52 protein-coding genes (2 of these 52 cut by a window edge) are annotated in these 57,487 nt (G+C 62.1%); 31 read left to right on the top strand and 21 right to left on the bottom strand.

Translation table 11 applies throughout. The annotated features are described in order from the left end of the window. The 5 genes in view from M5B44_RS23590 to M5B44_RS23570 are tightly spaced (at most 2 nt apart) and all read left to right on the top strand, a layout consistent with a single transcriptional unit that may run on beyond the window. Positions 1-1,218, top strand: the 3' portion of a protein-coding gene (locus tag M5B44_RS23590) for an ABC transporter substrate-binding protein (protein WP_248740665.1). The gene continues 186 nt to the left of window position 1, outside the view; only the last 1,218 of its 1,404 coding nucleotides appear in the window; its start codon lies off the left edge, out of view; the stop codon is at positions 1,216-1,218. A gap of 2 nt (positions 1,219-1,220) precedes the next feature. Next, the gene (locus M5B44_RS23585; protein WP_248740664.1) at positions 1,221-2,003 is read left to right on the top strand and encodes an ABC transporter permease; all 783 of its coding nucleotides are present in this window, start codon (positions 1,221-1,223) and stop codon (positions 2,001-2,003) included. Beyond that, positions 2,003-2,851 (top strand): ABC transporter ATP-binding protein, encoded by an 849-nt coding sequence (locus M5B44_RS23580; protein WP_248740663.1) that lies wholly within the window; start codon positions 2,003-2,005, stop codon positions 2,849-2,851. Before M5B44_RS23585 ends, M5B44_RS23580 begins: the two co-directional genes overlap by 1 nt. Continuing rightward, entirely contained in the window at positions 2,848-3,810 is a 963-nt protein-coding gene (locus tag M5B44_RS23575; protein WP_248740662.1) for a HEAT repeat domain-containing protein, read from the top strand. Before M5B44_RS23580 ends, M5B44_RS23575 begins: the two co-directional genes overlap by 4 nt. Next, on the top strand, positions 3,807-4,085 hold the full coding sequence (locus M5B44_RS23570) for a DUF971 domain-containing protein (protein ID WP_248740661.1): 279 nt from the start codon (positions 3,807-3,809) through the stop codon (positions 4,083-4,085). Before M5B44_RS23575 ends, M5B44_RS23570 begins: the two co-directional genes overlap by 4 nt. Positions 4,086-4,102: 17 nt before the next feature. Here M5B44_RS23570 and M5B44_RS23565 read toward each other — a convergent pair whose 3' ends face one another. Then, positions 4,103-4,840: a TorF family putative porin gene (locus M5B44_RS23565; RefSeq protein WP_248740660.1), complete on the bottom strand. Its 738-nt coding sequence runs from the start codon at positions 4,838-4,840 to the stop codon at positions 4,103-4,105. Positions 4,841-4,942: 102 nt separating this feature from the next. Continuing rightward, on the bottom strand, positions 4,943-6,697 hold the full coding sequence (locus M5B44_RS23560; RefSeq protein WP_248740659.1) for an amidohydrolase: 1,755 nt from the start codon (positions 6,695-6,697) through the stop codon (positions 4,943-4,945). Between the two features lie 103 nt (positions 6,698-6,800). Between M5B44_RS23560 and M5B44_RS23555 the strand changes: the two genes are divergently transcribed. The 8 genes from M5B44_RS23555 to M5B44_RS23520 all read left to right on the top strand — a co-directional run bounded on the left by M5B44_RS23555 (position 6,801) and on the right by M5B44_RS23520 (position 15,375). Further along, entirely contained in the window at positions 6,801-7,718 is a 918-nt protein-coding gene (locus tag M5B44_RS23555; RefSeq protein WP_248740658.1) for a LysR family transcriptional regulator, read from the top strand. 38 nt (positions 7,719-7,756) lie between these two features. Continuing rightward, entirely contained in the window at positions 7,757-8,374 is a 618-nt protein-coding gene (gene lexA / locus M5B44_RS23550) for a transcriptional repressor LexA (protein ID WP_248740657.1), read from the top strand. Then, positions 8,374-8,991 carry a translesion DNA synthesis-associated protein ImuA gene (gene imuA / locus M5B44_RS23545; protein WP_248740656.1) on the top strand — a complete coding sequence of 206 codons (618 nt, stop codon included), beginning with the start codon at positions 8,374-8,376 and terminating at the stop codon, positions 8,989-8,991. Before lexA ends, imuA begins: the two co-directional genes overlap by 1 nt. A 7-nt stretch (positions 8,992-8,998) precedes the next feature. Further along, positions 8,999-10,414 carry a Y-family DNA polymerase gene (locus M5B44_RS23540; RefSeq protein ID WP_248740655.1) on the top strand — a complete coding sequence of 472 codons (1,416 nt, stop codon included), beginning with the start codon at positions 8,999-9,001 and terminating at the stop codon, positions 10,412-10,414. After that, positions 10,390-13,488 carry an error-prone DNA polymerase gene (locus tag M5B44_RS23535; protein ID WP_248740654.1) on the top strand — a complete coding sequence of 1,033 codons (3,099 nt, stop codon included), beginning with the start codon at positions 10,390-10,392 and terminating at the stop codon, positions 13,486-13,488. The genes M5B44_RS23540 and M5B44_RS23535 overlap by 25 nt, the downstream gene beginning before the upstream one ends. 152 nt (positions 13,489-13,640) lie before the next feature. Continuing rightward, entirely contained in the window at positions 13,641-14,327 is a 687-nt protein-coding gene (locus M5B44_RS23530) for a CsgG/HfaB family protein (RefSeq protein ID WP_167748751.1), read from the top strand. 29 nt (positions 14,328-14,356) lie between these two features. Further along, positions 14,357-14,719: a DUF4810 domain-containing protein gene (locus M5B44_RS23525; protein ID WP_085710128.1), complete on the top strand. Its 363-nt coding sequence runs from the start codon at positions 14,357-14,359 to the stop codon at positions 14,717-14,719. Then, positions 14,716-15,375, top strand: coding sequence for a DUF799 domain-containing protein (locus M5B44_RS23520; protein ID WP_248740653.1), 660 nt, complete (start codon positions 14,716-14,718; stop codon positions 15,373-15,375). Before M5B44_RS23525 ends, M5B44_RS23520 begins: the two co-directional genes overlap by 4 nt. Positions 15,376-15,413: 38 nt before the next feature. On the opposite strand, the gene M5B44_RS23515 is transcribed toward M5B44_RS23520, so the two are convergent. From M5B44_RS23515 to M5B44_RS23485, 7 genes are all read right to left on the bottom strand, one after another. Beyond that, complete coding sequence (locus tag M5B44_RS23515) at positions 15,414-16,073, bottom strand: flavin reductase family protein (protein ID WP_248740652.1); 660 nt, start codon at positions 16,071-16,073, stop codon at positions 15,414-15,416. Between the two features lie 11 nt (positions 16,074-16,084). Further along, positions 16,085-17,572: an amidohydrolase family protein gene (locus M5B44_RS23510; protein ID WP_248740651.1), complete on the bottom strand. Its 1,488-nt coding sequence runs from the start codon at positions 17,570-17,572 to the stop codon at positions 16,085-16,087. After that, on the bottom strand, positions 17,569-18,765 hold the full coding sequence (locus M5B44_RS23505; protein WP_248740650.1) for an amidohydrolase family protein: 1,197 nt from the start codon (positions 18,763-18,765) through the stop codon (positions 17,569-17,571). The genes M5B44_RS23510 and M5B44_RS23505 overlap by 4 nt, the downstream gene beginning before the upstream one ends. 85 nt (positions 18,766-18,850) lie before the next feature. After that, on the bottom strand, positions 18,851-19,903 hold the full coding sequence (locus M5B44_RS23500; RefSeq protein WP_119429319.1) for an extracellular solute-binding protein: 1,053 nt from the start codon (positions 19,901-19,903) through the stop codon (positions 18,851-18,853). Positions 19,904-19,918: 15 nt separating this feature from the next. Further along, positions 19,919-20,707, bottom strand: coding sequence for an ABC transporter permease (locus M5B44_RS23495; RefSeq protein ID WP_085695903.1), 789 nt, complete (start codon positions 20,705-20,707; stop codon positions 19,919-19,921). After that, positions 20,704-21,621, bottom strand: a complete 918-nt coding sequence (locus tag M5B44_RS23490) for an ABC transporter permease (protein ID WP_085710121.1) — start codon at positions 21,619-21,621, stop codon at positions 20,704-20,706. Before M5B44_RS23490 ends, M5B44_RS23495 begins: the two co-directional genes overlap by 4 nt. Position 21,622: 1 nt before the next feature. Continuing rightward, complete coding sequence (locus M5B44_RS23485) at positions 21,623-22,708, bottom strand: ABC transporter ATP-binding protein (RefSeq protein ID WP_248740649.1); 1,086 nt, start codon at positions 22,706-22,708, stop codon at positions 21,623-21,625. 139 nt (positions 22,709-22,847) lie between these two features. Between M5B44_RS23485 and M5B44_RS23480 the strand changes: the two genes are divergently transcribed. From M5B44_RS23480 to M5B44_RS23470, 3 genes are all read left to right on the top strand, one after another. Further along, positions 22,848-23,537: a GntR family transcriptional regulator gene (locus tag M5B44_RS23480; protein WP_085710119.1), complete on the top strand. Its 690-nt coding sequence runs from the start codon at positions 22,848-22,850 to the stop codon at positions 23,535-23,537. 132 nt (positions 23,538-23,669) lie between these two features. Continuing rightward, positions 23,670-25,781, top strand: a complete 2,112-nt coding sequence (locus M5B44_RS23475; RefSeq protein ID WP_248740648.1) for a PAS domain-containing hybrid sensor histidine kinase/response regulator — start codon at positions 23,670-23,672, stop codon at positions 25,779-25,781. A gap of 29 nt (positions 25,782-25,810) precedes the next feature. Then, positions 25,811-28,441, top strand: coding sequence for an excinuclease ABC subunit UvrA (locus M5B44_RS23470; RefSeq protein WP_248740647.1), 2,631 nt, complete (start codon positions 25,811-25,813; stop codon positions 28,439-28,441). A 95-nt stretch (positions 28,442-28,536) separates the two neighbouring features. On the opposite strand, the gene M5B44_RS23465 is transcribed toward M5B44_RS23470, so the two are convergent. The 7 genes from M5B44_RS23465 to M5B44_RS23435 all read right to left on the bottom strand — a co-directional run bounded on the left by M5B44_RS23465 (position 28,537) and on the right by M5B44_RS23435 (position 34,724). Beyond that, a complete protein-coding gene (locus tag M5B44_RS23465; protein WP_248740646.1) occupies positions 28,537-30,480 on the bottom strand; it encodes a response regulator in 1,944 nt (647 codons plus the stop codon). Further along, positions 30,470-31,345 (bottom strand): sensor histidine kinase, encoded by an 876-nt coding sequence (locus tag M5B44_RS23460; protein ID WP_248740645.1) that lies wholly within the window; start codon positions 31,343-31,345, stop codon positions 30,470-30,472. Before M5B44_RS23460 ends, M5B44_RS23465 begins: the two co-directional genes overlap by 11 nt. Then, positions 31,338-32,348 carry an ATP-binding protein gene (locus M5B44_RS23455; RefSeq protein WP_248740735.1) on the bottom strand — a complete coding sequence of 337 codons (1,011 nt, stop codon included), beginning with the start codon at positions 32,346-32,348 and terminating at the stop codon, positions 31,338-31,340. Before M5B44_RS23455 ends, M5B44_RS23460 begins: the two co-directional genes overlap by 8 nt. After that, positions 32,345-32,749: an anti-sigma regulatory factor gene (locus tag M5B44_RS23450; protein WP_085710114.1), complete on the bottom strand. Its 405-nt coding sequence runs from the start codon at positions 32,747-32,749 to the stop codon at positions 32,345-32,347. The genes M5B44_RS23455 and M5B44_RS23450 overlap by 4 nt, the downstream gene beginning before the upstream one ends. Further along, on the bottom strand, positions 32,746-33,108 hold the full coding sequence (locus M5B44_RS23445; protein ID WP_007959463.1) for an STAS domain-containing protein: 363 nt from the start codon (positions 33,106-33,108) through the stop codon (positions 32,746-32,748). Before M5B44_RS23445 ends, M5B44_RS23450 begins: the two co-directional genes overlap by 4 nt. 3 nt (positions 33,109-33,111) lie before the next feature. After that, positions 33,112-33,963 carry an STAS domain-containing protein gene (locus tag M5B44_RS23440; protein WP_248740644.1) on the bottom strand — a complete coding sequence of 284 codons (852 nt, stop codon included), beginning with the start codon at positions 33,961-33,963 and terminating at the stop codon, positions 33,112-33,114. 239 nt (positions 33,964-34,202) lie between these two features. Continuing rightward, positions 34,203-34,724: a DUF4142 domain-containing protein gene (locus M5B44_RS23435; RefSeq protein ID WP_248740643.1), complete on the bottom strand. Its 522-nt coding sequence runs from the start codon at positions 34,722-34,724 to the stop codon at positions 34,203-34,205. Positions 34,725-34,929: 205 nt separating this feature from the next. Between M5B44_RS23435 and M5B44_RS23430 the strand changes: the two genes are divergently transcribed. Both M5B44_RS23430 and M5B44_RS23425 read left to right on the top strand, forming a co-directional pair. Further along, positions 34,930-35,172 (top strand): YdcH family protein, encoded by a 243-nt coding sequence (locus M5B44_RS23430; RefSeq protein ID WP_085710111.1) that lies wholly within the window; start codon positions 34,930-34,932, stop codon positions 35,170-35,172. A 109-nt stretch (positions 35,173-35,281) separates the two neighbouring features. Then, positions 35,282-35,452, top strand: a complete 171-nt coding sequence (locus M5B44_RS23425; protein ID WP_167443776.1) for a hypothetical protein — start codon at positions 35,282-35,284, stop codon at positions 35,450-35,452. Positions 35,453-35,558: 106 nt separating this feature from the next. On the opposite strand, the gene M5B44_RS23420 is transcribed toward M5B44_RS23425, so the two are convergent. From M5B44_RS23420 to M5B44_RS23405, 4 genes are all read right to left on the bottom strand, one after another. Further along, on the bottom strand, positions 35,559-36,575 hold the full coding sequence (locus M5B44_RS23420) for an SMP-30/gluconolactonase/LRE family protein (RefSeq protein ID WP_263860277.1): 1,017 nt from the start codon (positions 36,573-36,575) through the stop codon (positions 35,559-35,561). A 56-nt stretch (positions 36,576-36,631) separates the two neighbouring features. Continuing rightward, positions 36,632-37,777 carry a sterol desaturase/SRPBCC family protein gene (locus tag M5B44_RS23415; RefSeq protein WP_248740641.1) on the bottom strand — a complete coding sequence of 382 codons (1,146 nt, stop codon included), beginning with the start codon at positions 37,775-37,777 and terminating at the stop codon, positions 36,632-36,634. A 109-nt stretch (positions 37,778-37,886) separates the two neighbouring features. Then, positions 37,887-38,750, bottom strand: a complete 864-nt coding sequence (locus M5B44_RS23410; protein WP_085710108.1) for a LysR family transcriptional regulator — start codon at positions 38,748-38,750, stop codon at positions 37,887-37,889. A gap of 84 nt (positions 38,751-38,834) precedes the next feature. Beyond that, on the bottom strand, positions 38,835-40,553 hold the full coding sequence (locus tag M5B44_RS23405; RefSeq protein ID WP_248740640.1) for a hydrogenase maturation protein: 1,719 nt from the start codon (positions 40,551-40,553) through the stop codon (positions 38,835-38,837). A gap of 297 nt (positions 40,554-40,850) precedes the next feature. Between M5B44_RS23405 and M5B44_RS23400 the strand changes: the two genes are divergently transcribed. From M5B44_RS23400 to M5B44_RS23340, 13 genes are all read left to right on the top strand, one after another. Next, positions 40,851-41,357, top strand: coding sequence for a sigma-70 family RNA polymerase sigma factor (locus M5B44_RS23400; protein ID WP_085710106.1), 507 nt, complete (start codon positions 40,851-40,853; stop codon positions 41,355-41,357). Continuing rightward, complete coding sequence (locus M5B44_RS23395; protein WP_248740639.1) at positions 41,354-42,304, top strand: FecR domain-containing protein; 951 nt, start codon at positions 41,354-41,356, stop codon at positions 42,302-42,304. Before M5B44_RS23400 ends, M5B44_RS23395 begins: the two co-directional genes overlap by 4 nt. A 91-nt stretch (positions 42,305-42,395) precedes the next feature. Continuing rightward, positions 42,396-45,317 (top strand): TonB-dependent receptor, encoded by a 2,922-nt coding sequence (locus M5B44_RS23390; RefSeq protein WP_248740638.1) that lies wholly within the window; start codon positions 42,396-42,398, stop codon positions 45,315-45,317. A gap of 368 nt (positions 45,318-45,685) precedes the next feature. Further along, a complete protein-coding gene (locus M5B44_RS23385) occupies positions 45,686-46,063 on the top strand; it encodes an antitoxin Xre/MbcA/ParS toxin-binding domain-containing protein (RefSeq protein ID WP_318653957.1) in 378 nt (125 codons plus the stop codon). Continuing rightward, positions 46,060-46,563, top strand: coding sequence for an RES family NAD+ phosphorylase (locus M5B44_RS23380; protein WP_248740636.1), 504 nt, complete (start codon positions 46,060-46,062; stop codon positions 46,561-46,563). Before M5B44_RS23385 ends, M5B44_RS23380 begins: the two co-directional genes overlap by 4 nt. A 119-nt stretch (positions 46,564-46,682) precedes the next feature. Beyond that, entirely contained in the window at positions 46,683-49,337 is a 2,655-nt protein-coding gene (locus tag M5B44_RS23375; RefSeq protein ID WP_248740635.1) for a TonB-dependent receptor, read from the top strand. Positions 49,338-49,451: 114 nt separating this feature from the next. Next, positions 49,452-51,302: an extracellular solute-binding protein gene (locus tag M5B44_RS23370; RefSeq protein ID WP_248740634.1), complete on the top strand. Its 1,851-nt coding sequence runs from the start codon at positions 49,452-49,454 to the stop codon at positions 51,300-51,302. Then, a complete protein-coding gene (locus M5B44_RS23365) occupies positions 51,289-52,353 on the top strand; it encodes a microcin C ABC transporter permease YejB (protein WP_248740633.1) in 1,065 nt (354 codons plus the stop codon). The genes M5B44_RS23370 and M5B44_RS23365 overlap by 14 nt, the downstream gene beginning before the upstream one ends. Next, positions 52,353-53,375: an ABC transporter permease gene (locus tag M5B44_RS23360; protein ID WP_248740632.1), complete on the top strand. Its 1,023-nt coding sequence runs from the start codon at positions 52,353-52,355 to the stop codon at positions 53,373-53,375. Before M5B44_RS23365 ends, M5B44_RS23360 begins: the two co-directional genes overlap by 1 nt. A gap of 1 nt (position 53,376) precedes the next feature. Beyond that, positions 53,377-55,011: an ABC transporter ATP-binding protein gene (locus M5B44_RS23355; RefSeq protein ID WP_248740631.1), complete on the top strand. Its 1,635-nt coding sequence runs from the start codon at positions 53,377-53,379 to the stop codon at positions 55,009-55,011. A 35-nt stretch (positions 55,012-55,046) separates the two neighbouring features. Beyond that, positions 55,047-55,574 (top strand): PAAR domain-containing protein, encoded by a 528-nt coding sequence (locus tag M5B44_RS23350; RefSeq protein WP_134826519.1) that lies wholly within the window; start codon positions 55,047-55,049, stop codon positions 55,572-55,574. A gap of 12 nt (positions 55,575-55,586) precedes the next feature. Then, positions 55,587-56,639 (top strand): hypothetical protein, encoded by a 1,053-nt coding sequence (locus M5B44_RS23345; RefSeq protein ID WP_248740630.1) that lies wholly within the window; start codon positions 55,587-55,589, stop codon positions 56,637-56,639. Beyond that, on the top strand, positions 56,636-57,226 hold the full coding sequence (locus tag M5B44_RS23340; RefSeq protein WP_248740629.1) for a hypothetical protein: 591 nt from the start codon (positions 56,636-56,638) through the stop codon (positions 57,224-57,226). The genes M5B44_RS23345 and M5B44_RS23340 overlap by 4 nt, the downstream gene beginning before the upstream one ends. Before the next feature lie 57 nt (positions 57,227-57,283). Here the strand turns inward: M5B44_RS23340 and M5B44_RS23335 are convergent, their stop codons facing one another. Beyond that, positions 57,284-57,487: the 3' portion of an SCP2 sterol-binding domain-containing protein gene (locus M5B44_RS23335; protein ID WP_114883460.1), read on the bottom strand. Its footprint extends 114 nt past the window's final position; 204 of the gene's 318 nt are visible here — the last part of the coding sequence; its start codon lies beyond the right edge, outside the window; it ends in the stop codon at positions 57,284-57,286.

Below are 57,487 nucleotides of genomic sequence, written 5' to 3'. Positions count from 1 at the left end.
AAATACGACGTGCAGTGGAAGAACTTCACCAGTGGCGCACCGCTGACCAACGAAATGGTCGCCGGCAAACTCGACTTCGGCGCCATGGCCGATTTCCCCGGTGCATTCAACGGCGTGGCGTTCGAAACTGCCGGCAAGCACAGCCTGTTCATCAGCGTGTTGTCGGGGAGTATCAAGGGCAGCGGCAACGGCATCGTGGTACCGAGTGCGTCCGGCGTGCAGTCGCTGAGCGAGCTCAAGGGCAAGACCATTTCCGTGCCGTTCGCCTCCACCGCCCACGGCATGTTGCTGCGCGCCGTGGCCGAGCAGGGCTGGGATCCGCTCAAGGATGTGAACATCATCGCTCAGCCGCCGGAGGTCGCAGGATCCGCGTTGCAGGCCGGAAAGATCGACGCCCATGCCGACTTCGTGCCTTTTGCCGAACTGTTCCCGAGCCGTGGCTTCGCCCGCAAGATCTACGACGGCGCCCAGGCCAATGCGCCGACCTTCCACGGTGCGCTGGTCGATCAGGCCTACGCGAAAAAGTACCCGGAAATCGTCGTCGCCTACCTGCGCGCAAGCATCGAGGCCAATCAACTGCTGGCCGCCGAACCGGAGAAATACAGCGAACTGATCGCCAAGGTCACCGGCGTCGATGCCGAGGTCAATTACCTGTTCCACGGCCCGCTGGGCGTGCAGACCCGCGACCTGAGCTGGAAACCGGAATATCGACAGGCTGTGGGCACCGCCATCGACACGCTGAAGCTGCTTAAGAAGGCCGATCGCGGGCTCGACCTGAATACCTTTATCGACGATCAGTACATCCGCGCAGCGTTCAAGGCCTCGAATCTGGATTACACCGCGCAACTGGCCAACTACGCGCAGACGCCGTTGAAGTCTGTTGATGCGGTGACTGGAAAAGCCATTTCTGATTTCAGCCATGTTGCGGAAATCTGGGTGCGAGGTGAGGACAAGGTTCGTCGCTATGCCTCGGCTGAAGAGGCGTTTACTGCATTGGCCGGCCTGAAGTCGGAAGGCAAGAGCATACGGGCGGTGTATGCCCAGGCGAGTGACAGCGGGATCAAGTTGCTGGCGGAGCAGGCCTGGTTTGCCAGTGATGGAAAGGGGCGCCTCAGTGCGTTTTTGCTCAAGGGGCAGGCGCAGCAGTTTGCTTCGGCGCAGGGTGGCAAGGTGTTTGATTTCACTGATGCCACCGCGCAGGCTGTGGTCAGTCGCTAATCATGAAAATCTCAAAAGGACGCTGGATATCAAGAGCAGCTTCACTGCTGCTCTGCCTGCTCTTCTGGCAACTCGCCGCCAGCCACCACTGGAACCTCGGCCTGGTCACCTTCGCCAACGTGCCAACCCCGCTGGCCGTGATCGAAGCCGCATTGGGCCTCGGCGACTCCGGCAAGCTCCTCCAGCACCTGAGCGCCAGCCTCGGCCGGGTCTTCGCCGGCTACCTCGCAGCGCTGGTGATCGGAATCGCCCTGGGCCTGGCCATCGGCCGTTCGAAATGGGCCGAAGACCTGCTGCTGCCGCCACTGGAAGTGCTGCGCCCGATCCCGGCCGTGGCGTGGATTCCACTGGCGATCCTGATGTTCCCATCCTCCGAACTGTCGATGGTCTTCATCACCTTCACCGGCGCGCTGTTCCCGATCCTGCTCAACACCGTGCATGGCGTCGAAGGTGTCGATCCACGGTTGATCGCCTCGGCCAAAAGCCTCGGGGCAGGGCGCCGGGCGATCCTGCTGGAGGTGATTCTGCCGGGCGCCGCGCCGAGCATCATCACCGGGCTCGCCATCGGCATGGGCACGTCATGGTTCTGTCTGGTGACCGCCGAAATGATCTCCGGCCAGTTCGGCATCGGTTATTACACCTGGGAGTCCTACACCATCCAGAACTACGCCGACATCGTGGTCGGCATGTTGCTGATCGGCGTGTTGGGCATGGGCAGCAGCCTGCTGATCAAACGCCTGGGCGGGCTGTTCACGCCCTGGCATCGACCACGAGGAAAAGCCTGATGAGCGTGATGCAAACTCCGGAAGGGCGGATCGATATCCGCCAGTTATCCATCGTCCTCGGCGAGGGCCGGCAAGCGTTCGAAGCGGTGCAGGGGCTGGATTGCCAGATCGAGCCGGGCCAGTTCGTGTGCATTCTCGGCCCGTCCGGTTGCGGCAAATCGACCTTGCTCGGCGCGCTGGCCGGTCACCTGCAACCCCATGGCGGGCAGTTGAAAGTCGATGGCGCCGAGGTGTCCGGCCCGTCACCGCAGCGCGGCATGGTGTTCCAGCATCACACGCTGTTCCCGTGGCGCACGGTGCGCGACAACGTCGCCTTCGGCCTGAAGATGCGCGGCATCGGCAAGGCCGAACGCCATCGCGCCGCTGATGAAATCCTCAAACTGGTCGGCCTCGAAGGCTTCGCCGAGCGCTGGCCGGATCAGCTCTCCGGCGGCATGCAGCAACGGGTGGAGATCGCCCGGGTGCTGGTCAACCGGCCACGGTTGTTGCTGATGGACGAACCCTTCGGCGCGCTGGATGCGCTGACCCGACTGAACATGCAGGAACTGCTGCTGGACATCTGGACGCGGATTCGCACCACCGTGGTGTTCGTCACCCATGACATCGATGAAGCGCTGTTCCTCGCCGACCGTTTGCTGGTGATGAGCGCACGGCCGGGGCGAATCATCGAAGACCTGCGTCTGGATTTCCCACGACCACGCACCACCGGACTGGTGACCAGCCACGAGTTCTCGCGCCTCAAGCGCCACTGCCTCGACCTGTTGCGCCACGACAACGAACGACCGCTGCCGCGCCTCAATCCGCTCGGTTTGCCTCCTGAAAACGCCTTGCCGAGATTTGCCCTGTGACCTCATTTTTTGCTGTGACCGAAAACGACGACATTCTTGCCTTGCAACCGCGCCTGACCGCTGATGACGCCGGGGTACGCCGGATTGCCCTGATCGATCTGGCGGACCTCGAAGAGCCGGACGGCTTGCTTTGGCTGGTCGAGCGTCTGGCCGAAGACCCGGCCGAAGAAGTGCGTGCCGAAGCGGCGCGTCTATTGGAAGCCTGGGAAGACGAGCCGGTGGTGGAAGCGCTGTGCCAGGCGCTGACGGATCCGTCCCCGGCAGTGCAAGCCGCTGCGGCGCAGAGCCTGAGCCTGCTCAAGACCGAAGCGGCGGGCAGGGTGATTCTGCCGTGGACTGCTCATGCCGAAACCAGCGTACGGATTGCCGCGTTCCGGGCCTTGCGCGAGTTGCGTTTCCCCGGCGCCGCACCCGCCGCGATTCAAGCGTTGAGCGATGCCGACGCCAGCGTGCGCCGCGAAGCCGTTGGCGTGCTCGGCTGGCTCAAACAGCTGGATGCCTTGCCGGCGCTGGCACGCTTGGCCAGCGATGACTCGGACACCGAAGTACGCCGCGCCGCCACCGGCGCCCTGGGACTGGCGAGTGGCGCAGATGTGCTGCCGGCCTTGCGTCAGGCCTTGCAGGACAACGCCTGGCAAGTACGCGAAGAAGCCGCGACCACGCTCGGTAAGGTCGGCCACACCGACGCGGGTCCGGCCCTGATCGAAGCCTTGAGCGACGATTACTGGCAAGTACGTCTGCGTGCGACTCGCAGTCTCGGGCGCCTCAAGTACGTCGCTGCACTCGACGCCTTGATCGACACCCTCGGCCATCGCATCAGCAACCTGCGCAAGGAAGCCGCGCTGGCCCTCGGCGAACTGAATGATCGCCGGGCGGTGGCGGCGTTGCAGGCCGCGCAGGATGACGGTGATCCGGAAGTGCGCAAGGCCGTGCGGATTGCCTTGAGTCAGCTGCAATGAATCCGCTGGCGATCGGCAATTCCCAAAGTGAACACCGCTTGCGGCTGAGCTGGCCGGATGGCCGCGAGCAATTGCTCGACCATGCCGAACTGCGCCGCCAGTGCCCGTGCTCGCAATGCCGGGCATTTCGCCTGCGGGGCTCGGCGCCGCTGGTGGATGATCGAGTGCGTGTGATCGAACTCAACCCCCAGGGCTACGGACTGCAATTGGTGTTCAGCGATGGTCATCAACGCGGGATCTATCCATGGCAGTACCTGGCGCAGCTCAAACCCTAGGCGCAATCAACCGGAGCTCAGAAGGTTTTGCTGACACTGGCCACAACCGTCGCCGTGCACACATCCTTGAAGCCCCAGTTGCTCAGGCATTGGCTCTGCGAGAGGTTGGTGTCGATGTAGCTCAGGCCCAGCACCACGCCGGCCAGGTTGTGGGTCAGTTTGACCTCCCACTCCCGGTAGGATTCTTCGCCATGCCCGGACGCCGAGTACAGATGCGGGTCCTTGAAGTCCATGTTGCCGTAGCGCAGCTTCAGCCCGGAATCGAACGGCAATTCGGTTTCATAGCCGATGTAGCTGTAGAGCGAGCTCTGTTTGCTGTCGATGCCCGGCGCGTCGCTGGAGTAATACGCCGCAAGCTTCACCCCGTAGACGCCGAGAATCCCGTAGACCTCAGTCTGATTGAACTGGCTTTCCTTGGGGTAGGCATATCGGATGGTACCCAGGTCCAGGCTCACATTTTCGGTCGCCTGCCACAGCCAGCCAGCGTAGTAATCGACTTCCTGACGGGTTTTCAGATCACCACCGAAATCGACATTCGAACTCCACGCGCCGAGGTACAGGCCGCTGCTGTGGGCCAGGGTCAAACCGGCCTGTAACGCCGGATCGTTCTGGGTCTGGGAGATACCGCGAGTGCGGTAGTCGCTGGCGAGGGTCAGGTCGACCAGCACGGCGAAATCATCGTTCAGGGGAATCGCGTGGCTACTCAAGGGCAGCAGGCTCAAGGAAGTGAGGACGAGCAGGGGCATGGCTTTCATGTGAAGTCCCGATGTTGTGATTGTTATGGGCAGGAAGCGGGCAAGGCTGCGCCGAACCCCGGCGGCTGGCGCGGGGTCGGGCAGAAAATATGGCGATTGTTTTTAGAGGGTAGGGGCGTAGACCTGACGACCACCGAACCAGGTCTGCAGCACCTTCGTGTCATGCAGGGCCTTGTCATCGACGCTGAACACGTCGCGATCGAGCACGATGAAATCGGCCTGTTTGCCGGGGCTCAGCGAGCCGATCTGCTGCTCCAGACCGATGGTCCGCGCGGCGTTGACGGTGTAGGCGTAAAACATGGTTTCGCGGTCCAGGCGTTCGTCGGCGTTGAGCACCCCCAGCGGGCCGGTGCGGGTGATGGCCTGGGCGATGGCGTTGAACGGGTTCGGCGAAGACACCGGCCAGTCGCTGGCGCCGGCAATCGTCGCGCCTTGCTTGAGCAGCGAGTGCGCCGGGTATTGATAGCGAAAGGCGAGGGCGCTGACGTACGGCTTGATCATGTCGGTGGTGTAGTCGTCGGCGCTGGCCCACAGCAGTTGCATCGAGGCAATCACGTTCAGCGGTTTGAACCGGGCGAATTCCTTCGGATTGACCATTTGCAGGTGGGTGATCGAGTGCGTCACGCCGCTCTGTCGGTCCTTGCGTGCCTGGGCAATGCCGTTCAGTGACTCGCGCACCGCGCGGTCGCCGATGGCGTGGATATGCACCAGCCAGCCGCGCTGGTCGATGGCGCTGACCAGTTCGCCGAAGTGCTGCGGATCGATCAGCAGTTCGCCCTGTTTGTGCGAGTTGCTGTAGGGATCGATCATCGCCGCGCTCTGGGCCGGGTATTCGATCACGCCGTCGGCGAAGATCTTGATTCCCGGCAAAGTCAGGTTGGGAATGCCCTGGAACTGCTGGCGTACCTTGTCGAGGGTGTCGAGATCGGCCGGGACGCTTTTCGGGTTGGCCACCAGCAGCGCGGCAACGTGGGCGGTCATGCCGCCGCTGTCCGACAGGGCCTTGTAGGCCGGCAGCACGCCTACGGTTTTCTCGGTGGGCTTGAGGGCGAACACCGGCTCGCCCGGCGCGGCGTTGGCGGCCGGGTCCATCCACGCGGTGATGCCGAGGCTGTTGTTGAAGCGCACCGCCGATTGCGCAGCCTTGAGCAGGTCGGCAGGGCTCGGCACCGGCATTTTCGAGGCGACCCGATCCCAACCGGCATCGACCACAAAGCCGTTCGGCTCACCGCTGGCCAGTTTGCCGATGGTGTCTTTTTCCGCATCCGGCAGGGTTTTCAGCAGCGCGGCGTCGATGCCTGCACGCTTGAGCATGACGTTGTTGGCCCACGCCGTGTGGTGATCGCTGCCGGTGAACACCACCGGCACGTCGGCCCATTCGCCATGGTTGAAGATCTTGCCCAGCGCTTCAGCCTTGGCCCAGTACGCCGAACTCATGCCGGCCACGCTCAGCACATCGCCATGCCGGGCTTTGCCGTCGTCACGCCAGCCGCGCAGGCGTTTTTCCAGTTCGTCGAGTTCGACCACCTCGTCTTCCATGTTCGCCGAGACCATTTCCAGTCCGCCGAAAATCGCGTGGGAATGGCTGTCGATCAGGCCGGGCATCAGCGCCTGGCCTTTAAGGTCGATGACTTGGGTGCCGGGCTCGATCAAGGCTTTGATCTGCGCATCCGTGCCGACTTTCAGCACTTTGCCGTTCTCCACGGCCAGCGCCTGAACCTTCGGCTGAGCACGGTCGGCGGTGAAAATCTTGCCGTTGAGCAGCACCAGATCGGTGGCGGCCATGGCTTCCATCGAGGCAAAACTCACAGCGGCGATCAACAGGTTTTTGCTGAAATGCGAGATGAATCTTTTCATTGAACATTTCCTTGTTATTGCGTCTGATGGCCAGATTAGTGGCTGCCAACGCCCGACAGAACGCCTCCCTCACGAAAAACGTTTTTGCCTGAATGGAAAAAGCATGGACAAGCTGGGTGCACTGAAAATGTTCGTGGTCACCGCGCAGCTCGGCAGTTTCAGCCGCGCCGCCGAACAACTGGGCAAGACCCCGTCGGCCCTGACCAAAGCGGTCAATCATCTGGAATCCGAACTCGGCGCGCGGCTGTTCGAACGCAGCACGCGACGGATTCTGCTGACGGAAATCGGCCGGCTCTATCTGGAAACCGCACGGCAGGTGTTGCAACGGCTGGACGAAGCCAGCGAGGAAATCGAGCAGTTGCAGCACGGCCTGCGCGGCAGCCTGAAAATCACCGCGCCGCTGGCTTACGGTCGGGCGTTTCTCGATCAGGTGTGTGACGGCTTTTTGCAGCAATACCCGCAGATCAGCCTGCAAGTGGATTTGTGCGACGAATTCGTCAATCTGCTGGAAAGCGGCTACGACCTGGCGCTGCGCGAGGGCCATGACGACTTGCCGGGGCTGATTGCCCGGGTGGTTGGCAGTAATCGTCTGGCCCTTTGCGCAAGCCCCGAATACCTGGCGCGCAAGGGCTTGCCGGTGACGCCGCAAACCCTCGATCAACATGAATGGCTGCTGTACCGGCATCCGTTGCTCAGCCGCGAATTCTGGTGGGCCGAGCGCGACGGCCAGCGTTTGAGCCTGGCGCAACCGGCGGCGCCGCTGTTGCGCAGTGACAATTACGATTTGCTGCTGGCCAGCGCCCTGGCCGGACGTGGCTTGTTGCACACGCCGCTGTGGAGCGCCGCGCCGTACATCGCCGACGGGCGACTGGTGCGGGTCATGGCTGATTACGAGATCGACCCGGACAGCTTCGGCCCGCACATTCTGGCGGTGTACCCGAGCCATCGGCGGGCGACGGCCAAGGTTGTGGCGTTTATCGACTACATCGCGGAGTTTCTGGCGGAGCGCGGTTTGAGCTGACTGGCGGTGCTTGTCAGGAAATTCCCACAAGAGTACAAATGTACTCCATGACGACTCTGACTCCCCGCCGTACCGCCATCCTGACCTTTATCCGCGAACGCATCGCCGAACACGGTCAGCCCCCAAGCCTCGCTGAAATCAGCGAGGCTTTTGGTTTTGCCTCCCGCAGCGTGGCGCGCAAGCATGTGCTGGCGCTCACCGAAGCCGGGTTCATCGAGGTCAGTCCGCATCAGGCCCGGGGCATTCGCCTGCTCGGGCAGCCGGCGCGACCGGAACTGCTTGAAGTGCCGGTGCTCGGCCGGGTGGCTGCCGGTGCGCCCATCGGCGCCGATGCCGACATCCACAATCGGTTGATGCTCGATCCGGCGCTGTTCTCCCGCACGCCCGACTACATGCTGCGGGTGCAGGGCGACTCGATGATCGAGGACGGGATTCTCGACGGCGATCTGGTCGGCGTACGCCGCAACCCCGAGGCACTCAACGGCCAGATCGTGGTGGCGCGGCTCGACGGCGAAGTCACCATCAAACGCTTCGAGCGGGTCGGCGATGAGGTTCGCCTGTTGCCGCGTAACCCGGCGTACCAGCCGATTGTGGTGCGTGACGATCAGGACCTGGCCATCGAAGGCGTGTTCTGCGGCCTGGTGAGGCAAGGCTGATGGGTGCCGTCGTTGCGCTGGATACGCTGTTCAATGGCGGCCAGGTCTGGAGGGGCCGGCCTGCGCCACCGGCCGCCAGCCCGCAACCCACCGGGCACGCGGCGCTGGATGCAGCCTTGCCCAGCGGTGGCTGGCCGGAAGCGGCGCTGAGCGAAATCCTCCTGGCCGGGCCCGGTGTCGGCGAACTGCAACTGGTGTGGCCGACCCTGGCGCGGCTGTCGGCGGCGGGCGAGCGCATCGTGCTGGTGGCGCCGCCGTTCGTGCCATACCCGCAGGCCTGGGCCAATGCCGGGGTCGATCTGCGGCAGTTGTCGGTAATCCAGGCCAGTGAGCGTGATGCCTTGTGGGCGGCGGAGCAATGCCTGCGCTCGGGCAGTTGCGGCGCGGTGCTGTGCTGGCCGCACAAGGCCGATGACCGCGCCTTGCGCCGTTTGCAGGTGGCGGCGGAAACCGGCCAGACCCTGGCGTTCGCGTGGCGGCCATTGAGCGAAGCGGTCAACCCGTCGCCAGCCGCGTTGCGGATTGCCATCGATGCGCGCCCGGCGCAATTGCGCGTACTCAAATGCCGGGGCGGACTGGCGCGTACCGCACCGATTGCCTTCGCTGTGGGGCATTGAGGTCGCCATGCGCTGGGTTTGCATTCTGTTCCCGCAATTGGCCCTCGACGCCGTGCTGCGTCAGCGCCCCGATCCCGAGCAACCCTTGGCGCTGCTCAGCGGCCCGGCTCAGCGCCGGGTGCTGCAAGCGGTCAACCCGGCGGCGCGGGCACTGGGCTTGCGTCCGGGGCAGTCGATGACCGCGGCGCAGGCCATGAGTAAAGGGTTTGTCACCGTCGATTACGATGCGGCCGAGGTCGAGCATTGGCAGCAATTTCTTGCCGCCTGGGCCTATCGCTTCAGCGCCCAGGTCAGCGTGCATTATCCGCGCACCGTGGTGTTCGAGATCGAATCGAGCCTCGGGCTATTTGGTTCCTGGACGCAGTTCGAGGCGCGATTACGTACTGAGCTGACGGAGCTGGGTTTTCGTCACCGCATCGTCGCCGCGCCCAACCCGGTGGCGGCGCGGGTGTTGGCCAACGCCTATGACGGACTGGTGGTGCCGGATGGTGAAGCCCTGCGCCATCACCTCGGGCAATTGCCGGTCGACCGCATCGGGCTTGAACCGGGTGTGGCCACGGCGCTGTCGCGCATGGGCCTGCGCCACCTCCATCAGGTGCAGAGTCTGCCGCGTCAGGCCCTGGCCCGGCGATTCGAGGCACCGATGCTCAAGCATCTGGACACGCTGTTCGGCGCACGGCCGTTGGCGCTGGCGTTCTACCTGCCGCCGGATCGCTTCGATGTGCGCATCGAACTCAACTTCGACGTGCAGTCCCATCAGGCGCTGCTGTTCCCGTTGCGCCGCCTGACCTCCGATCTCTCGGCGTTCTTGTGCGGGCGCGACAGCGGCGTGCAGCGCTTCGATCTGCACCTGGAGCACGCCGGGTTGCCGGACACGCTGATCAAGGTCGGCCTGCTCAGCGCCGAGCGCGATCCGGCGATGCTCTTCGAGCTGGCCCGTGGCCGACTGGAGCAGGTGCAGGTCGAGGCCCCGGTGCGCGGCTTTCGTCTGCGCGCCGAGGACTTGCCGAGTTTCGTGCCGCAGTTTCAGGAACTGTTCGACGACCGCCCACAGCAGACCTTGCCTTGGGAGCAACTGCGTGAACGCCTGCGCGCGCGACTGGGGGATGATGCGGTGCAGGGCCTGCGCTTCCAGGCCGATCATCGCCCGGAGTGCGCGTGGCAGAACGCCGATGACAAGCAGCCTTGTGCTGCGTTACCCGGCGTACAGCGTCCGGGCTGGTTGCTGGGTGAGCCGCAGTCCGTGCCCGAAGGTTCGGCACGCATCCTCATGGGCCCGGAACGCATCGAGTCCGGCTGGTGGGACGGTGACGACGTGCGCCGCGACTATTACCTGATCCAGAACCGCGCCGGCCAGCAAGGCTGGGCGTACCGGGCAGTGGGTGAGGGCGGCCCGTTGTGGCTGCAGGGCTGGTTCGCGTGAATCAGGGTTATGCCGAGCTGCACTGCCTGTCGAATTTCAGTTTTCAGCGCGGTGCGTCCAGTGCGCTGGAGCTGTTCCAGCGGGCGAAGAAGCACGGCTATCAGGCGCTGGCGATCACCGATGAGTGCACTCTTGCCGGGATCGTCCGTGCCTGGCAGGCGGCGAAGTCCGTGGAGCTGCCGCTGATCATCGGCAGCGAGATCCGCATCGAGAACGGCCCGAAACTGGTGTTGCTGGTGGAGAACATCGAGGGTTATCAGGCCCTGTGCGGCTTGATCACCCAGGCTCGACGGCGCACCCAGAAAGGTCAGTATCAAATACTGCGCGAAGATTTCAGTGAACCGTTGCCGGGGTTGCTGGTGCTGTGGGTGCCGGATACGGTCGATGACGTGGAAGAGGGGCGTTGGCTGAAACAGACCTTCGGTGAACGGCTGTGGCTGGCGGTGCAATTGCATCGAGGGCAGAACGATCAGCAACGGCTGGCCGCACTGCTGAGTCTGGCAGATGAACTGCAGATTCCAGCTGTGGCCAGCGGCGATGTGCACATGCACGCCCGTGGCCGCCGGGCCTTGCAGGACACCATGACCGCGATCCGTCATCACGTCCCGGTGGCCGAAGCCGGGTTGCGCCTGCACCCCAATGGCGAGCGGCATCTGCGCAGCCTCGATGTGTTGCGCGAGTTGTATCCGCAGGCCTTGCTGGACGAATCGGTGAAGCTGGCCCGCCGCTGCACGTTCGACCTCGGCCAGTTGCGTTACCAATATCCGAAAGAGCTGGTGCCTGAAGAACACGACGCCAGTTCCTGGCTGCGCCACCTGACTGAACAAGGCATCGCCTGGCGCTGGCCGAAAGGCGCACAGCCCAAGGTGCTCAAACAGATCGACGATGAGCTGGAGCTGATCGCCGAGCTCGGCTACGAAAGCTACTTCCTCACCGTGCACGATGTGGTGCGCTACGCCCGGGAGCAGAAAATTCTCTGTCAAGGTCGCGGTTCGGCGGCCAACTCGGCGGTGTGTTTTGCCTTGGGTATCACCGAGATCGACCCGGATCGCACCACACTGCTGTTCGAGCGTTTCATGTCGAGGGAGCGCAACGAGCCGCCGGACATCGACGTGGATTTCGAGCACGAACGCCGGGAGGAAGTCCTGCAATACGTGTTTCGTCGTTATGGCCGCCGTCGTGCGGCGCTGACGGCGGTGGTCAGCACCTATCACGCTGCCGGTGCGGTCCGCGATGTGGCCAAGGCGCTGGGCTTGCCGCCGGACCAGATCAACGCGCTGGCCGATTGCTGTGGCCACTGGAGCGATGAAACACCGCCCGTGGAGCGCCTGCGCGAAAACGGCTTCGACCCGGACAGCCCGATCCTGCACCGGGTGCTGAGCCTGACCGGGCAACTGATCGGCTTCCCCCGGCACCTGTCGCAGCATCCCGGTGGTTTCGTGATTTCCGAGCAACCGCTGGACACCCTGGTGCCGGTGGAAAACGCCGCCATGGTCGACCGCACCATCATCCAGTGGGACAAGGACGACCTCGACGCGGTCGGGCTGCTCAAGGTGGATATCCTCGCCCTCGGCATGCTCAGTGCGATTCGCCGCTGTTTCGACCTGCTGCGCCGTCATCGCAACCAGGATCTGAGCCTGGCCACCATCCCGCCTGACGATCGCCCGACCTACGACATGATCAGCCGCGCCGACACCATCGGCGTGTTCCAGATCGAATCCCGGGCGCAGATGTCGATGCTGCCGCGCCTGCGCCCGCAAAACTTCTACGATCTGGTGATCGAAGTGGCCATCGTCCGGCCGGGGCCGATCCAGGGCGGGATGGTACATCCGTATTTGCGCCGCCGGAACAAGGAAGAAAAGGAAACCTATCCGTCGCCGGAGCTGGAGGTGGTGCTCAAACGCACCCTCGGCGTGCCGCTGTTTCAGGAGCAGGTGATGCAGATCGCCATTGTCGCTGCCGACTACAGCCCCGGCGAGGCCGACCAGTTGCGGCGTTCCATGGCCGCGTGGAAACGTCACGGCGGGCTGGAGCCGCACAAGGAGCGACTGGCGGCCGGCATGAAGAAAAACGGCTACACCCCGGAATTCGCCGCGCAGATCTTCGAACAGATCAAGGGCTTCGGCAGTTACGGTTTTCCCGAGTCTCACGCCGCCAGTTTTGCCTTGCTGACCTATGCCAGTTGCTGGCTCAAGTGCCACGAACCGGCGGCGTTCGCCTGTGCGCTGATCAACAGCTGGCCGATGGGTTTCTACAGCCCGGATCAGATTCTTCAGGACGCGCGCCGGCATCATTTGCAGATCCGTCCGGTGGACGTGCGCGCCAGTGACTGGGATTGCAGCCTGGAGCCGATCACCGGCGCGCAACCGGCGATTCGCATGGGCCTGCGCATGATCAAGGGCTTTCGCGAAGAGGATGCGCGGAACATTGAAAAGACTCGGACGAGGGGCGCGTTCGCCGATGTCGCCGATCTGGGTGACCGGGCCGGGCTCGACAGTCGGGCCCAGGCGTTGCTGGCGGACTCAGGAGCGCTGCGGGGCCTGGCCGGTCACCGCCATCGGGCACGCTGGGAGGTGGCCGGGGTGCAGAAGCAGCTCGGGTTGTTTGCCGGGTTGCCGAGTCAGGAAGAGCCGGATGTGCGGCTGCCCACGCCGAGCGTCAGCGAGGACCTGTTCACCGACTACGCCACCCTCGGCACCACGCTGGGGCCGCACCCGCTGACGTTGTTGCGCGACGAGTTGCGGGCCCGGCGCTGTCGCAGCTCCCGGGAGCTGCTGGAGGTCGAGCACGGCCGGCCGGTCAGCGTGGCGGGGCTGGTGACCGGCCGCCAGCGCCCGGCCACCGCCAGTGGCGTGACCTTCGTGACCCTGGAAGACGAGTTCGGCAACGTCAACGTGGTGGTCTGGCGCGATCTGGCCGAGCGTCAGCGTCAGGTGCTGGTCGGCTCGCAACTGCTCAAGGTCGATGGTCGCTGGGAGCGCGAAGGCGAGGTGCGGCACTTGATTGCCGGACGCTTGAGCGATCTCAGCCCGTTGCTCAAAGGGATTCGGGTGCAAAGCCGCGATTTCCACTGATGTCTGCTGGGTGATCAGAAAGCCAATTCACTGACGTCAAAAAAACCTGTCCTCACTGATGGCACTTTGGCATAATGCCGGCCCTTTCCCGATCCCCCACGATTTTTGCCGTGCCGGGACACATCATTTTTCAGAAGGAATGCACAGTGAGAATGATCTCCCGGATGTTGGTCTCGGGCGTTGCGATTGCCGTCCTCGGCACCCTGGCCGGCTCGCTTTCCGGTTGCGCCACCGAAAGCTCCCGCGCACTGCCGGTGGCCAAGGTGGAAAGCGCCACTCAAGCCTGGACCGGTGTCCGTATCCCGATGGCCGTGGGCAAGTTCGACAACCGCTCGAGCTACATGCGCGGGATCTTCTCCGACGGCGTCGACCGTCTCGGTGGCCAGGCCAAGACCATCCTGATCACTCACCTGCAGCAGACCAACCGTTTCTCCGTACTCGACCGCGACAACATGGGCGAGATCCAGCAGGAAGCGGCGATCAAGGGCCAGGCCCAGCGTCTGAAAGGCGCCGATTACGTGGTCACCGGTGACGTCACCGAGTTCGGCCGCAAAGAGACCGGCGATCATCAGCTGTTCGGCATTCTCGGCCGTGGCAAGACCCAGGTCGCCTACGCCAAGGTCAACCTGAACATCGTCAACATCAGCACTTCCGAAGTGGTGTATTCGACCCAGGGCGCCGGCGAATACGCCTTGTCCAACCGCGAAATCATCGGCTTCGGCGGCACCGCTGCCTACGACTCCACCCTCAACGGCAAAGTCCTCGATCTGGCCATGCGCGAGGCGATCAATCGCCTGGTCGATGGCATGAACGCCGGCGCCTGGAAACCGGGCAACTGATAGACGCCCATCGCAAGGAGCAACACACCATGAATCTGTCCCTGTCCCGGTCGCTGATGGCCCTGACCGCCAGCGCCTTGCTGGCCGGTTGCAGCAGCCCGCAAACCCTGTACCAGTGGGAAGGCTACCAGCCACAAGTCTACGAATACTTCAAAAGCGAAACGCCGAAAGAGGCCCAGGCCGAAGCGCTGGAAGCCGATCTGCAAAAGATCCGCGCCAGTGGCAAGCCTGTACCGCCGGGTTACCACGCGCACCTCGGTCTGCTGTACCTGAGCATGGGCAAGGACGATCAGATGGTGCAGCAACTGCGCACAGAGAAGACTCTGTTCCCCGAGTCCGGCACCTACATGGACTTCTTGCTCAAGAACGCCAAGACCGGAGACGCCAAATGATCTCCCGTGTCTTGAAACTGCTGGCCGCCGGCCTGGCGCTGACCGTTCTGGGTGGCTGCGTCGCACCGAAAACCGTGGATTATTCGGCGTACAAGCAAGCGCGTCCGAAGTCCATTCTGGTGCTGCCGCCGCTGAACACCTCGCCGGACGTCAAGGCGTCCTACAGCCTGTTGTCGCAAGTGACGTTCCCGCTGGCCGAGGCCGGTTACTACGTGCTGCCGATTACCTTGGTCGACGAGACGTTCCGCCAGAACGGCCTGACCACGCCGGATGACATCCATCAGGCGCCGGTCAACAAACTGCAGGAAATCTTCGGCGCCGATGCGGCGCTGTACATCACCGTCAGCGAGTACGGCACGCGCTACATGGTGATCAGCAGCGAAACCGCCGTCACCGCCAGCGCCAAACTGGTGGACCTGAAAACCGGTGCCACTCTGTGGACCGGTGCAGCCCGAGCGTCGAGCGAAGAGGGTGGCAACAACAGTGGCGGCGGCCTGATCGGTGCGCTGATCACCGCTGCGGTAAAACAGATCGTCAACAGCTCCACCGATGCCGGCTACCCGATTGCCGGTGTGGCCAGCAATCGTCTGCTGTCGGCCGGACATCCGGCAGGCCTGCTGTACGGGCCACGGTCGCCGAAGTACGGCACTGACTGATCGACCTGTCACGGCGGCCCACCTCGGTGGGCCGCTTTTTATTTGCCAGGCCAGAACCGCTCGCCACCCCCCGGTGCCTCCGTCCACGCTTGCAACGAGCGGGTCGGCAGATCGAAGTAATCCCGGGTCCGTGCATAACCATGGCCGCCCATGCGCCCGATCGCATCCAGCCCCAGTTGATCGATGTACAGGGTTTTCGGGTCGATCAACTCGTCGCGCACATGCGCCATCAACACCTCGCCAAAAATGATCTCCCGCGACTGACCGATGTTCAGCGCCATCATCCGCCGACACTCCAGCGCCACCGGTGCTTCGCCGATACGCGGGCATATGACCGAGGTGCCGGGGATCGCCGTCAGGCCCGCAGCGGTCAACTCATCGAATCCCGGTGCGAATGGCACCGCGCAAACGTTCATGGCTTCCACCAGTGCATCGTTGACGATGTTGACGGTGAATTCCTGGTTCATCTGGATATTGCGCGTGGTGTCCTTGGGGCTCTGGTCGCCGTAGTTCTCCACGCCGAGCGCAAGAATGGGCGGGTCCGCCGACAGCGCGTTGAAGAAGCTGAACGGCGCCGCGTTGACCCGGCCTTCGCCGTCGATGGTGGTGACCAGTGCAATCGGGCGTGGCACCACGCTGCCGATCAGAATCTTGTATTTTTCCCGTGGGCTCAGTTGGCTGAAATCGAAGCTGTGCATGGCAGATATCTCTAAAGAAGTGGATCGATGGCGCTCAACGGCGCTTCGGCGCTGTAGTCATCGGCGAACGGAATGGCTGGCCGGAACAGGGTTTTCCAGTCCGGTCGGCCAAAAGCCCGGTCGCTGTGGCTGCGCATCAGTTTTTCGTATTGGCGTTGGGCCTGGCGTTGCAGGGCCGGGTAGTCGACACCGTTGACCTGACCGTCGTGCATCACGCAGCGACCGTCGATGTAACTGGCGATGCAGTCGTCGCCGCGCCCGGCCAGCAGCAGGTTTTTCAGTGGGTCGAACAACGGGCCCAGATGCAGGCCACGCAGGCTGAACACGGTGATGTCGGCCTTGGCACCGGGGGCCAGGCGACCGAGATCGTCACGGCCCAAGGCTTTGGCGCCGCCGAGGGTCGCGGCGTTGTACAGATCGAGGCTGCTGGTCAGCGCCGAGCCGCCCTCCATCAAGCGTGCGATGTTCAGACCGTGGCGCATGTTTTCCAGCAAGTCCGCCGGCCAGGTGTCGGTGCCAAGAGCGAAGTTGATGCCTTTGGCCCGATAGCGGCCGAATGAATTCAGTGCCTCGCCGTCGCGGGCGAACACCAGCGGGCAGTGCACCAGACTGGCGCCGCCATCAATGACCCGCTGCAGATCGTCATCGCCTGAGGTGTAGATGCCGTGGGGCAACAGGCTGCGCGGTGTAAGCAAATCCAGTCGCTGCAACCAGCCCAACGGCGAGGTGCCACGCAATTGCTCGACCATCGCCACTTCACCGGGCGCCTGACAGCAATGCAGACGCATCGGTGCATTCAGTTCGCGGCTCAAGGCGGATGTACGTTGCAGCAGCGCCGGGGTGCAGGTCTGGATGCGATCCGGCAGCAGTGCACCGCGAATCAGCCCCGCGTGTGCGCCATCGAAATCCTTGAAGAATCGTTCGGCCGCGTCGAGCCCGGCCAGGCCCCGAGCCTCATCCCAGTGATGGGCGAGGGTGCCGTCGGCGCGCCAGTAACTCATGCCGCTCATGTAGCAGGGGCCGAGATAGGTGCGCAGCCCCAGTTCACCCGCCACGTCGGCGACGGCCGCAAATTCGTCGTAGGTCTCCGCCCATTCGCGGTAGTACATCGAAGTGATCGGCATCGCCGTGGTGATGCCGTTGCGGATCAACTGGGTGAAGGCGTAGCGGTATTTGAAAACCTCTTCTTCGGGGCTGAACGACTCACGCGGGCCGGCCGCCAGATACTCCGCCGACCACATCCGGCCCATGGCGCGTTCATCGCCGGTGTCCAGGGTCAGTACCGTGGAATCGAGATCGCCGAGGGCGTCGAGGTCGATGAAGCCGGGGCCGATCAGCGCATTGCCGTAGTCGATCCACTGATCCACCGGCCCTTGGTAACCGCGCCCGACAAACTCGATCCGCGAGCCGGCAAACACCACTTCTCCGTCGCGCCACAGCACATGTTGCGTGCAGTCGAAGCCGACTACGCAACCGGCCTTCAGGCCGATCCGTTTCACAGACGGGTGCCCAGCAAGCGACCGCCGCTGGCGATCAGTTCGCCGCCGCGATAGACCTGACGCACAGGGCGCGCGACCACGGCTTCGCCGAGGGTTTCGACGGGCATCAACAGAAAGTCCGCAGGCTTGCCAATGTCGAAGCCGTAACCTTCGACCCCCAACGCGCGGGCACCATTGACCGTCGCCGCTTCGAACGCCGCCGCCAGTTCATCGTCCTTGCCCAGATCGAAACGGAACGCCAGCAACATCGCCCGTTCGAGCATGTCGCCATTACCCATCGGCGACCACGCATCGCGAATACCGTCAGAGCCGAGGCACACGTTGACCCCGGTCTCGCGCAGCGACAGAAACGGTGGCACTGCGCAGTCGGCCGGCGCCGAACTCATCAGCGAAATGCCCAGTGCAGCAAGGCGTTCGGCGACGGGTCTGACCTGGCTCCACGGCAGCATGCCGAGGCAATAGGCGTGGCTGATCATCACCCGGTTCTGCAGGTTGAAACGCTCGGTGTAATCGGCGATCCGCGCAATCTGCCACAGGCCCAGTTCGCCTTTGTCGTGCAGGTGAATATCGACGCCGCGCTGAAATTCGCGGGCCAGTTTGAAGACGAAGTCCAGTTGGGCGATCGGGTCGTTGTCGATGCCGCAAGGGTCAAGCCCGCCGACGTTTTCCACGCCCAGGGCCATGGCTTCGCACATCAGTTCGGCAGTGCCGGGGCGGCTGATCAGGCCGGTTTGCGGGAACACCACCAGTTGCAGGTCGATCAGGTCGTTGTAGCGCTCGCGCAGTTGCTGCATGGCCTCGACGTGACGCAGGCCGAATTCCGGATCGATGTCGACGTGGCAACGCATGGTCAGCGAACCCCGGGCGATGCAGTTTTCCAGCAGGGCGCCGGCGCGTTCGGCAATCGGCGCTTTCACCTCGCGCAACACGCGGCGCTCGTTGCTGATGTAGTCCTTGAGCGTCGGACCGGCGCTGTTCGGACGCCAGGGTTGGCCGTACAGGGTTTTGTCGAGGTGGACGTGGCTTTCCACCAGCGGGGCGGTGAACAGCTGGTTCTGGCCGTCGATGTCGGTGGCGGCCAATGGAGCATTGGAGGCCGGCCGGCGTTGGGTGAACTTGCCGTTTTCGATCAGCAGGTCTTCGGCGGAGGCGCCGTAGGGGCGGATGTTTCTGAGCCAGCGGGGGTGGGACATTTCATACCTCTGTTTCTATGTTGTCTGGGCGGGCCTCATCGCTGGCAAGCCAGCGATGGCCGCGACGCGGTCTTGAGTCAGGTGATCAACCCTTAAGCTTCGACCAAATCCGATCCTGCAGCTCCCGCGCCTTGTTGCTGCATTCCTTCTCCGGCCGCAGCCGCGAGGCGTATTCCTCGGGCATGTTGATGGCGTCCATGACCTTCCATTTCGCATCCAGCAACTGATCGCTCTGAATGCCGTTGGCATAGGCAATCGCGTTGGACACGGCAGCGGCGTTCTCCGGTTTCATCATCCAGTCGATGAAGATCTTCGCGTTGCCCGGATGCGGCGCACTTTTCGGTACGGCGAAGTTGTCCTGGAACATCGCCACGCCTTCTTTCGGGTAAACGTACTTGATGGTGTTCTTCTGCAAGGTGGCGCGGGCCGTCGAGCCGTTCCAGTTCTGCATCATGATCACTTCGCCGGAGGCCATGCGGTCGACGGTGTTGTCGGAGCTGTACATCTTCAAAAACGGTTTCTGCTTTTGCAGCAGCTCGAGGATGCGCTTGGCGTCCTGCGGGTTTTCCGTGCATTCGTCGACGTTCAGGTAATGGCTGGCGGCGTTGATCACGCTGCTGGAGGTGTCGAGGGCGGCGAGCTGGCCTTGCAGCTCCTTGCGCGGTTCGAAGAATTCTTTCCACGAATCGTCGAGCTTGCCGCCCGGCACCCGGGCACTGTCATAGGAGAACCCGGTGGTGCCCCACAGGTACGGCGCCGAATATTTGCGGCCCGGATCGAAGCTCGGGTCGCGGAACGGGCCTTTGACGTACTGGAAATTGCTCAGGGTCGGGGTGTCGATTTCCAGCAGCAGGTCCTGCTTGATCAGCGTCTGCATGATCGACTGCGACGGCACGATCACGTCATACGCGGCGCCGCCGGCCTGCAATTTGGCGAGCAGGGTTTCGTTGCTGTCGTAGCCGTCCATGGTGACCTTGATCCCGGTCTCCTTTTCGAACTTGGCCAGCAAATCCACCGGGTAGTAATCGGTCCAGTTGTAGAAAAACAATTCCTTGGGCTCGGCGGCGTGGGCGCCGAACGCGGTGAAACAACTCAGGGCCAGACCGGATACTGCCAGACGCATGTTTTTGACTTTCATGAGCGCGCTCCAGGTTTATTGTTGTTTGCCGCGTTGGCCGAGCCAGAAGGCCAGCACCACGAGAACGATGGAAATCACCAGCATCAGGGTCGAGATCGCGTTGATCTCCGGTGTCACACCGGCCTTGATCGCCGAGAAGATGTACACCGGCAACGTGGTCGAACCGGGGCCGGCGACGAAGAAGGTCATGATGAAATCGTCGAGGCTGACCACGAACGCCAGTACCGAACCGGACAGCACCGCCGGCCACAGCAGCGGCAAGGTCACGCGGCGAAACACCTGCCACGGGTTGGCGTACAGGTCGTTGGCGGCCTCCAGCAGGCTCTTGTCCAGATCGTTAAGCCGTGCGCGGATCGGCAGGTAGGCGAACGGAATGCAGAAGCCGATGTGCGCGACGATCACCGTCATCAGCCCGAGCTTGATCCCCAGCGCCATGAACAGCAGCAGGGTGGCCACGGCGGTGACGATCTCCGGCAGGATCAGCGGCAGGTTGATTCCGCCCTCGACCATTTTCTGCCCGTAGAACGGCCGGTAAGTCGCCAGCGCCGCCAGCAGCGCAATCGCCGTGGCGCAAACGGTGGCGATGGTCGCGACGATGATCGAATTCAGCGCCGCCGTCTGGATCGACGGGTTGGCCAGGATCCGCCCGTACCAGGCGAACGAGAACTCGGTCCACACCGTCGCCGAGCGGTTGGCGTTGAAGCTGTAGACGATCAACACCAGGATCGGCACGTACAGATAGGCGAGGATCAGCAGGCTGATTTCCCGGGTTGCCGGGAGTTTTTTCAGGTGCAGAGAGATCATGCTTTCGCTCCCCGGTTCAGGGTTTTCGCCGCGCTGCGGCTGTAGAGGGCGTAGAGCACCAGCGACAACAGCAGAATCCCCAGCAGCAGGAACGACAGTGAACTGCCCAGCGGCCAGTTGCGTGCGGTGCCGAATTGTTGCTGGATCAGGTTGCCGATCATCAGGGTCTTGCCGCCGCCGAGAATCGCCGGGGTGATGAAGGCGCCGAGGCTCGGCACGAACACCAGCAACGCACCGGCAATCACCCCGGGCATCGACAGCGGCAGGATGATCCGGCGTAGCGCGTGCCAGCGGTTGGCGCCCAGGTCATAGGCGGCCTCTACCAGGCGCCAGTCGAGTTTTTCCAGGGTTGAGTAGATCGGCAGGATCATGAACGGCAGGAAGCTGTAGACCAGGCCGACGCTGACCGCGAAGTCGTTGTAGAGCAGGGTGATGCCGCCGGCGCTCGGGAACAGCGCGTTGAGGCTCTGGGCGACCCAGCCCTGTTCGCGCAGGATGATCAGCCACGCGTAGTTGCGGATCAGCAGGTTGGTCCAGAACGGAATGGTGATGAGCAGCACCATCAGATTGCGTCGGCGCGGGGTCAGGCTCGACATCCACAACGCCACCGGAAAGCCGAACAGGAAGCACAACAGCGTGGTGCCACCGGCCTGGAACACCGAGCGCAACAACGCCTGGGCGTAGACCCAGTTCAGCTCCAGTTCGCCGTCGAAGCCTTCCTGGAAAAACAGCTGCACGTAACTCTGCAGTTGCCATTGGGCCTGCCAGTCCACACCGCCGTAGGTGTTGCGCGGCAGCAGGCTGATGTAGCCCATGATCCCCAGCGGGATGGCGATCAGGGCAAGCAGGGTCAACACCACCGGGCTGAGCAACAGAGCACGGTTGAGGGAGGGGGAAGTGCTGCTGACGCTCATCTCAGGCCTCCATCAACAGGCAGGCCTGGGGCGGCAGGTGCACCGCCACGGGTTCACCGACCGCGCGACACGCGCTCAGGCCTTCGTTGTTTTCCCGCAGCATGACTTTGATGTCGTTGTTCAAGCGGCACTGGTAAAGAGTCGCGGTGCCGACATACAGCACTGCCTCGATCACCCCGCGCAAATGATGGGGCTGATCCGCCGTGACCAGTTGCGAACGCTCGGGACGAAACGCCAGTTGCACGCTGCTGCCATTGACGCCTTGGGGCGGGCAGGGGATTTCCACCGGCATGCCGTTGGGCACGAAGATGTTTTCGTTGTGCTCGCCGCGCTTGAGCTGGCCGGGGAGGAAATTGATGTCGCCGATGAACTGGGCGACGAAACGGTGCTGCGGGCGTTCATAGATGTCGGTCGGGGTGCCGATCTGCAGGATCTTGCCGGCGGACATCACCGCAATCCGGTCGGACAGGGTCAGGGCTTCTTCCTGATCGTGGGTGACAAAGATGAAGGTGATCCCGGCTTCCTGCTGCACGCGCTTGAGTTCGACCTGCATTTCCTTGCGCAGCTTCAGGTCCAGCGCCGACAGCGGTTCATCGAGCAACAGCACTTTCGGTTTCGGCGCGAGAGCCCGGGCCAGAGCCACGCGCTGCTGCTGGCCGCCGGACAATTCCGCCGGTTTGCGCCCGGCCAGGTGCTCCATTTGCACCAGCGCGAGCATCTCGTCGACCCGTCCGGGGATCGTCTTGCGATCAAGACCCTGCATCTCGAGGCCGAAGGCGATATTCTGCGCGACACTCATGTGCGGAAACAGCGCGTAACTCTGGAACACCGTGTTGACCCGGCGCTTGAACGGCGGCAGGTGATTCACGGTTTCGCCCGCCAGTCGGATCTCGCCGTCGCTGACGTGTTCGAATCCGGCGATAGTGCGCAGCAAGGTGGTTTTGCCGCAGCCCGAAGGGCCGAGCAGGGTGAAGAACTCATTGTCGGCGATGTTCACCGAGACATTGTCGAGGGCTGGCGCGAGGCCGGGATCGTCGGAGTACCGTTTGGAGACATTACGCACTTCAATTGCTATTGGTTGACCCATAATGGTGCAATCCTCTAATTATTGTATGCAATATCTGAATGCAATTTAGAAATACCCGGATTAATCTGCTTGTGCAACCCCCATTTCCCTGGCTGAGTCTTTCGCCGGGGCGCGTTGCCAGCATCGAAGGAGCTTTCAAATGACCGAAAAGAAAACGGAAACCACGGTCGACCGCGTCTACCAAGGGGTTTACGAGGCGATCAGCAAGCGTTCGCTGCGTCCGGGAATGAAACTGGGTGAGGCGTCGCTGGCGGAATTGTTCAATGTCAGCCGCACGTCGGTTCGCGCCGCGCTCAAGCAGCTGGAGGCCGACGGTCTGGTCACCACCGAGCCCAATAAAGGTGCGTCGGTGTCACTGCCCAGCGATGAAGAAATCCGTTCGCTGTTCGAAACCCGGCGTCTGATCGAGATCGGCATCGTCACCGAGCTGTGCCGACGCAAGGACTCCGCCGCGATGCAGGACCTGCGCGAGCATTTGCTGCTGGAAGACGAAGCCCATGCGGCCGGCGACCACGAGCGACTGATTCACCTGCTCGGCGAGTTCCACCTCAAACTGGCCCGCAGCCTGAACAATCCGGTGCTGCTCGACTGGTTCCAGAAGCTGATTTCCCGCGCTTCGCTGTACGCTGCCGCACTGGATGACGACAGCCACGAAGCCTGCCGCGACGACGAGCACCTGCGGCTGATCGAGTACATCGAGGCCGGTAACCAGAGCGCGGCGATCGAGCTGACCTGCATGCATCTGGATGGCATCCAGAAGGCGATTCTCGACGTCGCAGCGAAGCTCAAGACCGGCTACCACCCGCTCAAACACCTGATCGAAGTCTGAGCGTCGGGTAAGGGTGAAATCGGCTATACCTCTAATGAAACCATCGTTGCCCGGTGCGCTCGAAACAGACGGGCGCGACGCTTGACCGCGCAGCGATTGAACCGGATCAACCACAAGGCGTTGAAGCAGCCAATGCAGTTTTTATCCGATAGCCATGGGTGTGACGGCTGGCAAGGCGAGATGGCCGGGCGAATCCGTGCGTTCGACTGGAGCGGCACGGACCTGGGCCCCCTCGAAACCTGGCCGGCCAGCCTGTGCAACACGGTACAACTGATGCTCGCCTCGCCGTTGCCGATGGTCATGCTCTGGGGCCACGCCGGCTACATGATCTACAACGATGCCTATTCGCGCTTTGCCGGCGGGCGTCATCCATACCTGCTCGGTGTACCGGTGGAGCTGGGCTGGCCGGAAGTCGCCGATTTCAACCGGCATGTGGTCGACACCTGTCTGGCGGGCGGCACCCTGGAATATCGCAACAAGGATCTGGTACTGCTGCGCGACGGCGTGCCCGAGGACGTGTGGCTCGACCTTTATTACAGCCCGGTAGCCAACGATGCCGGGGTTCCGGCAGGCGTGATGGCAATGGTGGTGGAAACCACCGAACTGGTGCTGTCCGAACGCCTGCGCCAGGCCGCCGAAGACGCCTATCGTGCCGACAACGAGCGAGTACGCCTGGCGTTGAATGCCGGGGCATTGCTCGGTTCCTTTGTCTGGGACGTGAGAAACAACGTGCTGTCGGCGGACGAGCGCTTCGCCCGGACCTTTTCCTTCCCCCCGGATCAGGACCTGACCAACCTGCCGCAGCACATTGCCGAAGCACACATTCATTCCGATGACCGCCCCTGGGTGCAGGAGTGCGTCGAAAATTCGGTGCGCACCGGCGAACCCTACAACGCCGAGTACCGGGTGATCCGCGCCGACGGCAGCCATCTGTGGGTGCTGGCCAGCGGCTGTTGCGAGTTCGATGAACGAGGCCAGCCGTACCGTTTCCCTGGCGTACTGATCGACATCCATGAACGCAAGACCGCTGAAGAGTCCCTGCTCAAATTCACCCGCAACCTTGAGCAGCGCGTGGCTGATGAAGTGGAAGCGCGCCTCAACGCCGAAGAGCAATTGCGCCAGTCGCAGAAACTCGAAGCCATTGGCGGCCTCACCGGCGGCGTGGCTCACGACTTCAACAATCTGCTGCAAGTGATCGCCGGCAACCTGCACCTGCTGGCGCGGCACGAGCCGAACAACGCCAACGTGCAACGCCGGGTCAGCGCCTCGCTGGCGGCGGTGGAGCGCGGTGCCAAGCTGTCCTCGCAACTGCTGGCGTTCGCCCGGCGTCAGCCGCTGTCGCCGGCGGTGTGCGATCCACGGCAAATCTTCGAAGGCGTCGGCGAATTGCTGCAACGGGCACTGGGGGAAACCATTCAGATCGATGTGCTACTGCCCGAAGAACCGTGGCACATCAACGTCGATCGCAATCAACTGGAAAACGCCATTCTCAATCTGGCGATCAATGCCCGGGATGCCATGAAGGGTGAGGGCACCATCGTCCTCGGCGCCGCCAACACGTCGCTGGACCGGGCGTTCTGCGCCGGCAAGGGCATCGTACCGGGGGATTTCGTGCGGGTTTCGGTCAGTGACAGCGGCGTCGGCATTGCGCCGCATATGCTGGAGCAGGTGTTCGAGCCGTTCTTCACCACCAAGGCCGATGGCCAGGGCACCGGCCTGGGCTTGAGCATGGTGTTCGGCTTCGTCAAACAGAGCGGCGGGCATGTCGAGATCGACAGCCAGATCGGCGAGGGCACGCGGGTGCAGCTGTATTTCCCGCGCAGTCTGCGGCCGCTGATCGATGAGACGCCTGGCGTGCGCCGTCAGCAGGCCGGTGGCAATGAAACCATTCTGGTGGTCGAGGACAACGAAGCGGTGCGCACTTCGGCGGTGGAGCTGTTGCGCGAAGAAGGCTACCGCGTGCTGATCGCTGGGAATGGCGACGCGGCCATGCAGATGCTGCTTGAGGGCGCCCGGGTCGACCTGATCTTCACCGACGTGGTCATGCCCGGGCTGATCAAAAGCTCCGATCTCGCTGCGTGGGCCAAGGTGCAAATGCCGCCGGTGGCGGTGCTGTTCACCTCAGGCCACACCCGCGACATCATCTCGCGCAATCACCAGCTCAGCCCCGACACTCATTTGCTCGGCAAGCCCTACGGGCCCGAGGCGTTGTTGCAGATGATCCGTTCAGTGCTCAGTGCCTGAGCTTCGAATCCCCTGACCAAGGCTGGCCAATGACCTCCAAGCGCAGCTCCAATTCCGCCGCCGGCATGGTTCGCGTGCGCGGCGCCCGTGAACACAACCTGAAGAACGTTGACGTCGATATTCCCCGGGATGCGCTGGTGGTGTTCACCGGCGTGTCCGGGTCGGGCAAGTCGTCGCTGGCGTTCTCCACCGTGTATGCCGAAGCGCAGCGCCGCTATTTTGAATCGGTAGCGCCCTACGCGCGGCGGCTGATCGATCAGGTCGGCGTGCCGGACGTCGACTCCATCGACGGTCTGCCACCGGCAGTGGCGCTGCAACAGCAACGCGGCACACCAAGTACGCGCTCGTCGGTGGGCAGCGTGACCACGCTGTCGAGCCTGATCCGCATGCTGTATTCCCGCGCCGGGAATTATCCGGCGGGCCAGCCGATGCTGTACGCCGAGGATTTTTCGCCGAATACGCCACAAGGTGCCTGCCCCGATTGTCACGGGCTCGGCCGGGTCTATGAAGTGACCGAAGCCTTGATGGTGCCCGATCCCGAGCTGACCATCCGCCAGCGCGCCGTGGCGTCCTGGCCGCTGGCCTGGCAGGGGCAGAACCTGCGCGACATCCTGGTGACCATGGGCATCGACGTCGATATTCCCTGGCGCAAGCTGCCGAAAAAGCAGCGCGACTGGATCCTCTTCACCGAGGAAACGCCGACGGTTCCGGTGTACGCCGGATTGACGCCGGAGGAAACCCGCGTCGCCCTCGAACGCAAGATGGAACCGAGCTATCAAGGCACGTTCACCGGCGCCCGGCGCTACATCCTGCATACCTTTACCCATTCGCAAAGTGCGCTGATGAAGAAGCGCGTTTCGCAGTTCATGCTCGGCAGCCTGTGTCCGTTGTGCGATGGCAAGCGCCTCAAGCGCGAGGCGCTGTCGGTGACGTTTGCCGGGCATGACATCGGCGAGTTGTCGCGGATGCCGCTTCTGCAAGTCGCCGAAGTCTTGAAACCGGTGGCGGACGCGAGCTGGCTGGAACACGCCGATGAAACCGGCGAAACCCTGACCCACAACCAGACCCGCGAAGCCCGACAGCAGCGCGTGGCCCATGGCGCCAGCGGTCACGCCAACGCACCGGACGTGCGCCACACGCCGAACCTGTCGCTGGAAAAACGCCTAGCCGCGCAGCGTATTGCCGAGGACTTGCTGGAGCGAGTCAGCACCCTGACCGATCTCGGTCTCGGTTATCTGGCGCTGGAACGCAGTACGCCGACTCTCTCGTCCGGGGAGTTGCAGCGCCTGCGGCTGGCCACGCAACTGGGCTCGCAATTGTTTGGTGTGATCTACGTCCTCGACGAACCCTCCGCCGGCCTGCATCCGGCTGACGGCGAGGCGTTGTTCGATGCCTTGCAGCGGCTCAAGGCTGACGGCAACAGTGTGTTTGTGGTCGAGCACGATCTGGACACCATGCGCCGCGCTGACTGGTTGATCGATGTCGGCCCGGCGGCAGGTGAGAAGGGCGGGCAGATTCTCTACAGCGGTCCGCCTGCCGGGCTTTCAGCCATCGAGCAATCCCAGACCCGCGCCTATCTGTTCGCCGAACAGCAACGGCCGACCCGCGCTGCGCGCAAACCGTCGGGCTGGCTGAAGCTCGACGGCGTCACCCGCAACAACCTGAACAACCTCAGCGTCGAGTTTCCGCTGGGCTGCTTTACCTCGGTGACCGGGGTCTCGGGTTCGGGCAAGTCGAGTCTGGTCAGTCAGGCGCTGCTGGAGCTGGTCGGGGCGCAGCTCGGTCGCAGCAGTGACGCCGAGCCGGAAGAACTCAATCTGGAAGATGACACGCCGCAAGCCAGTAGCGGCCAAATCAGCGCCGGGCTTGAGTCGATCAAGCGACTGGTGCAGGTCGATCAGAAACCCATCGGCCGCACGCCGCGTTCCAATCTGGCAACCTACACCGGGCTGTTCGACAACGTGCGCAAGCTGTTCGCCGCCACCCCTCAGGCGCAAGAGGCGGGCTACGACGCCGGGCAGTTTTCCTTCAACGTCGCCAAGGGCCGTTGCCCGACTTGCGAGGGTGAGGGCTTTGTCAGTGTCGAATTGCTGTTTATGCCCAGCGTGTATGCGCCGTGCCCGACCTGCCATGGCGCACGTTACAACCCCGAGACGCTTGCGATTCAGCGGCAGGGGTTGAGCATTGCTCAGGTGCTGCAATTGACCGTGGACGAGGCGGTGACGGTGTTTGCCGAACAACCGGCGATCCGCCGCTCACTGGAAGTGCTGCGCGATATCGGCCTCGGTTATCTGCGCCTCGGACAACCGGCGACCGAGCTGTCCGGAGGCGAAGCGCAGCGGATCAAACTGGCCACCGAACTGCAACGCAATGCCCGGGGTGCGACGTTGTATGTGCTGGACGAGCCCACGACCGGGTTGCACCCGCGAGACGTCGACCGCTTGCTGGAGCAACTGGACAATCTGGTGAGCGCAGGGCACACGGTGATCGTGGTCGAGCACGAAATGCGCGTGGTGGCGCAGAGCGACTGGGTGATCGATATCGGCCCGGGGGCAGGGGATCAGGGTGGCAAAATTGTCGTGGCCGGCACGCCGCAGAAAGTGGCATCGAGCAAGAAGAGCCGAACCGCGCCGTTTCTTGCCCGTGCTCTCAGCCGCTAGGCGTAGCGCCTCGAATATTGTCATCGCCAGCAGGCTGGCTCCCACAGGTTTCTGGTGCTTCATGTGGGAGCCAGCCTGCTGGCGATAGCGGTGTATCAGGCGCCGTCCAGCGTGCGGCGCACCTTGTCCAGCAGTTCGCTGATCTGGAACGGTTTGACCAGCATGTCCATGCCCGCGCCGAGAAACACCTGACGGTTGATCGCGGTTTCCGCGTAGCCGGTCATGAACAGGATCGGCAACCCCTCGCGCCAGCCCCGGGCGACGTCCGCCAGTTCGCGGCCGCTCATGCGCGGCAGGCCGACGTCGGTCAGCAGCAGGTTGATCGACGGATCGTTCTGCAGGCGCTCCAGCGCCGTTTCGATATCGCCGGCCTGGGTGCAGCGGTAACCGGCATCCTCCAGCACTTCAGTGACGAACAGCCGCACCGACGGCATGTCCTCGACAATCAGCACATGCTCGCCGGAGCCTTGCGGATCGACCGCTGGCGGCACCAGATCGACGGCCGTCGGGTCGCTGGTGGCCGGCAGCATGATGGTCACCTCGGTACCGCGCCGGGCAACGCTGCGGATGTGCGCATCGCCGCCGGACTGACGGGCGAAACCGTAAATCGTCGACAACCCCAGGCCGGTGCCCTGGCCAAGGGGCTTAGTGGTGAAAAACGGGTCGAACACCTTGTCGATCAGGCTGTGTTCGATGCCGATGCCGTCGTCGCGTACCGACAGCGCTACGTAAGAGCCATCGGTCAGATTCGGGTCGCCGTGGGAGTACGCCGCATAGGTGCTGACCCAGATATTGCCGCCCTGAGGCAAGGCATCCCGGGCATTGATGACCAGGTTGAGCACGGCGCTTTCCAGTTGAATCGGATCGACCAAAGCAATGGCCGGTTTGGTGGTCAGCTCAAGCTTGAGGGCGATGCGTTCGCCAATGGTGCGCACCAGCAATTCTTCGAGCGAACGCACGTGATCGTTAATGTCCACCGGCCGGGTGTCCAGCGGCTGTTGCCGGGCGAAGGCCAACAGGCGATGGGTCAGCGATGCGGCGCTCATCGCCGAATTCAGTGCAGCGTCGGCGTAGAACTGCACCTTGTCGAGACGAGCATCGGCGACACGTTTCTGGATCAGTTCCAGGCTGGTGATGATCCCGGTCAGCAGGTTGTTGAAGTCATGGGCGATGCCGCCGGTGAGCTTGCCCAGCGCGTCCATTTTCTGTACTTGCAGCAATTGCGCTTCGGCGCGTACCCGGTCAGCGACTTCCTTGGCCAGTTGCGTAGTGGTGTCGTCCAGTCGCGCCAGGTGCGAGCGTTCGCGGTGACGGTGTTCGGTGACGTCTTCGACGAACACCAGGCTCAGTTCCGGTGTGCGGTACGGGGAAATCTGCCACTGGGTTTCGCGGATTTCGCCCTGCACGCGCATGTTCAGCGTGCCTTTCCAGCGTTCGCCGTCCACCAGTCGCAGACGCAATTCCTTGAGGATTGCGCCCTGATCTTCGGCGAAGCACTCGTCGAGGATCTGCGCGTCGCGGTTGTCCTGGATCAGTTGGGCAAAGGCGTGGTTGCACTCGTGGACTTTCAGGGTTGCATCGATGACCGCAATCGGCGCCGAGACATTGACGAAGATTTCCCGGAAGCGCGCCTCGCTTTCGCGCAAGGCATTTTCCGTGTCGCGCACCCGCAGCAGGGTGCGCAGGGTCGCGAGCAAAACATCGGGATCGACCGGGTGAATCAGATAGGCGTCGGCCCCGGCGTCGAGGCCGGTGATGATGTCGCCGGTCTGGATCGACGCCGCCGACACATGGATCACCGGGAGCAGGGCGGTGCCGGGATCGGCGCGCAGTTCGCGGACAATATCGAAGCCGCTCATGTCCGGCAGGTTGACGTCGAGAATCAGCGCATCCAACTCTTCGCTGGCAATCAGCGCCAGACCTTCGCCGCCGGTACCGGCCTCCAGCACTTCGTAGCCGTGGCCCTCCAGGCGCCGGCGCAGGGCGTAGCGGGTGGCGACGTTGTCGTCGACGATCAACAGGCGGATGTCATGTTTCATCGACGTTCTCCAGAGCGATCGCCAACGGGATGATCACAAAAAAGGTCGAGCCGACTCCCGGTACACTTTCCACGCCGACTTCGCCGCCCAGCAGCTCTGCAAAGCGCTTGCACAGGGATAATCCGAGCCCCGTGCCGCGCAGGCGTTTTTGCAGCGGCGAATCGACTTGGGAGAAGTCTTCGAACAGGGTGCCGTGCAACTCGGCGGCGATGCCGATGCCGGTGTCACTGACGGCGAAACGCACCTTGTCCTGGCCTTCAAGCCGTGCCGAGACCCGGACCTCGCCGCGAGTGGTGAACTTCAGCGAGTTGGAAATGAAATTGCGCAGGATCTGCGCGAGCTTCTTGTCGTCGGTGTACAGGCGTGGCAGGCCCACCGGTTCTTCGAAAATCAGGTCCACTGCCGTGGCGTCGACAATCGGCCGGAACATCCCGCGCAATGCCGCGAACAGGTCGAACATGTCGAACCACGCCGGGGAAATGGTGATGCGCCCGGCTTCGATCTTCGCCAGATCCAGCAGGTCGTCGACCATGTCGCTGAGTTCACGGGCGGCGCTGCTGACGAACGCCACCTGCTTGTGTTGCTCGGGGCTGAGCGGGCCGTCGAGTTCGTCGGCCAGCAGGCTGTTGATGCTCAGGATCGAGCCCAGCGGCGTGCGGAATTCGTGACTCATGTACGACAGGAAGCGGCTTTTCAGGTCCGAGGCCTGGCGCAGTTGTTCGGCTTGGGTGTCCAGCTCGGCGTACAGGGCCAGCACGCCCTGATTGGTTTCATCGAGCTCTTCGCGCAGTGCCGCGGTTTCGCTCTGCAACTGGGCGATCAATGCGCTCTGTTCTGCGCTGCTCAATGTCGTGGACTCAGCCATGGGCGGCCTCCAGGGCAACGACCAGCACCGTTACATCGTCGCGGCCGCGACAGAAGTCGCGGTGCAGGACGGTGGCTATCACGGCGGGATGGCGATGCACCAGGCCGGGATAGTCTTGAAGGTTCCAACGGGACTGCAAGCCGTCGCTGTACATGATCAATAGATGTCCATTCACGTGAGCATAGTCAAAGGGCCGGGCTTTCCGGTATTGGCCGCCGACGATTCCCGGGTGCGAGGCCAGTCCACGGGATTTGTCGGCGCTGACGAGGCTGGCGCCGATGTTGCCGATACCGGCGAAGCTCAGGCTGTCGCGCTCGCCATGGAACTGCGCAAACGCCACTGCACCGCCGCGGCTGCCGATCATTTCCCGGTGCAGGTCTTCCATCAGCATTGTCGGGGTCGCGAAGGGATCCAGGGCGAAGGCTTTCTCTCCGGCACGGGCCGCGCGTTCGGCGTCCTCGCCATGGCCCAGACCGTCAACGATCAGCGCGCTGATACTGTTGCGATCCACCGCCAGATGCCAGACATCACCGCATGCCGGGTCGTTGTGCAGTGAGTGCTGGCTGACGCCGTAGCGCAGGTCCGGCGTCTGGTCATTGCGTGGATAAAGGCGTGCGAGCAGCACCGCGCCACGGGCATCGGCATGCACGTCGAAAACCTCGGTCTGCCGCGCCACCGCGCCCAGCCCGATGCCCTGGGTACCGCCGGTGGAAAAGCCATCCATCATGCAGGCCTCCAGATCGAAGCCCTTGGCCCGGTCCACCGCCAGCATCTCGATGCCGAAACCGTTGGCGCGGGGCAGCGCGCGCAGGTGCAACTCGCCGACACCGGCGTGCTTGAGCACGTTGCTCGCCAGTTCCGTGGCCACCAGCGCCACCCGCCCGGCATCGCGTTCATCGAAGCCGTGATACTCGGCGAGCTGCTGCGCCGTGCGCCGTGCATGGCCGATCTGACTGCTGTCTTCGATCAGCAAGACCTGGGTCAACGACCCGCTGATGTTCATGTCCATCGGGTGATCGTTATGCGAGTGCCTTTGCCGGGTGCGGTGTCCAGTTCGAATTCGTCCACCAGCCGCTTGGCGCCGGTCAGGCCCAGGCCCAGACCGCTGCCGGAAGTCCAGCCATCGGTCATCGCCAGTTTGATGTCGGGAATGCCCGGGCCTTCATCGCGGAAGGTCAGGCGCAGGCCGACCTTGTGGTTGTCGTCGAGGATCTGCCAGTCCATGTCGCCACCCCCGCCATACACCATGGTGTTGCGCGCCAGTTCGCTGACGGCGGTCACCAGTTTGGTCAGGTCGATCAGGCGCATGCCGCACTCGGTGGCCAGTTTGCGCGCCAGTTGCCGGGCGAGCACCACGTCCTGCTCGATGTTGATCGGTTGCGTACCGCTGCTACGCACCGTCATTGCTGGCGTACTCGTTCCTGCAGCAGTTTCATGCCGCGCTCGACATTCAGCGCGGTGCTGACACCGGGCAGGTTCAGGCCGAGCTCGACCAGGGTGATCGCCACCGCCGGCTGCATGCCCACCAGCATGGTTTCGGCATCCATGATTTTCGACAGGCCGGAGATGGTGCCGATCATCCGACCGATGAACGAATCGACCATGTCCAGCGCCGAGATGTCGATCAATACTCCACGCGCCGAGGTCTTGCTGATGCGCTCGGACAGATCGTCCTGCAGGGTGAGGGCGAGCTGGTCATGCATGTCGACCTGGATGGTCACCAGCAGAAAGTCGCCCATCTGGAGAATCGGGATACGTTCCATCGCTTAAACCGTCTTGGCGAGAGTGATACCCAGGCGGGTCAGGGCCAGTTTCAAGGCGTCGGCCAGATTGGCCTTGGTCACCACGCCTTGCAGGTCGAGGCCCAGGTGCACGATGGTCTGGGCAATCTGCGGACGCACGCCGCTGATGATGCAATCGGCGCCCATCAGGCGGATCGCGGTGACGGTCTTGAGCAGGTGCTGGGCGACCAGAGTATCGACGGTCGGCACGCCGGTAATGTCGATGATGGCGATTTCTGAACCGGTGTCGACGATGCGTTGCAGCAGCGACTCCATCACCACCTGAGTGCGTTGCGAATCGAGGGTGCCGATCATCGGCAGCGCCAGTACGCCGTCCCACAGCTTGACCACCGGCGTGGACAGCTCCAGCAATTCTTCCTGCTGACGCTTGATCACCGCTTCACGGGATTTCTGGAAGGTGCGGATGGTGTGCAGGCCGAAAGCGTCGAGCAGTTCGGAGATTTCCCAGAGCTGTTCGGCGAGCAGGGCCGGTTGATCCTGGTAATGGTTTTGCAGCAAGGCAAACAGCGGTCCTTTGAGCGAGAAAATGAAACTGGCGGTCTGTTGCGAGTCCTGACCGAGCAGCGCGCGGCTGTGGGAGAGCTTTTCAAGGAACTGGCGGGTGGTCTCCCAGCCGGGGGCTGCAATGTTGGTGCCGCTGTCGTTTTCCAGCCCCGTGACCACCAGTTGCAGGAATTCGCTGGTCTGTTGCTGTATGTCGTGTTCCTTGAGATTGCGGGTGGCGCCGCTGGCCTGCAGTCCGTTGATCCATTCGCCCAGCAGTTGTGTCTGTTTGTTTTTCATCGTATCGAGTGTGCTGTTCTGCAGTGCTGCCATGTGCGTCGTGCTCCATTGCGAATTGGGGGCCGGTTCTTCGGAAAATGACCGGCGCGAAGTGAATGACCCTGGCCGTTCGAAATAGTTGTTCGTTCCCGTGAGGATATTTTTGATCCGGCGCAAGGAATGCCCCGTTAACTCTAGTTGGCGTGGCCGGTGACGCCGATCTTTCGCACTTTTGAATGCCCGATAAAAAGAGGCCGCGTCCAGTGGAGGCGGCCTCTTGGCTTGCTTTGCGATTATTTGGAAGGGTGTTTGGCCTGCAGCTCCTTGGCGGCTGCCAGGTGCTTTTCCAGGCCGGGCAGCATTTTCTGGGCGAAGCCCTTGAGTTCGGTGGCGCCTTTGACCTGGTCGTCGGTCACGGTGTTGGCTTCTTTCTTGAACAGCTCGATGGCTTCTTCGTGGGCCTTGACCTGGTTGTTGGCGTAGGCGGCGTCGAAGGACTCGTCGCGCATGTCGAGGATTTTTTCCTTGGCCTGTTTGACCAGGGTGGTGGAGTCCGGGACCTTGATGTCGTGGGCCTGGGCAATGGCCGCCAATTCATCGTTGGCCTTGCCGTGGTCGGTGATCATCATGTTGGCGAAATCCTTGATGTCCGCCGACTGGCTCTTTTCCAAAGCGAGGCGGCTGGTTTCGATTTCGGCGATGCCGCCGGCCGCCGCGTTATCGACAAAACTGTTGGAGGTCGCGGCGAAGGCGCTGCCCATACCGGTGCTCAAGGCGATCGCCAGGGCGAGATGACGCAGATTCAATCCGTCCATTGGTGTTTCTCCACGCAGATGTTTTGGGGGTGTTACTCAATGGAGGGAAGCCTGCGGCGTAAGGTTTTATCGTATTTGCCTCAGGGCGACGAACGGCCACCGCTGGTCTGACAGGTGGTCGACAGAAGGGTACAACCAAGGCCATTCTGGTAATGGCTGACGCAATCGATCGCGTCGGCTGCCGATCAATTGACGGAGGTGTTCCATGCCGGTGACCCATGACCTGTATCAGGACTTGAAGCTTACGAAGGAAGAGATCCAGCAACGACGCACCGAGGATCCACATCTGGACGCACTGATCAACAAGTACTCCCAGGCGGACGCCGAGGTCGTCAAGGCCGAGACGGCAGCCTCGGATGCGCCCAGTGATGACGCACTGAAGAAACTCAAAGAAAAACGCTTGCAGGTCAAAGACAAGATCGTCGAGCAATTGCAGGCTCGAACCTGACCGTCAGTCGCGCCATCGACTTTCGGGGCTGGCACGACTGGAACGACAGCCACGACCGGCACCTCGAATGTACAGAGTCTTCACTTAGCGACTCTTTGCGAGGTGCCTTATGAAAGATCCCAAATTTCCTAGTGAAGAGCAGGGCGCATTCGACCCGGTTCCCACCCATCCCGAGCCCAACAGTCCAGCACATACCGTCCGCCATCCGGAAGAAAAGCGGAAGGACGACGAGGTGCCGGAGGATGAAGATCCGGACAAGTTCGATCGGTCCAGCAACTGACCGTCCGCCATCGCCAGCAGGCTGGCTCCCACATCTGGAATGCAATCCACCGTGGGAGCCAGCCTGCTGGCGATAGGGCCATTCGATTCAATACAGAACCCCGGCCTCACTTCAAGGCCGCCTCCAACGGCATCCGCGCCATGTGCGTGGCTTTCAGCGAGCCGAAATACAACCAGTCGCCATATTCGCGCGCCGTGGTGATCGGCGAGTAATTGCCGTCGCTCGCATCCTGTAAATTCGCGATGACCTTGCCGTCCAGATCCAGCCCCAGCACAAACCCGCGTTTCTCCACCGGTTTGGGCACGACGGTCATCGCCCGGACGATCATCTTGCGCACGAACGGATGCCCGGCGGTGCCATCGAGCAGGGGATTGCGCGGCGTGTACAGCGCCACCCAGAAACGGTCCCGGCCATTGAAGGCGAGGTTGTCCGGCAGCCCCGGCAGGTTGTCGATGAACAGGTCATGGGTGCCGGCCTTTGGCCCGGTCAGCCAGTAGCGGCTGATGCGATAGGCGCCGGTTTCATTGACCAGCACATAGGCGTCTTCCGGGCCGAGGGTCACGCCATTGGCGAACTCCAGCTTGTCGAGCAGGACGCTGGTCTTGCCGGTCTGGAAGTCATAGCGCAGCAGACGCCCGTCACCGCCATGCTCGATGATCGCCTCGCCGTCATGACCGTAACCCCAACGACTGCTGGCATCGCTGAAATAGGCGTAATGCCCGGACTTGTCGATGGCCACATCGTCGGTGAAACCGAACTTCAGGCCATTGGCTTCAGTGGTCAGCGCGGTCAGCCGTCCTTGGGCATCCAGGGACAGCAAGCCCTTGACCCCGTCGGCAATCACCAGCAAACCATTGGGATGCCGTGCCAGGCCCAGCGGACGCCCGCCAGTATCGGCAAGTACCTGACGCTGCTGGCCGTCGAGGCTGGTGCGCAGCAGGCGCCCGTCGTGCAGGCCGGTGATCAGAAAGTCCTCTTCCAGCAGTAGCGCTTCAGGGCCTTCGATATTGCCCGGACCGACCTGCTTCGCGCTTTTGAGGCGTTGATTGTCCGCGTAGACCCCTTCGGTCAGCGACGGCGCTGTTTGCGGCTTCCACGCCACGGGCTCGACTTTGGTCGGCATCAGCAACAGGAAGGCCAGAATCAAAATCACCAGCAGCAGGATCAGATGGCGCAGCTTCACACGTGAGCCCCCGCGAGTGCCAGATGCCGGGTCGCCCTGTCGCGCAGGGCCAGCATCGAGGCCGCCGATTCACGTTCGATGCGCCGTTTGAGCAACAGCTGATTGGCGATGCGCATACCCAGACTTTCGAAGCGGTAATCCAGAGTACGTACGAAGGCCGTGCCTTCGCCTGCGGCCGAACATTCGTAGGTCAGATGCAATGACAGCCCATGATCGCCCTGAGCCCGGGCACACCAGCGCCTGCCCGGCAGGTATTCAGTGACTTCCCAGCTCAAATGGCCTTCGCGGCCACCGGCATGAATGTCTTCCTCAAAACGCGCGCCGGCATGCAACGGGCCGGCAGGGCCGTCGATTTTCAGTGAGGAAGGGTGCCACTCCGGCCAGCGGCTGACCGTGGCGGCGTAGGCGAGGACGGCAATCGGCTCGCCGGCGATGTCGATCGGATGCTGCATGCGGGTCATGGGCGTTCTCGAATCGGTGAGGGGGACGGGTTCCGGCTCCCAGTAGAGGGTGCCGAACAGGTAATCCATCAACGGCAGGACGATGTTGAAATTGCGCTCCTGCATGCGTTCACGACGGTGATGCAATTCGTGCAGACGGCGCATCTGGCGAATCCACGGCAGACGGCTCAGCGGATGCTTTTCCGGCAAGTGCTCGCAGGCGTGAAACACTTCATAGGTGAGGTAGCCCAGCACCATGCAGCCACCGAACAGCCCGGCGACGTTGGCGTTGACCTGTGCGAACAGCCACCACAGGGGCAGGGTGATCACCAGCGTGTGCACCACGATCAGCCACGCCGGAAACAGGATCACCCGCCAGTCGCGGGCACTGTCCCAGGTCATGTGGCCGGGGGTGAAGAAGCTGTGATGGTCGCCGGCATGGCGGGCGTAGAACATTTTGGCGAAGGCTTTTTTGTGATGCCCGAGGTGGCGGTGCACCACGTACACACCGAAATTGAAGAACAGCAAGGTCAGCGGCACCGCCAGCCATTCCAGCGGACGCACCTGCTGCACGCTGCTCCAGAACGCGCCGACGGCCAGTACGCCGAACAGCAGCACGAACGCACCGTGCAGCCATGGGTTGTACAGCGGATGAATCGCCGCGCGATAGCGGCTGCGAAATGCCTCGGTGGTCTGCCTCACTGCGGTCACCTGCGGATATTGTCGTTATCCCGGCAGATTAGCCGATCCCGCCGTTTGTGCAGGGTCTACCTTGAGGTCACAACTGCCATGCTCCGGTGCATAGCGGTCGTCAGCTCAACGGGTTCCAGCGCTGGGACCAGTCGTCATCGGCCTTGATCACTTCGCGCAGCAGATCGAACGCCTGTTGCAGGGTCGCCGAATCACGGTCGCGGGAATAGACGAGGTAGGTTGGATAACCGAATTCCGGAGCCTTGGTCACGACTTCCAGGGCGCCGCTTTCCAGGTAGGTGCGAACGACACGGGTGCGGAAATAGCCGCTGCCGCCGTTCTCCAGAATGTATTGCAGGGCCAGCGGGCCGAGGTTGAAGCTCAGGGCGGCCTTGGCTTTTTCCGGCAATGCAGCATCGTGCTGACGGCGGAAGTCGGTGCCCCAGTCGATGTACACGTAGGGAGCGGGGCGGTTGGGTGTCCGGACCAGAATCAGTTTCTCTTCCAGCACTTGCTCGACCTGCAGGCCCGGCCAGTATTCCGGCTGATAGACCAGCGCCGCGTCGAGCACGCCGAGCTCCAGTTGACGCAGCAGGTTCTCGCCGTCGCGGATGTCCATGCGCAGGGCATGGCTGGGGATCTTCTCGCGCAGTTCGGCGGCCCAGCTGAGCATCAACGGGTTGCACAGGCTGACCTCGCCACCGATGTGCAGCACGTTGTCGTAGCCCTCGGGCAGCGGCAGGTCGCGGCGCGCGGCTTCCCAGGTCTGCACCAGTTGATTGGCGTAGACCACGAACGCCTCGCCATTGGCAGTCAGCCGCGCACCGGCTCGGTTGCGCACGAACAGCGTGCTGCCCAACTGGCTTTCGAGTTTTTGTACGCGGGCGGTGATCGCGGTCTGGGTGACGAACAGCTTTTCCGCCGCCGCCGCGAGGCTGCCGTGGCGGACGATTTCCAGAAAGGTGCGGGCGAGGTCGATGTCCATGGGCGGGCCGGAGATTGAGGTGTCGGCATTGTAGGTGCAGGTTCGCGATCACGTCATCGTGCAATCGCGAACCTGCATCGGGATTCAACCGGCCAACTCAGCCTCACGCACCCGCGCCCAGTCCTCCACCAACCGCGCCGGCGTGCAGCACGTCTTGCGCTTGTACACGAAATTGCGGCACTTCTCGGCAAACTGATTGCGGTTGTACAGCATGTCTTCCTGCATCTCTTGCAGCTCGCTATCGCGGCATTGGCGGATCAACTCATGATCGACCCGCAGCTTGCGCTCACGCACCGCTGCATACGTCGGATCGGTCAGTACCGAATTGGCCCGTTGCAGCAACCACAAACCGAATTCGTCCGGGCAGCGCGGGCCGATTTCCTGGACCATGCCCAGTTGCAACGCCTGGGCAGCGCTGACCGGTAGACAGGCCTGGGTCAATTGTTCGGCCATTGCCGGGCCGACGGCGCGGGGCAGGCTGTAGGTCCAGTATTCCGAGCCGTACAGGCCCATGCTCTTGTAATGCGGGTTGAGCACGATGTCGGCGCGGGCGAATACGATGTCAGCCGCCAGGGCGAGCATCACACCGCCGGCACCGGCATTGCCGGTGACCCCGCTGACCACCAGTTGCCGTGCACTGAGCAATTCTGCGCAGACATCGTCGATGGCCTGGATATTGGCCCAGGCCTCGGCGCCCGGATCTTCGGCAGCCTGAATCACATTCAAATGCACACCGTTGGAAAAGCTGCCGCGCCCGCCCTTGACCAGCAACACCTGGGTGTCGCGGGACTTGGCCCAGCGCAGCGCTTCGACCATGCGTTGGCATTGCTCGGTGCTCATGGCGCCGTTGTAGAACTCCAGCGTCAGCTCGCCGACCCGCCCGGATTCCCGATAGCAGATCGGCTGATACGCCTCATCGCTGAACGGTGCGTTGGCAATCGACCAATCCAGCACTGGTACTTGCGAGAGTTGTCCGGCCAGCACATGCCGCGCCGGACGCTTGAAGGTTTCTTCGCCCGGTTGCGGTTTACGTCGCAGCGAGCCGATCCAGAGGCTGTGATCACCGGTCGCCACCAGCACGGCGTCGTCGTGTACCGCGAGGATCTCGCCGGGGATGCCGGTGCGCTGATCGAGGTGCGCGTCATACACGTAATACTGGCCGCCCGCGAGGCTGGCGAGCACGCCGGGCTGGCCGTCCGCCGCGTCGATGCAGCGTTTGATGAAGCGCGAGCAGTCGTGCCAGCTGAAGGTGCGGTCGTCCTGCTTCATGTTCGGTTGCAGGCTGCCGCGAACTTTGGGATCGGTGTAATCCAGGGGTGCCGGGACGAAGCCGTCGATGAATTTTTCCACCACTTCGCGGATGCAACGGATCGCCGCGTCGCTGACCCGGCCGTTGTACAGCTCGGATTTGCGCAGGCCTGCTGGCAGGTTGAATTCGCAGGTGGCCCAGACCGGGCCGGCGTCCATTTCTTCCACCGCTTGCAGGGCGGTCACGCCCCAGGACGGCAGCTCGCGCATGATCGCCCAGTCCAGCGCGCTGGCGCCGCGATCACCGACGATGCCGGGGTGAATGATCACCACCGGGCGTTGCAGGTTGCTCCACAGCGCATGGGGCACACGGTCCTTGAGGAACGGGCAGATCACCAGATCGGCGCCGCTGTTTTCGATCTGTTCGCACACGGCGGCTTCATCGGTGAACAGCACCACGCTCGGCGAATGGCCCGCCTGACGCAGCTCCAGCCAGGCACGTTGGGTCAGACCGTTGAACGCCGAAGACAAAAGAATGATGTTGAGTGATCGCATGATTGCTCTTCCTTGAAAGGTCAGCCGCAGGCTCCGGTGAGCCGTCCGTGGCTATCGATGGAGGCGCAAGGTTAGAGAGAGGCGCGGCGGGCGCCACTGATCGAGATCAACGTTGTGTCAGCCAATGTTGCCGTGGCGACAAAGCGTCTTATGCTCAATGGTTTGCATATCCTGATTTTTTATTACTTCAAATGTCCGCGACGCTATTGCACAGTCGCAGCCCTGATCAACGCCGGACGATCCTGGCGTATCCATGGATTTTCGCAGCGGGTGGAGCCCGTTTTGAGGGAGTAAGGCATGGGGAGTCACAACCCGCATTACCAGCTCATCGGGCAAATGTTCCAAAAGGACTACCGATGGTTATGCGCCGCCGTCAGCCGTACCCTCGGCTGCCCGCACAGCGCACAGGACATTGCTTCGGAAACCTTTCTGCGGGTGCTGGCATTGCCCGATCCGCTGGCCATTCGCGAGCCCCGTGCGCTGTTGACCACGATTGCCCGGCGTCTGGTCTACGAAGGCTGGCGCCGGCAGGATCTGGAACGCGCCTATCTGCAAAGCCTGGCGTTGGCGCCCGAGCCGGTGCATCCGTCACCCGAGGAACGGGAACTGGTGATCGAAGCGCTGCTGGCGGTGGATCGCCTGCTCAATGGCTTGTCAGCCAAGGCCAAGGCTGCGTTTCTCTACCATCAGCTCGATGGCCTGACCTACAGCGAAATCGGCGAACGCCTCGGCGTCTCCACCAGTCGGGTGCAGCAGTACATGGTCGAAGCCTTCAAACGTTGCTATCAGGCGATGCAGGCATGAGGCCGGACGAAACGCTGATCGATGAGGCAGCGCAATGGATGGCGTTGTTGCAATCGGGGGATGTCAGCCTGCAAGAGCGCGCAGCCTTCGACGCCTGGCGTGCAGCGGATCCACGGCATCAGCAGATCATCGAACAAATGGGCGGCGGGCTGAGCCTGTTGCGCCATGCGAACCTGCGCGGGCTGCCCCGTGAGAGTGTGCTGCACAGCCTGAATGCGCCCTCCAGCAGCCGTCGTCGATTCATCAGCGGCAGCCTGAGCGTGCTCGGCCTCGCGGTGTTGACCGGGTTGCTCGGGCGACGTTATGGCTGGTTGCCCGAGGCCGGCGAGTTGTCGACCGGAACAGGCGAGCGACGTGAATTCACGCTGGAAGATGGCAGTACCTTGATGCTGAACGCCCGCAGCCGCGTGGTGCCGCGATTCGACAGCGCAGAGCGTCTGCTGGCCTTGCGCAGCGGGGAACTGCTGGTCGATGTGGCGAAAAATCCGGCCCGGCCGTTTGTGGTCGAAACCGGACACGGGCGGATGCGCGCCCTCGGTACGAAATTCCTGGTGCAGCGCGCTGAGGATTCGACGCGGCTGGTGATGCTGCATTCGCAGGTCGAAGTGGTCACTGCCGGCGGCGCGCGGCAAGTGGTGGAGGCGGGCGAAAGCCTGTTGTTCAACGAACGGGAAATCCTCGCTCTGGAACGCAGCAAAGGACAGGAAAGCGCCTGGGTACAAGGGCGACTCGAAGTGCGCGACCGCCCCTTGAGCGAAGTCATCGACAGCCTGCGCAGCTATCGTCGCGGGATTCTGCACCTCAGCCCGGAAGTTGCGGGTCTGCGCCTCAGCGGCCTCTATCCGCTGGACGACAGCGACCGCACCTTGCAATTGCTCGAACGCTCGCTGCCGATTCGCGTCACCTGGCACAACCCGTACTGGGTGAGCATCGACGCCCGGTTATAAAACCATAACTTCCCGGTCTATCCGCCCCCCTATAAAAAGCGCCGGCCCGCTGCTCATTCCCTGCAGACGCCTTCAACAGGGAAGCCCCTCGATGTTCTCATTCAAACAACAGTCAACCCGCCTGACGCTGGCCGCCGCGCTGGCGATGGGCATCGTGCCTTCGGCCGTTCTGGCGCAAGACGCCGCCACTCAAGTGTTCACTTTCGACATCGCTCCAGGTGCGCTCGACGAGGTGCTGCTGGACATTTCGCGCCAGACAGGCGTGCCGATTTCTTTCAGCCAGAATCTGGTGCAGAGCAAGCGCAGCAGTGCAGTGCGCGGTGCGTTGGGCGGCCGGCAGGCGGTGGAGAAGGCGCTGCTCGGCAGCGGTCTGCAAGTCGAGCAGGGTACTCAGGGTTTGAGCATTCGTCAGGCCGATGCGCCAAGCGCCGCACCGGTCAAGGCTGCCGCCGTGGTGCCCGCCAGCAGCGCCGATTACCGCATGGAAAAGGTCACGGTCACCGGCTCGCGCATCGCCCGCGCCCAGTCCGATGGCGCGACCCCGGTCAACGTCATCACCCACGAAGAAATGGAAGCGCGGGGCTACAAGAACGTCTACGACGCGCTCGCCACGCAAACCCAGAACACCGGCATGACCCAGGGCGAAGACTACGGCAACACATGGCAACCGGCCGCCAGCGCCCTCAACCTGCGAGGGCTGGGTCCGAATCACACACTGGTGCTGATCAATGGCCGGCGGGTCGCCGATTACCCGACGCCGTACGACGGCAAGGTCAACTTCACCAACCTGGCAAACATTCCCTCGGCAATCATCGACCGCATCGAAATCCTCAGCAGCGGCGCCTCGGCGATCTACGGTTCGGATGCGATTGCGGGGGTGGTGAACATCATCCTCAAGGACAAAATGAATGGCGTCGACGTCAACCTCAAGGGCGGCACCAGCGAACGCGGCGGTGGTGACAACCAGCGCTTGCAGATCAGCGGCGGCGGCAGTTGGGGTGACTTCGACGGCCTGTTCGGGCTTGAACTGACCAATCGCGATCCGATCTGGGCCGATGACCGTGGCTTCATGCAGAGCGGGCCGCTGGCGGATGTCGGTTACCGTCGCGACCTGAGCAATAACCGGTACCTGGGACCAGGCTGCGGCGCTTATCAAGGCACGTTCGACAACAAACTGTTCAACAACGGCGGGCGTTGCCGCACCGACCAGATGTACAACGATTACTGGACGATCCAGACGCAAAAGGAAAACTACGACGGCTACACCCGCGGCACCTGGCATTTCAGCGACAGCGGCCAGGTCTTTGCCGACCTGATGTATGGCCTCGATCACATTCAGAACAACACCCGTGGCCCGACCTTCACGTCGCCGGACTTCATCAACCAGAACAGCGGCAATCTGGAGCGGTGGTATCGGCGCTTCGGTGAAGAAGAAATCGGCGGGCGCACCAGCAACAACAGCAAATGGCGCGACACCTCGTGGACCGGCACGCTGGGGCTGTCGGACAAGATCGCTGACACTGGCTGGCACTATGATCTGGCGGCCAATCGCTCGGAATACAAAAGCGTGCGCACCACACGCTACACACCACTGTCGTCGATCCAGGATTTCTACTTGGGCCCGCAGCTCGGCACACGCGGCGGCTACCCGGTGTTCTCTCCAGATGCTTCACGTCTTGATCGACCGCTCACACCGCAGGAATGGCAGCAGTTTCGCGGCAATCTGACCCAGAGCAGCAAGTCGGTGTCCACCAGCTACAACGCCTCGGTCAATGGCGATCTGTTTGACCTGCCGGCCGGGCCGGTCGGATTTGCCGGCGTACTGGAAGCGGGCAAACAGGAATACCGCATCGACCCGGACGACAGTCTCAACGAGGGCAGTTTTTATGGCGTGAGCCCGGCGCAAAGCTCCGGTGGTTCGCGCAAGCGATACGCGGCCGGTGGCGAGTTCAGTATTCCGGTTACAGACACCGTGCTGGCGACGGCGGCGGGGCGCTGGGACCAATACAAATTCAGCGGTCGCACCGAGCAGCAGAAAACCTACAACCTCGGCCTGGAGTGGCGGCCGATCACCAGCCTGTTGCTGCGCGGCAGTTACGGCACCAGTTTTCGCGCGCCGGACCTGAACTACATCTACCAGTCCGACAGCAACGGCTACTACCCGGCGCAGATCGATTACTACGGTTGCAGCCAGCGTGTGGAGGGTGCCTGTGATCGCGGGCGGGTCGACTACACCCAGAGCGGCACGGCGGATCTGGCATCCGAACGCGGAAAATCCTGGACTTACGGGTTTGTCTGGTCGCCGTCACGCAATTTCGATTTCTCCACCGACTTCTGGCGCGTGGAAATCGACGACCTGCTGACCACCGTCGACGAAAACCGCCTGTTGCAGGAGGAGAACGAATGCCGCAACGGCACTCAGGACATCAACTCGGCCAACTGTCAGTCCACCCTGGCACGCGTCGATCGCAATCCCGGCAATGCTGCCATCGATCCCAACCAGTTGCAGCGGGTACGGGTCAACGCGATCAACGCCGCCAGCGAGCGAGTCAGTGGTCTGGACTTCAAGAGCAACATTCGCTGGGGCGCCGGGCAGTACGGAGCGTTCAGTTCGGCGCTGGGATACACCCTGGTGCTGTCGCATTTCTACAAGGAATCGGACGAAGCCCCGACCCAGGACTTGCGCACTTCGCGCAGCAACTACGACTGGCGCAGCAAGGTCAACGCCAGCCTGACCTGGGATTATCAGAAGGCCACGGCGACCCTGATGGGCATCCGTTATGGCTCCGTCACCAACGGCGCGGGCGACGGGCGTCTGTCACCGTGGACGGTGTTCAACGCCAGTGCGCGCTATCGCTTGAACGACCGGGCGAGTGTCGGGCTGACCGTGAACAACGTGCTCAATCAGGTCAAACATGACGACTCGGCCGGCTGGCCGTATTACCCGACCGGCAACTACGACCCGTATGGGCGGCAGTGGTGGCTGGATGTGAGTTATCACTTTGGCAGTTGAGAGCGGAAAGACGCCCGGCAGCGTCCTACGGAAGTTGCCGGACTTTGCGCGAAAACGGGGATATTTCCGACGACTTTTTAAGGTTGGCCGTCGGAAGCGGGGCCTATAGCATCGGTCGTGACATGAAGTCACTGACCGGCCTGAACGCTCGGGCCCCTGACATTGGATGGATTATGCGAACCGCACATCTCGAGCACGAAAACTCTGCTTATTCCCCTCGTGATTTCTGGCGTGCCGATCACGCCAGGTGCCCTACGGAGGGTGCTCCAGTGCCCCAGACGAAAGCACCCAGACTTACCGGTCTGACGAAGGTCGAGGGAAAACCCGTGGAGGTGTTGCTGCGTGGCCGGATATGGGACAGAGACACCATGTACATCATCCGTTATGCGCTGGAAGGCTTTGATCTGCGCGACGTTGTGAACATGATTTCAACGTCCGAGCTATACCGGGAGAGCGAACTTGTGCAGCTCATCACCGGAAGGTCCGTCAGAACCGTACGGCGCTTGCTTAACAGCGACGAGCCTACGCGCCTGAGCCGCCAGCAGAGCATGATCGCCTTCCAGTATGCGCACACTCTGGAGTCCGCCATCGAGGTGTTCCACGATCAGTCGAGCGCCGAGGAATGGTTGAACAAGGCAACCAAATGGTTAAACGGTTACAGGCCCGTCGCATTGATTGAGAGTTCTTTGGGGTATCAATCGGTCGATGCGTATCTGCACCGAATCAAATACGGGGTTTATCAATGAACCCGTTGCCTTGGGACGACCGTTGGTATGCGTGGCGGCTGGACCCGGAGGTTTATCGATGCACCTGGGACAGCGGAATTGGTTCGGAACTGCAGGGTGGCCGATGGAACCGGCCCGGCCGGCGTGTCGTCTATGCCTCGATCGATCCCTCTACCGCCATTCTGGAGGTGGCAGCTCATGGTAGCTTTAACGCACTGGATAGAAGTCCCTATGTGCTGACGTGCTTTGAGGTGCTCAGTGAGGCACTTGTGAAAATCGTGCAACCCGAGGAACTGCCAAACCCCTACTGGATGAGCCCGGCACAGGCGTCGCCCAACCAGCAGGATTTTGCCGATGCTTTGCTCGCCCAGCATCCGTTCGTACTGATCCCCTCGGCAGCCACCCGGCATTCGTGGAACTTGCTGGTGAGCTGCGATCTGGCGGAGGGGCAATTCAGGATGGTCTCTCAGGAACGGTTCGGGCTGGATACGCGATTGCTGCGGGACGCAGAATTGGTCTGAGAAAATCACATTCCTCTTTTTTGCATAACCTCATCACCCAACGGTCTAAATCGCGCCCTATAAATCCCTATTGGTCATCGCACATCCCTGCATAAACCAAAACGCAGGGATGGCTGTTCATGATTCGATTTTCACCCGTTAAATCCCCGTTGAGCCTGGCCTTGCTGCTGGCGATCAACACATTGCCGGCGATTGCCGCCGACAGCAGTGCCACAGAACCGACCACTCAACTGCAACGGGTCGAAGTGACCGGCACCGCGATCCGCCGGGTCGATGCCGAAACGGCAGTACCGGTCACCATCCTTCGGGTGGAAGAATTGCAGAAGCAGGGTGTGACGACGACTGAAGAGCTGGTCAACCGCATCTCTGCCAACCAGTCCTCCGTAGGTTCAGGACGTTCGGTGGGTTCGAGCAGCGGCGGGGCGTCTTACGCCGACCTGCGTGGCATCGGCCCGAACAAGACCCTGGTGCTGCTCAACGGTCGCCGCTTGAGCAACAACGCGACCAACGCCATCAATGGCTCCGGTGTGGATCTCAACACCATTCCGTTCGCCGCCATCGACCGGGTGGAGGTGCTGCGTGATGGTGCCTCGGCGCTGTACGGCACCGATGCCATCGGCGGGGTGATCAATTTCATCACCAAGACCAGCCTCACCGAGGGCCAGATCAGCACCAACTACGACACGCCGACCCATTCCGGCGGCGGTGAAAGTCGTAATTTCAGTGGCAGTTGGGGATTCGGTGATTTGCAGGACGATCGCTTCAACGTCTTCGGTGTCGTGAGTTACGACAAGCAGCAACGGCTGGCCGCTGAAGATCGTGGTTACACCTACAACTACCAGCCGGGGCGCGGGCTCGATTACACCTCCGGCACGGCATCACCGGCCAACTGGAGCCAGGGCAGCAACGCTACCAACCCGTTGGCGGGGTCCGGTTGCAATGCACCGGGTCTGCTGTCGCGTAACGGTATCTGCCGCCAGAGTCTGTGGAGTTACCTGGATCTGGTGCCGGAAACCGAGAAGACCTCGGCCTTCGCCAAAGCCACCGGCAAGCTGTCGGACGATCACAACGTCAGTCTCGAATACTTCTGGGCGCGCAATGAAAACCGAACCCAGATCGGTCCCGGCACCCTGATCGGTAATCAGGTCAATCCCGGCACGGCGTTTTATCCGGGCAACGGCATCACCCCCGGGCCTAGCGGTTTTGCCCTTGATTCAACGCAACCGGTGGACGTGAACTGGCGTGAAACGGCGGTCGGCGCCCGCCGCCACGAAGACGACAACACCGGTCAGCGCCTGCTGCTGAATTTCGACGGCACGCTGGTTGGGTGGGATTACAACCTTGGCGCTTCGTACAACCAGAACAAAGTGGTCAACACGATCCGCAGTGGTTATGTGAACGACCGCGCCGTCAGCCAGGGGATCGTCAATGGCGTGATCAACCCGTTCGGGCCGCAGACGGCTGCCGGTTCGGCGTTGCTGGCGGCCAACGCGGTGGATGGTGATTACGCAACTGCCGTGGGCCGGGTGAAGGCGATTGATGGCCGTGTCAGTCGCGAGATCGGCGACTGGTTCGGCGCCGGTCCATCGGCATTGGCGCTAGGCGGCGAGTACCGCAAGGAAGACTTCCATCAGGATTTCGCCGCGTTTGCCGGTGATGTGCAGAGCCTCGGCGTGGACCCCAACGGCAGCGTGTCAGGGGATCGCAGCGTCTCGGCGCAATATGCCGAGGTCAATGTGCCGGTGCTCGACAGCCTGGAGTTGTCCGCTGCCGTGCGGCATGACAAGTACAGCGATTTCGGCAGCACGACCAACCCGAAATACTCGTTCCGTTTCCAGCCGTTCAAGGAACTGGTGGTGCGCGGCGCGTATAGCGAAGGTTTCCGCGCGCCGTCGCTGTATGAACTCTATAACCCGAATTTCACCACCTTCACCAACGCCAACTACAACGACCCGCGCCTGTGTGCCGGTGGCAATCCGAGTAATGGCGGGATCGCCAACCGCGACTGCGCCCAGCAGTTCAACCGGACCACGGGCGGCAACACGGACCTGAGCCCGGAAACCGCGCGCAACGTCACCGTCGGTTTCGTTTATCAGCCGTTCGATCGCCTGACCACCGGGCTGGATTTCTGGTGGATCAGCATCGCCAACCAGATCGCCGAGTTCCCCGAGTCGGCGGTGTTCGAAAATCCGGAACTGTATCCGGAACGCTTGATCCGCAAGCCTGACGGCTCCATCGATCACGTCGTCACCGGCCTGGCTAACCTCGGCAAGATCAAGACCAATGGCGTCGACGTCAGTTTCGACTATCGGCTGCCGAGCACGCCATATGGCGACTTCGGTATTGGCCTGCAAGGAACCTATGTCAGCCGTTATGAGTATCAGCAGCAGCTCAAGGGCGATTTCATCGACAAGCTCGGAGATTTTCGCGGGGGTGACTTCGCGTCGGCCGGCGCGGTGGCCCGCTGGCGTCACAGCCTGACCGGCAGCTGGAACTACGGCCCGTTCGGCGCGAGCCTGACCAACCGCTACACCAGCGGTTATCACGACTCGGACCGGGAGACCCACGACTACGTTGGCTCCTACAACGTCTGGGACGTGGCCGGCACCTACACCTGGCGCAAGACCCTGGCGGTGACGCTGGGGGTGAAAAACCTGTTCGATCGCGAGCCGCCATTCAGTAACCAGACCTACACCTTTCAGAGCGGCTACGACCCGAAATACGGCGACCCGTTCGGGCGAACGCTGTACACGCGGCTCAACTACAAGTTCTGAGAATGACCAGACATGGCCGGTTTTAGTAACCCATCGTTCTAAAACCGGCCCTATAAAAAGTGCCCGCCTGTTGCACAACACAATCAGGCAGGCACGCGGTTAAAGGATCTGCCCATGTTTTCCAGACTCACTTTGCTGGGCGTATGTCTTCTGCTGAGCCCTGCGATATTTGCGCAGCCTCAGCATGCCCTCACGGTCTACGGCGAAGCCCCGAAGTACGCCCCGGACTTCCAGCATCTGGCCTACGCCAATCCCGATGCGCCCAAAGGCGGCAGCCTGCGGCGTTCTTCGCTGGAAAGCGGTCCGTTCGATCACCTGATTCCCTACATCGACAAAGGCACCGGCGTCGCCGAAATCGACGGCTGGCTTTATGCGCCGCTGGCTTATCGCAGCAAAGACGAGCCTTACAGCGTCTACGGTCTGGTGGCGCAGCGGATGGAGCTGGATGCGGATCGACGCTGGGTACGTTTCTATCTCAATCCGCAAGCGCGTTTTGAAGACGGTACGCCGATCACCGCCGAGGACGTGCGCTACACCTTTGAACTGTTCACCACTCAGGGGAGCCTGAAGTACCGGCAGCAGTTTCGCGATGTCGCCGAGGTGCAGGTCGAGTCGCCAACTCAGGTGCGCTTCGTGTTCAAGAACAACGATAGCCGTACCTTGCCGCTGGACCTGGCGGTACTGCCTGTTTTACCTGAGCACTGGTGGCGTACCCGGGACTTTGCCGAAGGCGCCGGTTTCGAGATTCCGCCCGGCAGCGGTCCTTATCGGGTGAGCGCGGTGGATGCCGGACGCAGTGTGAAATTTCAACGGGTCAAGGACTGGTGGGGCAAGGATTTGCCGGTCACCCGCGGGCTCTACAACTTCGATCAGTTGAGTGTGGAGTTCTTCGCCGACACCGACGTATCGCGACAAGTGCTCAAGGCCGGCGGCTTCGATTACAACCGCGAATTCTCCGCCACCAGTTACACCATCGGTTATGCCGGCGCAGCGCTGGAGCAGGGCAAATTGTTGCGTGAACACCTCGCACCCGGCGCGGCTCAAGGTGCCCAGGGTTTCGTGTTCAACCTGCAGAAACCGATGTTTCAGGATCGGCGTGTGCGGCAGGCGATTGCCATGCTCTGGGATTTCGAATGGAGCAACCGGCAGATGATGCGCAGCATGTACTTGCGCCAGCGCAGTTTTTTTTCCCACAGCGCGCTGTCAGCCACTGAGTTGCCGGACGCCGAAGAACTGAAAATCCTCGAACCTTGGCGCGGCAAGATCCCCGATGAGGTGTTCAGCCAGGTGTTCGAAGCGCCGCGCACCGACGGTAGCGGCAACATTCGCGCGCAACAGTTGCAGGCGTTGAAACTGCTGGCGGCCGCCGGCTGGAAACCCCGTGGCGATCAACTGGTCAATGCTGCCGGCGAGCCGTTGCAATTCACTTTTCTCAACGGCCAGAAAGGCTTCGAGCGCCTGCTGCTGCCGTTCAAACGCAACCTGACGCAGATCGGCATCGGCTTCGATATCCGTCAGGTCGACACCGCGCAATACACCAACCGGGTGCGCAGTCGCGACTACGACATGATTGTCGTCGGCTATCCGGTGAGCCAGGCGCCGGGTCGCGAGATGTTCAATTACTTCGGCTCCGACGGCGCCGATGATCCGGGTTCCAACAACTACATGGTGCTGCGCGATCCGGCGGTGGATGCGTTGCTCGAAGGCGTGGTGCAGGCCGACAGCCGTGAAAGTCTCTTGCGCCATGCCCGGGCGCTGGATCGGGTGCTGCAGTGGGGCTACTACTGGATTCCCAACTATTACCCGCCGGGCATTTCCACGGTGTGGTGGAACCGTTTTGGCCGGCCGGCGATTGCTCCGCTGTATGACGCCGGTCTCGACACCTGGTGGGAAATCAGCCCTACGGCGTTGACCGCCACACAGGCGCAAAAACAGCAAAAGGAGTTTGCTCATGTGGGATTATAGCCTGCGGCGTCTGCTGCTGATCGTGCCGACCCTGTTGGCGATTCTGCTGGTGAACTTCGTGATCGTGCAGGCCGCGCCCGGTGGACCGGTCGAGCAGGCCATCGCTCGTCTGCAGGGGATCGGTGTCGGTGGGGCAGTAGGTGCAAGCCATGTCGAAACCATTGGCGGCGAGTCCCGTGCGACCCGTGGCCTGGACCCGAAACTGGTGGCCGATATCGAGCGTCAGTACGGCTTCGACAAACCCGCCAGTGAACGCCTGTGGCTGATGCTCAAGAGCTACGCGCAACTGGATTTCGGCAAGAGCTTCTTCCGTGGCGCGACGGTGACCGAGCTGATCTGGCAGAAGTTGCCGGTGACCTTGTCGCTGGGGCTGTGGGCGACGCTGATCACCTATCTGATATCGATCCCGCTGGGCATCCGCAAGGCCGTGCACAACGGTTCTGCGTTTGATGTCTGGAGCAGCGCCGCGATCATCATCGGTTATGCGATGCCGGGGTTTCTGTTTGCGCTGCTATTGATCGTGGTCTTTGCCGGTGGTACCGCGCTGGACTGGTTTCCGGTGCGCGGGCTGGTCTCGGACAACTTCGCCGAGCTGACGCTGTGGGGCAAGGTGGCGGACTACTTCTGGCATCTGGTGCTGCCGGTCAGTGCGCTGGTGATCGGCGGTTTCGCGACGCTGACGATCCTGACCAAGAACAGTTTTCTCAACGAGATCTCGCGGCTGTATGTGGTCACGGCCCGGGCCAAGGGGCTGAGTGAGCGGCAGGTGCTGTACGGGCATGTGTTTCGCAACGCGATGCTGTTGGTGGTCGCCGGACTGCCCCAGGCGCTGGTGACGGTGTTCTTCGGCGGCTCGCTGCTGATCGAGGTGATCTTCTCCCTCGACGGCCTCGGACGCCTGAGCTACGAAGCGGCGGTGTCGCGGGATTACCCCGTGGTGTTTGGTTCGCTGTTCATCTTCACCCTGTTCGGGCTCTTGATAAAACTGCTGGGCGACCTGTGCTACACGCTGGTCGATCCGCGTATCGACTTTACGGCGAGGGCTGCCTGATGCTGACACTTTCTCCCATCGGGCAGCGCCGCTGGGCGCGCTTCAAGACTCACCGGCGCGGCTGGTGGTCGTTGTGGCTGTTTCTGGGACTGTTCGGCGTAAGCCTGGGCGGTGAGCTGGTTGCCAACGACAAACCTTTGCTGGTGACGTTTCAAGGTGAATGGTTCTTCCCGGCCTTCAAACGCTACACCGAACAGGATTTCGGCGGCGAGCTGCCGTTCCAGCCTGACTATCGCAGCGCCCAGGTGCGCGAGCTGATCGAGGGGCAGGGCGGGCGAATGTGGTTTGCGCCAATCCCGTTCGGTTTCGACACGGTCAATTACGATCTCACGGAACCGGCACCGAGCCCGCCCTCCGGCGACAACTGGCTGGGCACCGACGATCAGGCGCGGGATGTGTTGGCGCGGGTGATTTTCGGCACGCGGGTGTCGCTGCTGTTTGCCTTGGCACTGACCGCCACCAGTGCGCTTATCGGTATCGCCGCCGGCGCCTTGCAAGGCTATTACGGTGGCTGGATCGACTTGATCGGGCAGCGTTTGCTGGAGGTCTGGTCGGGGCTGCCGGTGCTGTATCTGCTGATCATTCTGTCCGGATTTGTCGAGCCAAATTTCTGGTGGCTGCTGGGGATCATGGCGCTGTTTTCCTGGCTGAGCCTGGTGGATGTGGTGCGCGCCGAGTTCCTGCGCAGTCGAGGTCTGGAATACGTGAAAGCTGCTCGGGCGCTGGGTGTCGGCGATGGGCAGGTGATCGTGCGGCACATCCTGCCCAACGCCATGAGTGCGACGCTGACGTATCTGCCGTTCATTCTTACCGGGGCGATTGCGACCTTGTCGGCACTGGACTTTCTCGGTTTCGGCATGCCGGCGGGCAGCGCTTCGCTGGGTGAGTTGATCGGTCAGGGCAAGACCAATCTGCAAGCGCCGTGGCTGGGCCTGACGGCGTTCTTTGCGCTCGCGCTGATTCTTTCATTGCTCGTCTTCATCGGCGAAGCCTGCCGTGATGCCTTCGACCCGAGGACTTGATATGCGTGAACATCTGATCGAAATACGCGACCTGCGGGTTGCCTTCAAAGGCCAGGAAGTGGTCCATGGCATCGACCTCGACATCCTTCCGGGTGAATGCCTGGCGCTGGTGGGCGAGTCCGGTTCCGGCAAGTCGGTGACGGCCCACAGCATCCTGCAACTGCTCGACCCGAACATCACGCGGATCGAAGGCAGCATTCGCTATGGGGGCGAAGAGTTGCTCGGCGTGCATGAGCGTTATCTGCGGCAATTGCGTGGCAACCGGATCGCGATGATCTTTCAGGAGCCGATGAGTTCGCTCAACCCGCTGCACAGCATCGAGCGGCAACTCGGCGAAAGCCTTGCGTTGCACAAAGGCCTGGCCGGAGCTGCGGCGCGGGAACGGATTCTGGAGTTGCTGGAGCTGGTGGGCATTCAACGCCCCCACGAACGCTTGAAGGCTTACCCCCATCAGCTTTCCGGAGGGCAACGGCAACGGGTGATGATCGCCATGGCGCTGGCCTGCGAGCCGCAACTGCTGATCGCCGACGAGCCGACCACTGCCCTCGACGTTACCGTGCAACGCAAGATCCTGCTGTTACTCAAGGACCTGCAACAACGACTGGGCATGGCGCTGCTGATCATCAGCCACGACTTGAATCTGGTGCGCACCATCGCCCAGCGGGTGGCGGTGATGCGCGCCGGCGAGATCGTCGAGCAAGCGACTTGCGAGCAGTTATTCCGGGCACCGCAGCATCCCTACAGCATCGAGTTGCTCAATGCCGAACCCGGCGGCGAGGCGCTGCACAGGGTCGGCGCGGAGGACCTGCTGCAAGTGCGCGATCTCAACGTGCGCTTCAGGCTCGGTGGTGGCTGGCTGCGCCGCAAGTCCTGGCTGCACGCGGTCAATCGCATTGATCTGAGCCTGCAACGTGGCCGGACCCTGGGAATCGTCGGTGAATCCGGTTCGGGAAAATCCACCCTCGGACAGGCGATCCTGCGCCTGATCGATGCCGAGGGCAGTATCCGCTTCGAGGGTGAAGCGCTGGAACATTTGAGCGGCAAACAACTGCGACCATTGCGCAAGCGCCTGCAAGTGGTGTTTCAGGACCCGTTCGGCAGCCTCAGTCCGCGCTTGTGCGTGGAGCAGATCATCGCCGAAGGTTTGCAGGTACACAGTGACTTGAACGCGCGGGAGCGCGAGCAGGCCGTGATCGATGTGTTACGGGACGTGGGACTCGACCCGGCGACACGTCATCGCTATCCCCACGAGTTTTCCGGCGGGCAGCGGCAACGCATCGCCATCGCCCGGGCGCTGGTGCTCAAGCCGGATTTGATCCTGCTGGACGAACCCACTTCGGCACTGGATCGTACCGTACAGAAACAGATTGTCGCGCTGTTGCGCCGTCTGCAGAAGGAACACTGTCTGACGTATCTGTTCATCAGCCATGATCTGGCGGTGGTGCGGGCACTGGCCCACGACCTGATCGTCATGAAGGACGGTGAGGTCGTCGAGCGTGGGGAAACGGCCGAATTGTTTCGTTCGGCACAGCATCCGTACACCCGGGAATTGCTGGCGGCTTCGTTTGTGACACCGGTCACGAGGGTGCAGGCCGGGCAGGAGAGCAGCCTTTCATCAATTGATCAGATCCGGTAAATTCCGCGTCCCCAGCCCTCACACGGAAGTAAACGATGGCAAAGCCTGCCGCGCGCCTGAGCGATCTCAATGCCTGTCCGGTCACTGGCCACGGTACCAACCCCAGCACCAGCGGTTCACCCGATGTGAACATCAACGGCATGCCCGTGTTGCGTGTCGGCGACACCACGGCGTGTGGTGATACGGTCACCGAAGGCATCGGCAACATCCTGATCAATGGCAAGCCCATCGCCTTTCTCGGCAGTGCCACTGCTCATGGCGGCATGATCATTACCGGTTCCGGCGATGTGTTCGTCGGCACTCAGGTCGGCTCCGCTCCTTTCACGCCGATCATTACCGTACCCAAGCACAGTGAGCGCTTCCAGCTGGTGGACGAAGGCACCGGCGAAGCCATTCCCGACATGCTCTATTGCATCGAAACCGGTGACGGTCAGCGTCTGGTCGGCCACACCGACAATCACGGTAACGCGGCACGGGTATTCACAGCCGATCCGACATCGATTGTCGTGCAATGGGGCAAGGAAGCCGCCGCTCACCTGGATGCCCTGGGCATTGATTACTAAGGAAAGTTGAACGTGCCACCACCGAAGAAAAAGCAGGGACAGACCAGCGACCAGCACGGAACTACCCAGGTCACGGGAACGCTCAAATACGATTATGTGACGGTGGTAGGCTCCTATCACATCAGTCGCTGGACCGAGTTTCGCGGAAATTACGGCAACAAGATGAGCTTCATCAACCAGGGTGTCGGGCAGTTGAGAGACTATCTGGGCATTAAAAAGGGCGCTGCGGACAAAACCTTCTTTCTGCTGTTTACAGCCGAATACGATCCCAAAATGCGCGCGACGCTCAAAGAGCTTGTCGTCAACAAATACAAAGCCGAATACCTGGAGATCGATTCCGCGGACGCACTGGTTGCCTTTATAAACAAGCGAGTCGAAGAAAAGCGCGAGATTAAACAGCTCGACATTTTTGCCCATGGTGTGGTGTTCAATATCGAGTTCGGTTATGAAATCGAAGGCAAGGACGCTACCTATCGCTTTGGACCAGCCCAGGCCAGTCAGCTGAAGCCTGAGGCCTTTGCTCTGGGCGCCAACATCTTTTCCTACGCTTGCCGAACCGGATTGGGGGTGGATGAGACGGCGCTGGTCAGCGAAGGTCAGGAACATTACGAGCTCAGCCTCGCGCAGAAACTTGCCGATGCTACGGGGGCAACCATTCATGCCTACCCGCGCCGCAGTCTTTATGACCAGACGTATGGCAGTGAAAAAGATCGCGACGGCCTGGACGGAGCGCGTGAGCGTGTGGCGTCGGATGCCAAAGCCAAATCGGCATTCAGAATCAGGCAGCGCGGTTATGAACGACGTCTTGCTGAATACAGATTGTCCAAAAAGGACGATACCCTGGCACTCCCGGGTGAATCAGCCCCGGTCCAGCCGCCGGAGCAGGCGAGCGAAAACGATAAAAAGCTGTTGATGCATGCCGACAGTCGAGCGAAAAACGAAAAGAACATGAAATTTCCGCTGGACGATTACGGCGCTGTCGGAAAGGTTCGTTCAGGCAGCACGCCTTTGGGGCCGCCGAAGCAGCAACTGAAGTTTAAAAAGGGGCAGTTGGCACAACCATGACTGTTAGTTTTCGCACGCGCATTGGCGTGATAGCGGCTTTTTTGCTGGTTTTTAGTGCAATGGGTTTGTATCTGCACACAAGGGAAGATGCGATGAGCGAGAAAGTAATGATGTATTACGGCGACTGGAGCCCGGAAGAAAACCGTTTTGATGCAACAAAATGGTTTCGTAACGACCTGTACCGTCGTGATGTTGTCGAGGGCAAGGCAAGCGCCGTAACCATGTTGCGTAACCGCCCATTGCCTTTCAAGTCGAGCGACAACGATGAAGTGGTAGCGGCTGCCATTGTGGCGCTCGAAGCAGCTGATCCGGCGGTCAATGGCGACTTGCTCGGCAATACCTGGCCGATGCTGGTTCCGCGAATTCGTTATCGCTACAGCGCTTTCGCAGCGCCGGATAAACCACAGGATTATTACAATATTTACTTGAAGTATCAGGGGGAGCGGTATGTCATCACCTTCGCCCGTGATGGGCAGACAGGTGAAATCATCCCCGGGGGCAACGTCCAGTTGATGTACCCCGACAGTGAGACCCAGATCGCCGATCGTGAGGTCTTCAAGGAGCTGGACGCCGCCGGCATCCAGTGACGCTGAAACGACAAATCCCGCCATCAAGGCGGGATTTGTTTTTGGCTGGCCTGCGTCTTACGCCGGGAACAGCTCGGACAGTTTCATCGACAGCATCATGTCGCCTTCAACGCGCAGTTTGCCGCCCATGAAGGCTTGCATGCCGTCGGTTTCGCCGCTGACGATGCCTTTCAGGGTTTCGCTGTCCAGCACCAGTGTGCAGTTGGCGTCAGCGTTTTCGCCTTCCTGGATGTCGCAAGTGCCGTCTTTGACGATCAGAGC

The organism is Pseudomonas sp. MWU12-2029 (assembly GCF_023242425.1).
GTDB lineage: Bacteria > Pseudomonadota > Gammaproteobacteria > Pseudomonadales > Pseudomonadaceae > Aquipseudomonas > Aquipseudomonas kribbensis.
Note: the sequence above shows the minus strand (reverse complement) of the source record. Positions and strands in the feature narration are given on the sequence as shown.

Bases quoted from the DNA above. Each gene is read 5' to 3' on its own strand.
- M5B44_RS23585 (WP_248740664.1), top strand. From the start codon at position 1,221: ATGAAAATCTCAAAAGGACGCTGGATATCAAGAGCAGCTTCACTGCTG.
- M5B44_RS23580 (WP_248740663.1), top strand. From the start codon at position 2,003: ATGAGCGTGATGCAAACTCCGGAAGGGCGGATCGATATCCGCCAGTTA.
- M5B44_RS23570 (WP_248740661.1), top strand. From the start codon at position 3,807: ATGAATCCGCTGGCGATCGGCAATTCCCAAAGTGAACACCGCTTGCGG.
- M5B44_RS23565 (WP_248740660.1), bottom strand. From the start codon at position 4,840: ATGAAAGCCATGCCCCTGCTCGTCCTCACTTCCTTGAGCCTGCTGCCC.
- M5B44_RS23560 (WP_248740659.1), bottom strand. From the start codon at position 6,697: ATGAAAAGATTCATCTCGCATTTCAGCAAAAACCTGTTGATCGCCGCT.
- M5B44_RS23555 (WP_248740658.1), top strand. From the start codon at position 6,801: ATGGACAAGCTGGGTGCACTGAAAATGTTCGTGGTCACCGCGCAGCTC.
- lexA (WP_248740657.1), top strand. From the start codon at position 7,757: ATGTACTCCATGACGACTCTGACTCCCCGCCGTACCGCCATCCTGACC.
- imuA (WP_248740656.1), top strand. From the start codon at position 8,374: ATGGGTGCCGTCGTTGCGCTGGATACGCTGTTCAATGGCGGCCAGGTC.
- M5B44_RS23540 (WP_248740655.1), top strand. From the start codon at position 8,999: ATGCGCTGGGTTTGCATTCTGTTCCCGCAATTGGCCCTCGACGCCGTG.
- M5B44_RS23530 (WP_167748751.1), top strand. From the start codon at position 13,641: ATGATCTCCCGGATGTTGGTCTCGGGCGTTGCGATTGCCGTCCTCGGC.
- M5B44_RS23525 (WP_085710128.1), top strand. From the start codon at position 14,357: ATGAATCTGTCCCTGTCCCGGTCGCTGATGGCCCTGACCGCCAGCGCC.
- M5B44_RS23520 (WP_248740653.1), top strand. From the start codon at position 14,716: ATGATCTCCCGTGTCTTGAAACTGCTGGCCGCCGGCCTGGCGCTGACC.
- M5B44_RS23515 (WP_248740652.1), bottom strand. From the start codon at position 16,073: ATGCACAGCTTCGATTTCAGCCAACTGAGCCCACGGGAAAAATACAAG.
- M5B44_RS23505 (WP_248740650.1), bottom strand. From the start codon at position 18,765: ATGTCCCACCCCCGCTGGCTCAGAAACATCCGCCCCTACGGCGCCTCC.
- M5B44_RS23500 (WP_119429319.1), bottom strand. From the start codon at position 19,903: ATGAAAGTCAAAAACATGCGTCTGGCAGTATCCGGTCTGGCCCTGAGT.
- M5B44_RS23495 (WP_085695903.1), bottom strand. From the start codon at position 20,707: ATGATCTCTCTGCACCTGAAAAAACTCCCGGCAACCCGGGAAATCAGC.
- M5B44_RS23490 (WP_085710121.1), bottom strand. From the start codon at position 21,621: ATGAGCGTCAGCAGCACTTCCCCCTCCCTCAACCGTGCTCTGTTGCTC.
- M5B44_RS23485 (WP_248740649.1), bottom strand. From the start codon at position 22,708: ATGGGTCAACCAATAGCAATTGAAGTGCGTAATGTCTCCAAACGGTAC.
- M5B44_RS23480 (WP_085710119.1), top strand. From the start codon at position 22,848: ATGACCGAAAAGAAAACGGAAACCACGGTCGACCGCGTCTACCAAGGG.
- M5B44_RS23475 (WP_248740648.1), top strand. From the start codon at position 23,670: ATGCAGTTTTTATCCGATAGCCATGGGTGTGACGGCTGGCAAGGCGAG.
- M5B44_RS23470 (WP_248740647.1), top strand. From the start codon at position 25,811: ATGACCTCCAAGCGCAGCTCCAATTCCGCCGCCGGCATGGTTCGCGTG.
- M5B44_RS23465 (WP_248740646.1), bottom strand. From the start codon at position 30,480: ATGAAACATGACATCCGCCTGTTGATCGTCGACGACAACGTCGCCACC.
- M5B44_RS23460 (WP_248740645.1), bottom strand. From the start codon at position 31,345: ATGGCTGAGTCCACGACATTGAGCAGCGCAGAACAGAGCGCATTGATC.
- M5B44_RS23455 (WP_248740735.1), bottom strand. From the start codon at position 32,348: ATGAACATCAGCGGGTCGTTGACCCAGGTCTTGCTGATCGAAGACAGC.
- M5B44_RS23450 (WP_085710114.1), bottom strand. From the start codon at position 32,749: ATGACGGTGCGTAGCAGCGGTACGCAACCGATCAACATCGAGCAGGAC.
- M5B44_RS23445 (WP_007959463.1), bottom strand. From the start codon at position 33,108: ATGGAACGTATCCCGATTCTCCAGATGGGCGACTTTCTGCTGGTGACC.
- M5B44_RS23440 (WP_248740644.1), bottom strand. From the start codon at position 33,963: ATGGCAGCACTGCAGAACAGCACACTCGATACGATGAAAAACAAACAG.
- M5B44_RS23435 (WP_248740643.1), bottom strand. From the start codon at position 34,724: ATGGACGGATTGAATCTGCGTCATCTCGCCCTGGCGATCGCCTTGAGC.
- M5B44_RS23430 (WP_085710111.1), top strand. From the start codon at position 34,930: ATGCCGGTGACCCATGACCTGTATCAGGACTTGAAGCTTACGAAGGAA.
- M5B44_RS23425 (WP_167443776.1), top strand. From the start codon at position 35,282: ATGAAAGATCCCAAATTTCCTAGTGAAGAGCAGGGCGCATTCGACCCG.
- M5B44_RS23420 (WP_263860277.1), bottom strand. From the start codon at position 36,575: ATGCCGACCAAAGTCGAGCCCGTGGCGTGGAAGCCGCAAACAGCGCCG.
- M5B44_RS23410 (WP_085710108.1), bottom strand. From the start codon at position 38,750: ATGGACATCGACCTCGCCCGCACCTTTCTGGAAATCGTCCGCCACGGC.
- M5B44_RS23405 (WP_248740640.1), bottom strand. From the start codon at position 40,553: ATGCGATCACTCAACATCATTCTTTTGTCTTCGGCGTTCAACGGTCTG.
- M5B44_RS23400 (WP_085710106.1), top strand. From the start codon at position 40,851: ATGGGGAGTCACAACCCGCATTACCAGCTCATCGGGCAAATGTTCCAA.
- M5B44_RS23395 (WP_248740639.1), top strand. From the start codon at position 41,354: ATGAGGCCGGACGAAACGCTGATCGATGAGGCAGCGCAATGGATGGCG.
- M5B44_RS23390 (WP_248740638.1), top strand. From the start codon at position 42,396: ATGTTCTCATTCAAACAACAGTCAACCCGCCTGACGCTGGCCGCCGCG.
- M5B44_RS23385 (WP_318653957.1), top strand. From the start codon at position 45,686: ATGTACATCATCCGTTATGCGCTGGAAGGCTTTGATCTGCGCGACGTT.
- M5B44_RS23380 (WP_248740636.1), top strand. From the start codon at position 46,060: ATGAACCCGTTGCCTTGGGACGACCGTTGGTATGCGTGGCGGCTGGAC.
- M5B44_RS23375 (WP_248740635.1), top strand. From the start codon at position 46,683: ATGATTCGATTTTCACCCGTTAAATCCCCGTTGAGCCTGGCCTTGCTG.
- M5B44_RS23370 (WP_248740634.1), top strand. From the start codon at position 49,452: ATGTTTTCCAGACTCACTTTGCTGGGCGTATGTCTTCTGCTGAGCCCT.
- M5B44_RS23365 (WP_248740633.1), top strand. From the start codon at position 51,289: ATGTGGGATTATAGCCTGCGGCGTCTGCTGCTGATCGTGCCGACCCTG.
- M5B44_RS23360 (WP_248740632.1), top strand. From the start codon at position 52,353: ATGCTGACACTTTCTCCCATCGGGCAGCGCCGCTGGGCGCGCTTCAAG.
- M5B44_RS23355 (WP_248740631.1), top strand. From the start codon at position 53,377: ATGCGTGAACATCTGATCGAAATACGCGACCTGCGGGTTGCCTTCAAA.
- M5B44_RS23350 (WP_134826519.1), top strand. From the start codon at position 55,047: ATGGCAAAGCCTGCCGCGCGCCTGAGCGATCTCAATGCCTGTCCGGTC.
- M5B44_RS23340 (WP_248740629.1), top strand. From the start codon at position 56,636: ATGACTGTTAGTTTTCGCACGCGCATTGGCGTGATAGCGGCTTTTTTG.